The 46,817-nt window shown below is 45.8% G+C and carries 47 protein-coding genes, 3 tRNA genes and 1 other RNA gene; 25 read left to right on the plus strand and 26 right to left on the minus strand.

Translation table 11 applies throughout. The annotated features are described in order from the left end of the window. Positions 1–178 precede the first annotated feature (178 nt). Positions 179–763 carry a LexA family protein gene (locus ACQY2W_RS05330; RefSeq protein ID WP_428050123.1) on the plus strand — a complete coding sequence of 195 codons (585 nt, stop codon included), beginning with the start codon at positions 179–181 and terminating at the stop codon, positions 761–763. A 10-nt stretch (positions 764–773) separates the two neighbouring features. Next, positions 774–1,778, plus strand: coding sequence for a virulence RhuM family protein (locus ACQY2W_RS05335; RefSeq protein WP_428050125.1), 1,005 nt, complete (start codon positions 774–776; stop codon positions 1,776–1,778). Positions 1,779–1,788: 10 nt separating this feature from the next. Here the strand turns inward: ACQY2W_RS05335 and ACQY2W_RS05340 are convergent, their stop codons facing one another. Together ACQY2W_RS05340 and ACQY2W_RS05345 are read right to left on the minus strand one after the other, a co-directional pair. Beyond that, on the minus strand, positions 1,789–3,861 hold the full coding sequence (locus ACQY2W_RS05340; RefSeq protein ID WP_428050127.1) for an ATP-binding protein: 2,073 nt from the start codon (positions 3,859–3,861) through the stop codon (positions 1,789–1,791). Positions 3,862–4,350: 489 nt separating this feature from the next. Next, on the minus strand, positions 4,351–4,848 hold the full coding sequence (locus tag ACQY2W_RS05345; RefSeq protein ID WP_428050211.1) for a methylated-DNA--[protein]-cysteine S-methyltransferase: 498 nt from the start codon (positions 4,846–4,848) through the stop codon (positions 4,351–4,353). Positions 4,849–4,969: 121 nt separating this feature from the next. Between ACQY2W_RS05345 and ACQY2W_RS05350 the strand changes: the two genes are divergently transcribed. From ACQY2W_RS05350 to ACQY2W_RS05360, 3 genes are all read left to right on the plus strand, one after another. Continuing rightward, on the plus strand, positions 4,970–5,572 hold the full coding sequence (locus ACQY2W_RS05350) for a flavodoxin (protein ID WP_428050129.1): 603 nt from the start codon (positions 4,970–4,972) through the stop codon (positions 5,570–5,572). A 58-nt stretch (positions 5,573–5,630) separates the two neighbouring features. Then, on the plus strand, positions 5,631–6,926 hold the full coding sequence (locus ACQY2W_RS05355; protein ID WP_428050131.1) for a hypothetical protein: 1,296 nt from the start codon (positions 5,631–5,633) through the stop codon (positions 6,924–6,926). 245 nt (positions 6,927–7,171) lie between these two features. Next, entirely contained in the window at positions 7,172–7,723 is a 552-nt protein-coding gene (locus tag ACQY2W_RS05360; protein ID WP_428050133.1) for a type IV pilin protein, read from the plus strand. A gap of 8 nt (positions 7,724–7,731) precedes the next feature. Here ACQY2W_RS05360 and ACQY2W_RS05365 read toward each other — a convergent pair whose 3' ends face one another. Further along, positions 7,732–7,986, minus strand: coding sequence for a TIGR03905 family TSCPD domain-containing protein (locus tag ACQY2W_RS05365; RefSeq protein WP_428050135.1), 255 nt, complete (start codon positions 7,984–7,986; stop codon positions 7,732–7,734). Positions 7,987–8,068: 82 nt separating this feature from the next. On the opposite strand from ACQY2W_RS05365, the gene ACQY2W_RS05370 reads away from it, so the two are divergent. After that, complete coding sequence (locus tag ACQY2W_RS05370) at positions 8,069–8,608, plus strand: nucleoside deaminase (RefSeq protein WP_428050137.1); 540 nt, start codon at positions 8,069–8,071, stop codon at positions 8,606–8,608. A gap of 28 nt (positions 8,609–8,636) precedes the next feature. Beyond that, positions 8,637–9,101 (plus strand): hypothetical protein, encoded by a 465-nt coding sequence (locus tag ACQY2W_RS05375; protein WP_428050139.1) that lies wholly within the window; start codon positions 8,637–8,639, stop codon positions 9,099–9,101. A 52-nt stretch (positions 9,102–9,153) separates the two neighbouring features. Here ACQY2W_RS05375 and ACQY2W_RS05380 read toward each other — a convergent pair whose 3' ends face one another. Next, positions 9,154–9,903, minus strand: coding sequence for a CBS domain-containing protein (locus ACQY2W_RS05380; protein ID WP_428050141.1), 750 nt, complete (start codon positions 9,901–9,903; stop codon positions 9,154–9,156). Between the two features lie 88 nt (positions 9,904–9,991). Here ACQY2W_RS05380 and ACQY2W_RS05385 point away from each other — a divergent pair, with 88 nt between their 5' ends. From ACQY2W_RS05385 to ACQY2W_RS05395, 3 genes are all read left to right on the plus strand, one after another. Then, on the plus strand, positions 9,992–11,179 hold the full coding sequence (locus tag ACQY2W_RS05385) for an AlbA family DNA-binding domain-containing protein (protein ID WP_428050143.1): 1,188 nt from the start codon (positions 9,992–9,994) through the stop codon (positions 11,177–11,179). After that, entirely contained in the window at positions 11,176–11,637 is a 462-nt protein-coding gene (locus tag ACQY2W_RS05390; RefSeq protein ID WP_428050144.1) for a prepilin-type N-terminal cleavage/methylation domain-containing protein, read from the plus strand. Before ACQY2W_RS05385 ends, ACQY2W_RS05390 begins: the two co-directional genes overlap by 4 nt. 157 nt (positions 11,638–11,794) lie before the next feature. Further along, positions 11,795–12,289, plus strand: coding sequence for a type IV pilin protein (locus ACQY2W_RS05395; protein WP_428050145.1), 495 nt, complete (start codon positions 11,795–11,797; stop codon positions 12,287–12,289). 14 nt (positions 12,290–12,303) lie between these two features. On the opposite strand, the gene ACQY2W_RS05400 is transcribed toward ACQY2W_RS05395, so the two are convergent. Genes ACQY2W_RS05400 through ACQY2W_RS05410 form a run of 3 tightly spaced genes read right to left on the minus strand, consistent with a single transcriptional unit; the run spans position 12,304 to position 17,374 of the window. After that, positions 12,304–13,986 (minus strand): acyl-CoA dehydrogenase family protein, encoded by a 1,683-nt coding sequence (locus ACQY2W_RS05400; protein WP_428050146.1) that lies wholly within the window; start codon positions 13,984–13,986, stop codon positions 12,304–12,306. Then, the gene (locus ACQY2W_RS05405; RefSeq protein ID WP_428050147.1) at positions 13,970–15,217 is read right to left on the minus strand and encodes a glycosyltransferase family 4 protein; all 1,248 of its coding nucleotides are present in this window, start codon (positions 15,215–15,217) and stop codon (positions 13,970–13,972) included. The genes ACQY2W_RS05400 and ACQY2W_RS05405 overlap by 17 nt, the downstream gene beginning before the upstream one ends. Continuing rightward, complete coding sequence (locus tag ACQY2W_RS05410) at positions 15,218–17,374, minus strand: SpoIID/LytB domain-containing protein (RefSeq protein WP_428050148.1); 2,157 nt, start codon at positions 17,372–17,374, stop codon at positions 15,218–15,220. Between the two features lie 136 nt (positions 17,375–17,510). Here ACQY2W_RS05410 and ACQY2W_RS05415 point away from each other — a divergent pair, with 136 nt between their 5' ends. Then, entirely contained in the window at positions 17,511–18,455 is a 945-nt protein-coding gene (locus tag ACQY2W_RS05415; protein WP_428050150.1) for an ankyrin repeat domain-containing protein, read from the plus strand. A 137-nt stretch (positions 18,456–18,592) separates the two neighbouring features. Here the strand turns inward: ACQY2W_RS05415 and tig are convergent, their stop codons facing one another. The 3 genes from tig to ACQY2W_RS05430 all read right to left on the minus strand — a co-directional run bounded on the left by tig (position 18,593) and on the right by ACQY2W_RS05430 (position 20,106). Then, complete coding sequence (gene tig / locus ACQY2W_RS05420; protein WP_428050152.1) at positions 18,593–19,879, minus strand: trigger factor; 1,287 nt, start codon at positions 19,877–19,879, stop codon at positions 18,593–18,595. A 37-nt stretch (positions 19,880–19,916) separates the two neighbouring features. Continuing rightward, positions 19,917–19,998, minus strand: a tRNA-Leu gene (locus tag ACQY2W_RS05425). Between the two features lie 35 nt (positions 19,999–20,033). Next, positions 20,034–20,106 (minus strand) — tRNA-Lys (locus ACQY2W_RS05430). Between the two features lie 119 nt (positions 20,107–20,225). On the opposite strand from ACQY2W_RS05430, the gene ACQY2W_RS05435 reads away from it, so the two are divergent. After that, positions 20,226–22,106, plus strand: a complete 1,881-nt coding sequence (locus ACQY2W_RS05435; RefSeq protein WP_428050154.1) for a DUF885 family protein — start codon at positions 20,226–20,228, stop codon at positions 22,104–22,106. Between the two features lie 61 nt (positions 22,107–22,167). On the opposite strand, the gene ACQY2W_RS05440 is transcribed toward ACQY2W_RS05435, so the two are convergent. Next, positions 22,168–22,674, minus strand: coding sequence for a type IV pilin protein (locus ACQY2W_RS05440; protein ID WP_428050156.1), 507 nt, complete (start codon positions 22,672–22,674; stop codon positions 22,168–22,170). A 246-nt stretch (positions 22,675–22,920) separates the two neighbouring features. On the opposite strand from ACQY2W_RS05440, the gene ACQY2W_RS05445 reads away from it, so the two are divergent. From ACQY2W_RS05445 to ACQY2W_RS05455, 3 genes are all read left to right on the plus strand, one after another. After that, positions 22,921–24,285, plus strand: a complete 1,365-nt coding sequence (locus tag ACQY2W_RS05445; protein ID WP_428050158.1) for an acetate kinase — start codon at positions 22,921–22,923, stop codon at positions 24,283–24,285. 66 nt (positions 24,286–24,351) lie between these two features. Further along, a complete protein-coding gene (locus ACQY2W_RS05450; RefSeq protein ID WP_428050160.1) occupies positions 24,352–24,969 on the plus strand; it encodes a DUF47 domain-containing protein in 618 nt (205 codons plus the stop codon). An 8-nt stretch (positions 24,970–24,977) separates the two neighbouring features. Then, the gene (locus ACQY2W_RS05455; protein ID WP_428050162.1) at positions 24,978–26,024 is read left to right on the plus strand and encodes an anion permease; all 1,047 of its coding nucleotides are present in this window, start codon (positions 24,978–24,980) and stop codon (positions 26,022–26,024) included. Positions 26,025–26,078: 54 nt separating this feature from the next. On the opposite strand, the gene ACQY2W_RS05460 is transcribed toward ACQY2W_RS05455, so the two are convergent. Then, the gene (locus tag ACQY2W_RS05460; RefSeq protein WP_428050164.1) at positions 26,079–26,765 is read right to left on the minus strand and encodes a type IV pilin protein; all 687 of its coding nucleotides are present in this window, start codon (positions 26,763–26,765) and stop codon (positions 26,079–26,081) included. Between the two features lie 103 nt (positions 26,766–26,868). On the opposite strand from ACQY2W_RS05460, the gene ACQY2W_RS05465 reads away from it, so the two are divergent. Continuing rightward, positions 26,869–27,426 carry a ribonuclease HI family protein gene (locus ACQY2W_RS05465; RefSeq protein WP_428050166.1) on the plus strand — a complete coding sequence of 186 codons (558 nt, stop codon included), beginning with the start codon at positions 26,869–26,871 and terminating at the stop codon, positions 27,424–27,426. Positions 27,427–27,441: 15 nt separating this feature from the next. Next, positions 27,442–27,778: RNase P RNA component class A (rnpB, locus tag ACQY2W_RS05470), an RNA gene on the plus strand. Positions 27,779–27,827: 49 nt separating this feature from the next. Here the strand turns inward: rnpB and ACQY2W_RS05475 are convergent. The 4 genes from ACQY2W_RS05475 to rsmI all read right to left on the minus strand — a co-directional run bounded on the left by ACQY2W_RS05475 (position 27,828) and on the right by rsmI (position 31,116). Then, positions 27,828–28,460 carry a type IV pilin protein gene (locus ACQY2W_RS05475; protein ID WP_428050168.1) on the minus strand — a complete coding sequence of 211 codons (633 nt, stop codon included), beginning with the start codon at positions 28,458–28,460 and terminating at the stop codon, positions 27,828–27,830. A gap of 359 nt (positions 28,461–28,819) precedes the next feature. Next, positions 28,820–29,785 carry a sensor histidine kinase gene (locus ACQY2W_RS05480; RefSeq protein ID WP_428050170.1) on the minus strand — a complete coding sequence of 322 codons (966 nt, stop codon included), beginning with the start codon at positions 29,783–29,785 and terminating at the stop codon, positions 28,820–28,822. A 13-nt stretch (positions 29,786–29,798) separates the two neighbouring features. Beyond that, on the minus strand, positions 29,799–30,428 hold the full coding sequence (locus tag ACQY2W_RS05485; RefSeq protein WP_428050172.1) for an L-threonylcarbamoyladenylate synthase: 630 nt from the start codon (positions 30,426–30,428) through the stop codon (positions 29,799–29,801). After that, positions 30,409–31,116 carry a 16S rRNA (cytidine(1402)-2'-O)-methyltransferase gene (rsmI, locus tag ACQY2W_RS05490; RefSeq protein WP_428050174.1) on the minus strand — a complete coding sequence of 236 codons (708 nt, stop codon included), beginning with the start codon at positions 31,114–31,116 and terminating at the stop codon, positions 30,409–30,411. Before rsmI ends, ACQY2W_RS05485 begins: the two co-directional genes overlap by 20 nt. Positions 31,117–31,217: 101 nt before the next feature. Here rsmI and ACQY2W_RS05495 point away from each other — a divergent pair, with 101 nt between their 5' ends. The 3 genes from ACQY2W_RS05495 to ACQY2W_RS05505 all read left to right on the plus strand — a co-directional run bounded on the left by ACQY2W_RS05495 (position 31,218) and on the right by ACQY2W_RS05505 (position 34,780). Beyond that, positions 31,218–32,687: a YfcC family protein gene (locus ACQY2W_RS05495; protein WP_428050176.1), complete on the plus strand. Its 1,470-nt coding sequence runs from the start codon at positions 31,218–31,220 to the stop codon at positions 32,685–32,687. A 70-nt stretch (positions 32,688–32,757) separates the two neighbouring features. Then, positions 32,758–34,185 carry a sodium:solute symporter family protein gene (locus ACQY2W_RS05500; RefSeq protein ID WP_428050178.1) on the plus strand — a complete coding sequence of 476 codons (1,428 nt, stop codon included), beginning with the start codon at positions 32,758–32,760 and terminating at the stop codon, positions 34,183–34,185. Beyond that, positions 34,151–34,780 (plus strand): thiamine diphosphokinase, encoded by a 630-nt coding sequence (locus ACQY2W_RS05505; protein WP_428050180.1) that lies wholly within the window; start codon positions 34,151–34,153, stop codon positions 34,778–34,780. The genes ACQY2W_RS05500 and ACQY2W_RS05505 overlap by 35 nt, the downstream gene beginning before the upstream one ends. A 6-nt stretch (positions 34,781–34,786) precedes the next feature. Here the strand turns inward: ACQY2W_RS05505 and ACQY2W_RS05510 are convergent, their stop codons facing one another. From ACQY2W_RS05510 to ACQY2W_RS05535, 6 genes are read right to left on the minus strand one after another with little or no spacing between them, the layout of a single operon-like run. Next, positions 34,787–36,331 (minus strand): tetratricopeptide repeat protein, encoded by a 1,545-nt coding sequence (locus ACQY2W_RS05510; protein WP_428050182.1) that lies wholly within the window; start codon positions 36,329–36,331, stop codon positions 34,787–34,789. After that, positions 36,328–36,762, minus strand: a complete 435-nt coding sequence (rimI, locus tag ACQY2W_RS05515; protein ID WP_428050184.1) for a ribosomal protein S18-alanine N-acetyltransferase — start codon at positions 36,760–36,762, stop codon at positions 36,328–36,330. Before rimI ends, ACQY2W_RS05510 begins: the two co-directional genes overlap by 4 nt. Beyond that, complete coding sequence (tsaB, locus tag ACQY2W_RS05520; protein WP_428050186.1) at positions 36,759–37,454, minus strand: tRNA (adenosine(37)-N6)-threonylcarbamoyltransferase complex dimerization subunit type 1 TsaB; 696 nt, start codon at positions 37,452–37,454, stop codon at positions 36,759–36,761. Before tsaB ends, rimI begins: the two co-directional genes overlap by 4 nt. After that, positions 37,433–37,909, minus strand: a complete 477-nt coding sequence (tsaE, locus tag ACQY2W_RS05525) for a tRNA (adenosine(37)-N6)-threonylcarbamoyltransferase complex ATPase subunit type 1 TsaE (protein WP_428050189.1) — start codon at positions 37,907–37,909, stop codon at positions 37,433–37,435. Before tsaE ends, tsaB begins: the two co-directional genes overlap by 22 nt. After that, positions 37,909–38,367 carry a glycogen-binding domain-containing protein gene (locus tag ACQY2W_RS05530; RefSeq protein WP_428050191.1) on the minus strand — a complete coding sequence of 153 codons (459 nt, stop codon included), beginning with the start codon at positions 38,365–38,367 and terminating at the stop codon, positions 37,909–37,911. Before ACQY2W_RS05530 ends, tsaE begins: the two co-directional genes overlap by 1 nt. Then, positions 38,354–38,998 carry a TatD family nuclease-associated radical SAM protein gene (locus tag ACQY2W_RS05535; RefSeq protein WP_428050193.1) on the minus strand — a complete coding sequence of 215 codons (645 nt, stop codon included), beginning with the start codon at positions 38,996–38,998 and terminating at the stop codon, positions 38,354–38,356. The genes ACQY2W_RS05530 and ACQY2W_RS05535 overlap by 14 nt, the downstream gene beginning before the upstream one ends. Positions 38,999–39,129: 131 nt before the next feature. Here ACQY2W_RS05535 and ACQY2W_RS05540 point away from each other — a divergent pair, with 131 nt between their 5' ends. The 3 genes from ACQY2W_RS05540 to ACQY2W_RS05550 all read left to right on the plus strand — a co-directional run bounded on the left by ACQY2W_RS05540 (position 39,130) and on the right by ACQY2W_RS05550 (position 40,859). Next, positions 39,130–39,669, plus strand: coding sequence for a type IV pilin protein (locus ACQY2W_RS05540; RefSeq protein WP_428050195.1), 540 nt, complete (start codon positions 39,130–39,132; stop codon positions 39,667–39,669). Between the two features lie 40 nt (positions 39,670–39,709). Beyond that, positions 39,710–39,796 (plus strand) — tRNA-Ser (locus ACQY2W_RS05545). 397 nt (positions 39,797–40,193) lie between these two features. After that, complete coding sequence (locus tag ACQY2W_RS05550; RefSeq protein ID WP_428050197.1) at positions 40,194–40,859, plus strand: type IV pilin protein; 666 nt, start codon at positions 40,194–40,196, stop codon at positions 40,857–40,859. Between the two features lie 58 nt (positions 40,860–40,917). Here ACQY2W_RS05550 and typA read toward each other — a convergent pair whose 3' ends face one another. After that, positions 40,918–42,753 (minus strand): translational GTPase TypA, encoded by a 1,836-nt coding sequence (typA, locus tag ACQY2W_RS05555; RefSeq protein ID WP_428050199.1) that lies wholly within the window; start codon positions 42,751–42,753, stop codon positions 40,918–40,920. A gap of 171 nt (positions 42,754–42,924) precedes the next feature. On the opposite strand from typA, the gene ACQY2W_RS05560 reads away from it, so the two are divergent. After that, positions 42,925–43,554, plus strand: a complete 630-nt coding sequence (locus tag ACQY2W_RS05560; protein ID WP_428050201.1) for a hypothetical protein — start codon at positions 42,925–42,927, stop codon at positions 43,552–43,554. 217 nt (positions 43,555–43,771) lie between these two features. Continuing rightward, a complete protein-coding gene (locus ACQY2W_RS05565; protein WP_428050203.1) occupies positions 43,772–44,248 on the plus strand; it encodes a type IV pilin protein in 477 nt (158 codons plus the stop codon). A gap of 245 nt (positions 44,249–44,493) precedes the next feature. Here ACQY2W_RS05565 and ACQY2W_RS05570 read toward each other — a convergent pair whose 3' ends face one another. From ACQY2W_RS05570 to ACQY2W_RS05580, 3 genes are all read right to left on the minus strand, one after another. Further along, the gene (locus ACQY2W_RS05570; RefSeq protein WP_428050205.1) at positions 44,494–45,489 is read right to left on the minus strand and encodes a GGGtGRT protein; all 996 of its coding nucleotides are present in this window, start codon (positions 45,487–45,489) and stop codon (positions 44,494–44,496) included. A gap of 18 nt (positions 45,490–45,507) precedes the next feature. Next, positions 45,508–46,209, minus strand: coding sequence for an iron-sulfur cluster assembly scaffold protein (locus ACQY2W_RS05575; RefSeq protein ID WP_428050207.1), 702 nt, complete (start codon positions 46,207–46,209; stop codon positions 45,508–45,510). A gap of 70 nt (positions 46,210–46,279) precedes the next feature. Continuing rightward, on the minus strand, positions 46,280–46,735 hold the full coding sequence (locus ACQY2W_RS05580) for a type IV pilin protein (protein ID WP_428050209.1): 456 nt from the start codon (positions 46,733–46,735) through the stop codon (positions 46,280–46,282). Positions 46,736–46,817 lie beyond the last annotated feature (82 nt).

Raw genomic sequence — 46,817 nt, forward strand, 5'->3', positions numbered from 1 at the left:
TTATGTTTTATTTGTTTCCATAGTTATCCCTCTCGAACTTATAATTTTCCCTTGCCGATAACGGCAAAACCCACGCTACATTAAAACATATTTTCTATTTTATGTCAACTTTTTCTATTTTTAATAGAAATTGACTCTTCTTGTAAAAATAGTTATACTGTTTGTATTGGAGAACACTATGCTTTCGGCAAAACAAAACCAAATTTTAGAACTCGTCCAGCAAAACCCGCAAATCACTTTGGCAGAATTGGCTAAAGCGGTTGGCTTAAAATCGGTCAGCACCGTGCACGTGCATATCCGCAAACTCATTAAAGAGAACTTTTTAGAGCGCAACGGGCACGCGCTGATTGCCACGCACAGGCCCGTGGATGAGTTTACCCCTATCCCCTTTTACGGTTTTGCGCAATGCGGGGATACGGACATTTTTGCCGAAGAAAACATTGTGGACTATGTGAATATGCCCACTAAGTTTTTGCCCACCCCTACGCAGGATTTATTTTTTATTAAGGCCAAGGGCGATTCTATGGAGCCGACTATTAGTGACGGCGATATGCTAATGTTCCGTAAAACGAGTGAATTGCCCCCTGTGGGGAGTGTGGTATTATGCCGCCGCGGAGACGGGCTCAAAATTAAGCGTCTTGGCCAATATAACACTGAAAACGGCCCTGCTTATCGATTGGTATCGGACAATAAGTCCAAATATGAGCCGTTCCCGGCAGACGCATCCGTCGAAATTTTAGCCAAACTCGTGAGAATGAATTAAAGGAGAATCTATGCAGAAAGATTTACAATTTTTACTCTACACAACCCCGAGTGAAGACATTAAAATCAACGCTGTTATTAAGGACGAAACACTGTGGCTAACCCAAAAGGCCATGGCATCATTATTTGGATGCTCTACGGACAACATCTCACTTCATTTGAAAAATATTTTTGAAGAAGGCGAATTGGAGAAAAACTCAGTTACCGAGAAAATCTCGGCAACTGCCAGCGATGGTAAAAATTATCTAACTCAATTCTACAACCTTGATGCCATTATCTCCGTAGGCTACCGGGTTAATTCTGCGCGCGCGACCCAATTCCGTATCTGGGCTACCAAGGTACTCAAAGAATACATCCAAAAGGGATTTGTGTTGGATGATGACCGCTTAAAACAAGGCACTACTGCGTTTGGCAAGGATTATTTCAGAGAGTTATTGGAACGTGTCCGTTCCATTCGCGCGAGTGAGCGGCGTATTTGGCAGCAGATTACCGATATTTTTCAAGAATGCAGCATTGACTATGACAAAAATTCCAAAATTACCCAAGAGTTCTTTGCTACAGTACAAAATAAATTTCACTACGCGATTACAGGCCAAACTGCAGCAGAAATTGTTTATTATAACGCTGATAGCATGCAAGAACACATGGGACTTAAAACATGGGCCGGAGCACCGGATAAACGCATTTTAAAGTACGATGTGAGCATTGCCAAGAATTATCTTACCGAAGACCAAATCCGCCGCTTGGAACGTACGGTAACGGGCTATTTTGACTATATTGAAGATTTAATTGAACGCGAGAATACGTTTACCATGGAACAATTTGCCGCTAGCGTAAACGAGTTTTTGGCTTTCCGCAAATACCAGATCTTGCCGAATAAGGGTTCTATCAGTCGCGAACAAGCCAAAGCACATGCCGAAGCTGAATACGACAAGTTTAACAAAAAACAAAAGATAGAATCCGACTTTGACCGCGCTGTTAAATTAACATTAAAAGCACACAAAAAAGAAATATAAACTAAAAAGTTTATTTTTGGGTTAAGTCAACTATCATTGGAACAGCCGATTTCATAGCCTTGCCTGCCAATACGGCGTGGTATTGCTTTAAATGCGGTAGCGTACGGGATAAGTCTCTGCCTAAATAATTTCCAAGGAAAGTAAAACTAGTTTCATCAAAAGCCTGGAAGCATATCACAGTATTGCACTGAGTTAGGACCGTCTTTGATACATTGGCAGTACGTTGGGCAATAATCATGAATCCAACTCCATATTTTCTTCCTTGTAAAGCAATCTGCCCTATTTTATTTACTAATGCCTTGTTTACACCGTAGTCCCCCAAATCCCCTAATGATGTGGTTTCTGGAATTAAAGTATGAGCCTCTTCAAAAACAATTAAAATAGGTTTAATTGGTTCATTTTGTTGATATTGCTCTTTAGCATATGTAAAGACCATATCAATAAATAATTGTGTAAATTCCAATAAAAAACTAGTATTTGACAAATCTGGTAGTTCGAGTATACCCAATGGATTTGAGTCGGCCATAAACTTATTTACATATTCCTGTAAAATTACTGATATATTCTCTCTAAATTTACGTTGTTCCTCTTTCCCTATTATAGTATGAAATTCTTTTTCCCTATCTTTCAAGCCCGATGGTTTTTGAATAATCTTCAAAGGATTAAGATCCTTTAACTTTGAGGAATACTCTCCTGTAAAGTCAATGCATATCACTTTATTTTCCTTTATCGTTTCTTTAATTAATTTATGAGAAATAAAAGTTTTTCCGGATCCAGTCACGCCCAATATAGCGATATGATGAGATATCATATCTTTAATATTAATCACAGCTGGAAAAGTTGTCCCCGGAACGTTCCCGAGTTGTAATTCTGGATATTCAAATGTTTGACTATTTTTATGCGGGGAAGTACGAAATACAGGTGTATTAACGGGTGGCACCCATCCATATTTTTGAAAAGAAAGAGTTGATGGATTCCATTCGCCCACTTGTATAGCCTCTCCCTCAATGTATCCGATTTCATTGCGAGCTTCCAAAGATTCAATCGTGACTAAACCATTTAATACTTGATAATATATTTTCCGTTTACCAATTTCTACAAATAATAAATCGCCTTCTTGTAAGTCATCATTTTGTTTTGAATACTCAAATTTTAGCTTTCCTATGTCAGAACCGGAATCCACTATCCCAACAAAATTCTCCAAATTCAAATCTGTCGTTGATTCTGTTGACAAATATACCACATTGTCAATTAAAGCATTCTTCTCAATATTTTTTGATTTTAATGCAAGAATTTTAGCCCATTTTTCTTGATTCAACAAATACGTATCAAACACTATCCCAATAAATGTTCGCTCCGACTGTTCTGCCATTTTATACTTAAACTGTACGACATTAAACTTTTTGATTCCTTTTCTGTCCTCAAATAACTTCACCAAAAACACTTTCCTGGACTGAACACCGAATATAGTTCCTATCTGCTGTTCTTGCTTTTGTAATTCTTGAGAAAACAACTGATTATGCAGTTTGGATGGGTCTAGTGAAATGATGATAAACCAAAGCACAAACATTGCCAATTGTTGCAGAATTGACAACTCACCAAAAAGACATAAAAATACTAAGAAACAAAGAGAATATAAAACCCTTGCTCTCCCTAAAATATTCACGATTTTGACTATTTGTTGGGACAGCTTATTTTGCCAAACATTCGGGCTTTTTGTTGTATCATCTAAATACATTCCAGAAAGAGAAATAAACAAAATTAGCCCACAAAAAACTAGCAACAGCCACCATAACGCGGGATACTCAAAAGACTGTTTAATTGGCAGTAGTAACAATAAAATTGGAAGAACATTAGAAATAACATTTTTCGGGGAGGTGTAATATGGTTCAATAAATAGAATGGAAAAATATAGCATGAACAACCCAGAATAAAACCATAGCCCCGAATTATCCGCACTAGGTATTATTTGAGTACCAAATAACAGATTTACAATTAGATATACAAGCAAAAAAATCAAGAACACGCCCAATTTACTGAATACAAAAGATTTCATTTTTTCATAATAATAACCTATTTTCATACTTTTTATTATATAAAATAGTTATATTATGTATTGTTGTAATTTATAATTAGGCGAATATTATTTTTTAAAACTTTTGATTGTTCTTTGTAAAATTTTCCCTGTTATTTCCCTGTTTCTCTGGGTAGGGAATTTGGAGTGTTTTTGGCGGATATTTCTCTGAAGAGGGCGAGGATTGCCATACCCCCCTAAAATCCAACGGGCAAACTTTTCAAATGCCTGTTTTTTGCCTGTTAATTGCCTGTTAAACAGGGAATTGCACGTTACCCACACGGCGTTCTAAGAACCGACGACCCATCAAAATTTTCTGCCCCACCATTTTTTAAGGCATCTTTTACAAGGTGCCTTTTTTGTTGGCCTATTTCCTCATAAACCAAGTTATATATTAAAAATAAATGCTTTATTTTGCCGATAAGGGAAAGAAAAGACCACAGATTCGGGTTCTGTTTGAAGCAATTTAAAATCTGCCCTTTTGATGGATTTTCTATATCAAATCAAGACCTTTTCCAGTTGCAACAATTTAATTTTTCGGTCTATTCCACCCGCATAACCTGTTAATTTACCATTTGCCCCTACTACGCGGTGGCAAGGAATAATTAGCGAAATACAATTATGACTCACGGCTCCACCAACCGCTTGGGCAGACATCCGCCCCCCTCCATTTTGCCGCTCAATTTGCACAGCAATTTCTCCGTATGTAGCTGTATGTCCATATGGAATAGCCAACATTATTTCACTCACTTGCTTGCGAAAGGGCGTTGTCTGTATTTTTATTGGAGGCGTAAAAGACGGTTCCTTTCCGCTAAAATAAATATCTAACCAACGGGCAACTTGTCGGAAGACAGGCACTTGTTTTGTCCGAACATGACCGGATACCGTATCAGCGAAATACTTTTGTCCGTCAAACCACAGTCCGGTTAAAAAAAATCCGTCGCTCGCCAACGTAATACCGCCAAGCGGTGATTGATAATGATACAAATAAGTCATACCCATTCTGCCAAAAACTGATTTATCTCCCAATAGAATTATAACAAAATCAACCACACACCCCTATTTTCGCACAATATGCTACACTAAATAAGACGGCTTTTGCTACACGTGAGGTTTTATGAAAAAAATCATCTTGTTTCTATCCGCCTTAAGCTTTATCTTTGCCTGCCATACTCCGACGGAAGAAAACAGCTCCGCCCAGCCGGAACCTAAGATATTGGTAGCGTATTTTTCGCACTCCGGGGAAAATTACAACGTAGGGGAAATTAAAGAAGGCAACACGCAAAAAGTAGCTCAAGAGATTGCCCGTCAAACAGGGGGCACGTTATTTCGCATCCAACCGGTCAAAAAATATCCGGCGGAGTATGACGCCTGTAAAGAAACCGCCAAAAACGAAAAAGATACCAACGCCCGCCCCGAATTAAAAGCCCACGTGGAAAACATGGACGAATATGATGTGATTTATTTAGGATATCCGATTTGGTGGGGCGATATGCCTATGCCGTTATTTACCTTTATAGAACATTACAATTTAGAAAACAAAACCATTTACCCGTTTGCCACGCACGAAGGCAGTGGTATGGGCGGCTCGGAAACTTCACTCAAGCAAGCGCTACCCGAATCTACGGTGGCCCCCGGGTTGGCGATCAAGGGGCACGTTGCCCAAAAAGAACATTCCGCCGTGTACACAGCCGTCAAAAACTGGCTCAAACACCACTAATATGCTCTAACTAAAAAAACCGTCCGGCAAACGATTTTTCGTTTGCTATAATACCCCTATGAAAAATTTATTTTTTACCTTAATTTTGACGATATTACCCGTCGTACTTTTCGCCCAAACCGTGGGCACGGTCACCGCAGATACTACCCGCATGAGTTCTCACACGCTTACAGAACATTTCCGTTTAAAACCGGGTGACGCGTTTTCCCCCGCCTTGTACGAAAAAGCCCAAGACGATTTACACAAACTGCGTGTATTTAAAAAATTAGATTTTACGGCCACCCCCAACGGCGAGCAAATAGATATTCACATCAGCGCGCAAGACGGGTATTATATTTTCCCGATTGCATTTTTTACAGGCGGCTCTAAAAATGCCGCAGGGGGCTCCGTTCACGCCGGAAATTTGTTTAAACACGGCGAACAAACTTTTTTATTTGGCGGCGGCAGTAAAGACGGTTTTACTACCCGCGCGGGCTTACAATGGGGCAATCATTTTTTGACCAAAGTATACACGCAATTACACTTTGACCAAAATTTCTACGCCGGAAATTGGCAAAACGTGTACGGTGTATTTTCCACCACCGATGACGACGAGCACCAAGATCAACTTTTACGCACGGTACGCGGACGGCAAGATATCCTTGCGCTGTTATATAATTATCGTTTTTCGCGCACGGGGCGCGTGTTTGTTGCCCCGGAATATAACCGCGTTACGTACGCACACAACCAATTGGACAGCGGCAACCACCACAACGTACGCGCCGGAATCAGATTTACCGACGATATCCGCGCCGGTATGAATATGGGGGCATTATCCGGCTACGGGTTGACCGACAAACAAAAAACGTTGCAAGATTTACCACACGCCCGTCACGGGTACAATGTGTCTTTCTCGTACGAAAACGGCGGACATTGGACGGACAGCGACTACAACATTTCCAAAGCATCATTAGAAAGTGCGTGGCTGTTGGAACTGCCGCAGCGTCATTTGCTCACGCTGCAACTCAAAGCACAAAACGCATTTGAAGGCACGTTTACGGATCAAGTTACTTCGTTAGAAGTGCTGACGGGAGCCGGAAAATACGATCGGCAACGGCGGGGCAAACGCGCCGCCGGGGCAGGCGTATCTTTTACATACTATTTGCTGCGTAATCAGACGGGGCTATTATCACTCGCACCGTTTTATGAACTTTCTTACACCGATGTGGGCCCGAACTACCGCCCGCACAGCGGTGCCGGGGCTAATTTATTTTACCGCTTGTGGCGTTTTCCGCTACCGATAGGTCTTAACTACACACACAACTTGCAAGACGGCAGCCACCAAGTAGGTTTTGTCGTCGGCGGTATGTTTTAACAAAAACATTCTTTGCTATTCTTTCCGGCCCTTATTTGCTTATGCAAATAGGGGTCTATTTTTTACAACCTCAAAGTTTCGCTTGACAAATCAAAAAAAAAAACGATAATAAAGGGACGGTAAAAACACAACAAAACAAGATGTCATGCTGAACTTGTTTCAGCATCTCACCTTATTTCCGATTTTAAAAAGCGGTGAGATTCCAAATCAAGTTTGGAATGACGGCATTATTTAAGGAGATTTTTATGAAAAAAACACAGGCATTTACACTCATAGAATTATTAGTCGTTGTTCTCATCATCGGTATTTTGGCGGCGGTAGCGTTGCCACAATATCAAAAAGCGGTGGAAAAATCAAAAGCCACGCAAGCATTAACATTACTTAAATCGCTCGGGCAAGCACAGGAAGAATATTATTTGGCTAACGGTCAATATGCAACCTCATTTGACGATTTATCCATAGATTTACCGACAGGATGGACAGGCAATACCCCGTGGGACGATTCGGCGGGCGTAAAAGATACGCGTTCCAATGCAGAATGGTCTTTGCAGTTATATAATTCCGGCGACTTTTTTCAAGGCATATATATCGGCCGCATTTCCGGTAAATACCAAGGAATTGGCTTTATGTTAATTTTCCAAAATACTGCCGGAAGAAAAACAAACGAAATTTTGTGTGCCGAGCGATTTGGAGCAGGCGTAGTGTTTGAAGGCCCTGCGGGAAATTATTGCCAGAAAATTTGGCACGCATCATCCGACAATGTTGCCTCTCAAGTACACACTTATATCATGCCATAAAATCGCGCCTATTTGTTTACGGCATTTTCCAGCGCGCGGGCAAGTTGGTCCGCGCACGACGTGCCTTTGCCGCCGCAATCGTTGCCTTTTAACAGCGCGGCAACTTGCTTAGCATTGGCCCCTTCCACCAATTTGCTAATAGCGGTCAAATTGCCCGGGCAACCGCCAACAAATTGCACATTATGCACGTTGCCGTGTTCATCCAAATCAAATAAAATTTCTTGCGAGCACACCCCTTGCGTGCGAAACGAAAACGAGGTCATAATAACTCCTTATGGTAAGATAATTACATTATACCAAGTTCGCGTAATATCGTTTTTTGTATAATAAATACGGGGAGTAATTATGTCATTTTCCAACATCATAACCAACAGCCCGATTGAGCCGCACACATTAGAACAAGCCGCCAAGCGTATGCTGGCGTTGCAAGAAGAATTAAAAACACATATCGCCCAAGGATCCGGCCCGTTTTTAGCCGCCATTTACGACGACAAAGGAAATCTCATTGCTAAAACAGCCAACTCGGTAGAGCACGACAAATGCAGCCATAATCACGCCGAAATGAACGTCATTAAACAAGCGGAAAAAATTTTAAACACATTTGATTTAGCCCCGTATAACTTAAGTTTATATGCCACGTCCGAGCCGTGTTTAATGTGTTTGGGCGGCATTATGTGGTCGGGCATTCGCACGGTATATTACGGAGTTCCGTCAAAGCGGGTAGAAGAAATTACCGGATTTGACGAAGGGTTTAAGCCCAATTGGCAAGATGAATTTAAAAAACGCGGCATTGCGGTGTACGGAAACATTCAGACGCAAGCGGGCGAAGCTGTTTTGTCTGATTACGTCCACGACGGACACCACATATATAATCCCTCGCGTTAACTAAGATTTTATACAATAGGGTAAACTTATGCGTTACGTATTATATGTATTTACAATGGCGTTACTATTTGTAGCGGGGATGTTGGTAGGAAATAATTTCTTACCGCAGCGGGAGGCCTCTCTGGCCAGTGCCGTATCGGTGCCGGAACTTGCCCAAGAAAACGAACTGTTAAAAACACTATCACGCGAACAAGCCGAGCAAGATTTAGCCAAATTAAACGAGTTCGCGCTTTCTTGCCCCGAGGAAGAACAACCCCAACGCCAAGAACTTTTAAACCGCATTTCCCTGCGGTTGGCCATAGAAAATTTTGAATTTAAAAAAACAAAGTTAGAATTGGAAATTGCCAAAAATGATAAAAATAACCGTCCCACTTCCCAACTGACTCAGGCCATGACAGAATATAACCAAGCGCGTGAACAAGTGGAAAAATTGGCCGAACAACTTAACCCGACTCACGCACCCACCGAAGAACCCCCCTCTGAAAAAAAGTAATTTTAAAAACCCCCGGTGCAGTGCCGGGGGTTTTTATTTCGTTTGATAAAATCTAATCGGTTAATTTCTGCCAGAACGATTTTTTACCCGGCAAGGCAGGCACGTTACTGCGTAACAAAACACCCACACAAATTTGTTGTTCGTTGACAACCGGCAAGGCATCACTTTCGCTTTGTGCAAACACTTCACGCGCTTTATCCTGCGTATCTTGCGGATGCAACACCGCACTTGCATTCATCACAGAGCCGGCCGCAGAATCAACCGCAAAGAACGCCAACTCCGCCGGGCGAATCACACCTTTTAAAACGCCTTCTTTATCGGTAATAATACAAATAGCGGGAATTTTTTTGCGCGGTAAATTTTTAAGTCGCTCAATGAGTTGTGCCAGTTTTACTTCGGTACGCACAGCTACAAAATCGGTTTGCATCACGCGGCCCACCGCATCGTCCGCATAGGAAGACGCCCCGCTTAATAGTTGCAAAAAAGAGGGCTCTAACACCGCTGAAATACGCTGACGGTACGGGCCGGAAAACAAGCTCATCAGTTTAGCTGCTTGCGGCACACTCAGCCGCGTAAGCACATAGGACGCCTGACGTAACGGCAAGCGCCGCAACACCGCCGCTGCCTTGGGCGGATCCATAGGGTTTAAAACGGCAATCATCGTTTGCGCCTTTAACGGAGAAATCAACTGCAACACTTCGTGCGTCGCCAAGGTTTCCAAGGCGGCGGCGGCTTGCTTAGGGGAAGCCGTGATAAATTTCTCGGTAATGGTGCTGGCTAATGCTTGCGTAGCCGGTTGCATAACTAGTCCTATAACAAAACTTGAACTTTCTTACAATTTTATTATAATAAAATAAACAGCACATCGCCAAACCCAAGAGGTGGTAAATATGTTTTTTGACAAACCGTTTCACGAAGTAACTTTTGAAGATGTCGTCAAATTCTGCCACAAACGCGTCCCTGAGGGCAAACAGTTGGACTACAAGTACGTTTTGCCAAAAAATTATGAAAAATTTGCCAAGGTGATAGCGTCGTTTGCTAATGCACTGGGTGGGCTTATTATTGTGGGGGTGCAAGACGACAAAAATGATCAGCCCCATCCCCCCTTTATCGGCATTCCGTTCCACGAAAAACTACGCAACACGATAGAAGATATCATCAAAGTATACATTGACCCGGTGGTATTTGTGGATATCAATATTTGCATCAACAAGACGGGCGATCGGATGTTTGTGCTGATTCAAATTCCGCAAAGCAATTTAACGCCGCACCTCGTTGGCAAATTAAAACGCGCGTATATCCGCACCGGGCAAAGCAGCCGCCCGGAAGCCATCGTCCACCCGGAAAAATTACCGTGGCTGTTAGACCACCGCAAAAAATCGGAACGCTTGCGCCACATTTTGTATGATAAAGCCGAGCGGCACTTTGAAAATTATTTAAAAACGATGACGGTATCAGCCGACGGAGAAGTGGTCTGCACGTTATCCCTGCAACCTTTCTACCCCGAAGATCCGCTTACCAGTTACAAGAAACTGCCGCAACTGATTGCGCAATCGTCCACCCGTGCGCCGTACGGAATTATGGCCAACCCGGAACTTCCCTTACAAGCCGTGCAAGACGGTGCGGCAGTCATTTCCAATCAGCGCGGCGTATATAAAATGACCGAGTTTAACGCGTACGGTTTGATAATGAATAAGCAAATCGTATCGTCGGAAGAAATGGTCAACGGACACGCGTCTAGCACGCTACGCATTGAAAATTTGGCACAAAACATGGTGCTGTTTTTTACAACTGCGCGGAAATTTCTAGCCAAATTAAACGTGGGAGGGTCGCTCTATTTCCGCTTGAAAATGACCAACACCCGCGCGCGCCGGGCATTATTTAAAAACCGCCAAGCTACCGTGCTAGAAGATTATTTACGCATGGACCGCACCCTATCGCCCGACGATTTACAGGCCGATTTACCGCAAATGTTGGAAAATTTATTACACGAGACCGCGTGGTCGTTGGGCTTGCAAATTCCGCAAGAAGAATTAGGCGCACTACTTAAACAGTTACTGAGCGACATAGACAAATGAAACACGGGTTTACATTGATAGAAACGTTGGTTGTTGTCGTAATTATCGCTATATTAGTGGCGATAGCGTTGCCCTATTACCGAAATGCGATAGAGGCCAGCCGCATCACGGAAATAGTTATGCTGTGGGGACGGCAGAAAAACTGGGCGACCGGACACAATATGTCGCCCGCACAAGCCCAAAAAGCAACCGAAAACCTACGTAAAGCCAAACTCAAATACTTCACCGGCGAAGTAATTTGCCGCGAAAAAGCGACCAATGACGAACTGTGTTGGGAAGCCGAATTTACCCAAACGGATGACGATCCTACCGTGCATTACAAACTAATCACTACCCACAATTTTGCACGCTTATCGTGTGTGGGGTTAAACAGCGCGGGCGAAGATTTTTGCGAAAGCCAAGCCCATGATGAAACCCCTGAAATCATTGACGGCCAAAAAGTCTATTGGATTAGGTAACTACCCCGTATTATTTCAATACAAAATCTAGTGGTTTTCATCTTCTCCTGTAACTTCCTGTAAAAGGAAGTTTTTTGTTGCCGGAAAAAACGCTTTAAAAAACAAAAAAAAAAACGATAATAAAGAGACGCAGAAAAATATATAAGGAGCAAACAATATGAAAAACAAACAAGCATTTACGCTTATTGAATTATTAGTCGTCGTTCTCATCATTGGTATTTTGGCAGCGGTGGCGTTGCCGCAATATCAAAAAACAGTACTTAAATCGCGCGTAGCACAAGTAATTCCGATTGTCCGCGCAGTGGCACAAGCACAAGAGGTATATTTTCTTGCCAACGGAGAATATGCAACAAGTGTTGACGAATTAGGCATAGATTTTACTTGTCCAAACGGTTGGACGTGTATCATGGGAAAGAATATATGGGATGGCAATGCACCCGCAAATAAAATAGAGGCCTACCGTACAGACACCGAATCTTTAGGTGTCAATTATTACTACGGAGAAATAGCAACGAATTACAATTTATCGGCCATAGAAAAGAAACTTTATTGTTGGGCAAAAACAAACGATGCACAAGCCGTCAATGTGTGCAAAAGTTTCGGGCCTGCATTAAAAGTGGATTCTTCCTTCTCCCGCTATTTAATTCAATAGCTTAATAGGAATTATTATTTCAACTTTTCCAGTAGTGCGGGGATGACGTCGTACAAGTCCCCCTCTACGGCGTAAGTCGCTGTTTTCATTATAGGAGCGTTGGGGTCTTTGTTAATCGCCACAATCACAGGCGAGCCGCTAATGCCCGACGTATGATGCGTTTGCCCGGAAATTCCGCACGCAATATACAGTTTGGGTTTAACGGTTTTACCCGTCACGCCGATTTGGCGCGAAACATCTATCCACCCGCTGTTTACCGCCGCTTGCGTAGCCGCCACTTCGCCGCCTAAACGCTCGGCCAGTTTTTGTAACAGTTCAAATCCCTCTTTTTTACCGACGCCGCGTCCGCCGGCCACAATCACTTCGGCTTGTGAAATATCGCCTTGCTTGCCGGGCGACGTGCGTTTATTATAATAGTCGCGTAGCACTTCATCCAGCGTACCTGTTTTGGGCGCGGCAGAAGAAGCCGCCGCATCTTTAGCGGCATATTCTTTAATAAGTGCGGTTAAAATTTCGTTCTTTTGAATATGCACCGTGCCTTCGTAAATTTGCGTTACTTTGGCATCGCGCATATATTTTTCAAGCGGAAAATCACGCATGTACGCAATACCGCCGCAAAGCGTTACGCACTCATCCGCCACTTCCATCGCCACGTTGGAGCAGAACAATTTGGCCTCCGCGCTGTATTTGGTCCAACGCGCGCCTTTTAATTTTTTAAGCTCGTCGTGAATTGCGGTGCCGTTTGCAATTGCGTTTTGAACAGCGGGCAAAAATTCCTTATCCATGCGGTGCGTTAAATTATACACAAGCGCGCGTCCGGCTTCGGTCTTGGCGGCCAGTTCGGCTACTTTATGCCCAAGTGCCTGAAACGTAATAATCGGTTGGCCAAATTGTTTACGAGTTCGCAAATACGGAATCGTCACATCTAGCGCACCTTGCGCAATACCCACCGCTTGCGCGGCTACACCGGGGCGGGAATAATCTAATGTTTCTTGCAAATATAAAAGTCCGCGCCCTTCACTGCCCAGTAAATTTTCTTTCGGCACGCGCACGTTATTAAAAATCAGCTCATACGTCGGGTTAGAGCGGATACCCATTTTGGTTTCCTTTTTTCCAAACGTAAAACCCGGCGTACCTTTTTCTATGACGAGTAACGAAATACCGCGCGCACCGCGGCTGGGGTTGGTATTAACAGCTACGGTGTAAAAATCGGCCTCTTTGCCGGATGAAATAAAATGTTTGGCTCCGTTTACAACATAGTAATCGCCGTCTTTAATAGCGGTTGTTTTTAACGCAGTAGCATCCGAGCCGGCCTCGGCTTCGGTTAAGGCAAACGCCCACAATTTTTTGCCGCTTGCTAAATCGGGGCACCACTTTTCGCGCTGTTCTTTCGTAGCGGCTAAATACATGGGAATAGCACCAAGCGCACTTGTTCCCGTCGTAAGAGCTAGCCCCGCACACCCGCGCGAGAGTTCCTCAAACGACATCGCCAAACACGTAATCCCCCCGCCGCGTCCGCCATATTCCGGCGCAAGCCACAGGCCAAACATACCCGCTTGGCGGTAGGCGTCTAACATCTCGCGGGAAAACTCTTCTTTTTCGTCCATTTCCGCGCGCAACGGTTTGATTTTCTTTTCCACCAGTTCGCGGCTTAGATTAAGAACTTCTTGTTCTAATTCGTTAGTTGCGTAATCCATGGTTGGACTCCCCGGTGTGTTTTTTGAAATTTCTTTTGCGACGGAAAAAACGCCGTTTTCCGCCGTTCTTTTTAGTGGGCGGGACTAAACTGCGGTACAGACGTTCTTGTTTTTTTACCATGGTAGAAACGGTAAATTCCGAAAAATCACGGTGATCAATAGCCGCCTCAAAGCGTTGGCGTAACGCCGTATGGCGCAAAAGCACTTTTAACTTTTCGGCAAACATATTGATATCGTTGGGGGCTACTAAAAAACCGGTTTTATTGTTGGTAATAATTTCGCTAATGCCGTCCACGTTGTAGCACACGGCAGGCACGCGCATCGCCATGGCTTCCAGTAAAGACATCGGCAACCCTTCGCGCAGAGACACACTGGCGTACACATCGCTAATGGCCAACAGCTCCAGCGGGTCGTTGCGCCAACCGGGGAACAAAACTTGTTTTTCAATGCTTAAATTTTTAGCCAAGTTTTCAGCTGTCTTTTTCATCGGGCCTTCGCCGGTAAAAATGAAATACACATTTTTCATTTGGCTGAGCACTTTATAAGCGGCTAACACAAAATGGACCGGATTTTTAAGCGGTTTAAAATTAGCTAACGCAAGCACCACTTTAGCATTAGCGGGAATTTTGAGTGAGCCCTTTTTGGCGACCGGATCAAATTTAAGCGGCAAGATCGGGTTAAAATTGATCCCCGCGCGGATCAGTTCCGTGCGGACACTTTTCACAATACCGAGTTCCTTGGCTTCCTGTGCGTTTTTACGCGAAACAAACACGAGCACGTCTGTCATCTTGGCGCAAAATTTTTCTACCGCGACGAAAAATTTAAATTGCTTTTCGCCGTGTTCTTTCGCAAACCCAAGCCCGTGGAAAGTGTGTACCACTTTGGCTTTTCGCCAAAAAACACGCGCGGCTATACGCCCAAGCACCCCGGCTTTCGGCGCGTTAGTATGGACGATATCGGGCTTGACGCGGCGCAAAATACGCCCCATTTGTAGTAGCGCGACAAAATCGTGTAATACATATTTGGGATGAATCGGATGGCGCAAAGCGGAAACAAAGAAAACGTGTTCCGGGTCATTTTTAACTTTGCCATCCAACCGCCCGCCCGGGCCGGTAGCCAAAAAGGGCTCAAACTGTTGTTTATTTAAATTCTTTATCGTATAGAGCACACTGGCTTGCGCACCGCCTTGATCCATGCGGGTAATGAAGTACAGAATTTTTGTTTTTTCCATTTAGTTCACCGTTCCTGTTTTTGTGTTTAAGATGCGCGCCTGCGGGAAATAATATTTAATAATGGCCATATAGTCCGCACCTTGTTTGGCTAGTCCGTCCGCGCCGCGCAAACAAAGCCCCACGCCTAACCCCGTATCATAACCGCGCACCAAGACGCTTTTGATATTTTTTCCCTTGTATAATGGCACGATATCAAACAGGTTGGAGCGCATTGTCCCCGCGCTTAAGATAAACGCGGTTTCCTGCGGGTTTTTGGTTTCGTAAGAGCCCTTTGTTCCCTCAAAACGTAGCGACAAAATACGCCCGGTGGGCGAGAAAAGCACAGGCGTTACAGCCCGTAATTTGCCGATGTTTTGCGTGTAATAGGCCAGACGGTCCGTAATCTCTTTAGCGTCGTACAAATACATCCATTTGATGCCGGCCCACTGGGTCAAATCTTGCGGGCGGGAATATAAATCCTCGGGAGGATTAGACAGGATATATTTGCTGACGTTTGCGGGCGAGAACGTATAACCCGGTTTAGAGGCCGTATTTTCCAGTCCGTCTGCGGTTACCACGCCGCAGTCGGTATAAAAACCGGCTTGCGCGCGCGACAGACGCACATGGCTGGAAGATTTAGAGGCCTCCAACAAATTTTTAAAAATCAAATTGATACCTTCAAAATGGAATTTATCATCGTTATCTGTAATATGATACGCGGCGTTTTTGCTGTTTTCAACAGCATCTAACAAGGCCGAGCGGAACACCACCGATAACGCTTTTAAGGCTGCCTCGTGCTTGATATTTTGCGCCTGTGTAGCCAATAGAGCCGGCACTAAATCTTCCGACGCTACGTTGTTAATCAGTTTAAAGCCGTTTTCGGTCGGTATTACCTGCAAAGCACCTTTTAATTCTTTATCGCTTAAGTTAGCCGCAAACATCGTTTCGGCCCGTGCGTTTCGGATAAGTAGCGTATATTTATCTTTTTCTAACGTAAACGTAAACGGACGCTTGGCGGAAAATTCTACGTGTCCGCGATTATCCTTTACATCCACCCCGCCCGTTAGCGGGTTAAACACAACCGTCTTTTCCACATACGCGGGGATACGCAACACTTGGCCGTGTTTCTCGTCAGAAATTACCGTAGTACCCGAACCGCTTACCGCAATTGATTGCAACGCTTGCGGGATGTGTTCGGCGTTGGCATATAAGGCCATTTTGACAAGCGGCGAAGCGGTGGAAGTCATCACGTGCACAATGGGTTGTTCTAAACGCAGATAAAACAGGTAGTCAATACTTTTATCGCCCAGTTCTTGGGCGTACTCTTGTACTTTTTCGGCTAACTCTTTGTTGCGGGTATCTAAACTGTAAAGCGTCGCGTAAAACTGCCAAGCGCGCAAGGGGTTTTTATCTTTTTCGGCGAGTTTTGCAAAAAGTTCGGCGGCCGGATAATTTTTCTCGTCGTGTGATAACGATTGTTGCAAAAACACCGGAGCTAATTTTTTACCGTTTTTAACTTCGCTTGCTATCCGCCCTAACATATAAGACACAAACGAAATCGCATACGGGTTAGACGTATAAAGATATTGGAGCTCCAAGGCGGCTTTCTCTTTATTTCCGCCAAAATACCACGCCAACGCCGTGCCTAATTTAGCAGAGGAAACATATTCAAAATCGGCGGTGAGATAAAATAAATCTTCAAACGCTTTGCGTGCTTTTTTGTATTTCCCCGCGCCGAGCAGTAACCACCCTTGCGTAAGCTGGATAAAAGGATCGTCGGGGTTGAGTTCCACAGCTTTGGCAATATGCTCAAGTGCCTTTTTAACAAGTCCGCGTTGCATAGACAAAACAGCCAACTCCAAATTAGCCGCGGCCGCCTCTTTTGGGTCCGAAGAATTTTCGTATGTTTTGAGTGCAAAGTAGCACTCGTCTATTTCTCCGGCTAAGCATTTTTGGCTGATTGATTTAATACCGTTAGGCAACGAGTAGTCCATGACGCTGTTATACAAAACAGCTTCGTTTAAATTTCCGGTAAAGCGCGTAGCGGCTAGGGTAGATTTCGTGCCCGTCTGCGTAAACGACGGTTGTGCGTCCGCGCTCCCCGACACTTGCGCGCCAAGCGGCAACGCAAAACCAAAAACAACTGAAAATATCCCCAAAATCAAATAGTTCCTCATATACTCATTATAGCATAATCAACCGGGTAAACCATTGGACCTAGGCACTCTCTAGGCCCAAAGGCCCTTGCTAGAAAAAAAAAACAAGTAAAATTTAAGTGTAGGAAAATTCACAACAGGAGTATAAAAAAACAGTATGAATAAAAAACTACCGTATTTAATCGCGCTTTCGGCACTTGCCGTGTGTTTGCCGGCGGTGTCTCAAGCGCAAGGATTTGTCAAGGGTGCGGCGCGTGCCGTCAAAGGCGGGAAAGGTGCCGTTAAAATCGCCCAAACGTCTATTGATCCCGGTCTAAAGTTACGGGTAGAGCGGGCTATTGCGGAGCAAAGAATCAAGATACGGAGAGGCGTTGAGTATCAACGAACACCTCAAGAGGCCGCGCAACGGGCGTTGAATGTGGCCATTTACCGCAATGAAAGTGATCTTATCAAGCCGTTAATTGCAAGAGGGGCGGAGATCAATTCCTTCTTCCTTGACGGTACAACATTGCTCACTGGTGCCGTAGAGCTAGGTAACTTGAAAACCGTAAAAGAGATCCTTCAAAATGGGGCGGATATCAATATGCCTGATCGCTTGAGCAAAACTCCGCTTATTATGGCCGCCCAAAAAGGCAACTACGATATGGTCAAATTCTTGCTTGACAACGGGGCCAAAGTGGACCTGCAAGATGCCAAAGGTTTCACGGCTCTTATGCGCACGAATAACGAAAAAATTGCCAAACTACTGCTTGATAAGGGAGCGGATCCGAACCACCAAGAGGAGGATGGGTGGACAAAACTCATGTATATTGCCAACGCAGGGTATAAGGCCGATGAAGAGAAAACCAAGGCCCTGGTAGATCTGGCCACCTTGCTCCTTAAAAACGGGGCCGAGGTCAATCTACGAAACCACCATTATGCGACGGCACTTATACTGGCACTTGACGCGTCCAATTTTGCCTTGACCAAACTGCTACTGGAACACGGAGCCGACCCTTATATGATGGATGACCACGGCCGCGACGCGTTTGATGTGGCAACGTGGGGGCCCAACCGTCACAGAGACGACCTCCGCCGTTTGGTCAATTCATACAAAAAATAATTGTCGGGCAAACCGTAAATAATTCAGGGCGGCTTGTTAGGCCGCCCTTATTTTTGAGGTTAAAACCGTTTGTCTCACAGGCGCAAACGCGCCCTTAAAAAAACGATTTTTTTCGCACGCGCCAAAGCGCGCACCAATTATTTGTAGCTTGCTTGCGCTTTTAAGAAGTCAAATACTTTGCGCTCCGTGAGCGTGGCCAAGATGTGCTCTTTGCGCTCGTCAAAAAACGCTTTGATTTTCTTCTCGTCCGATTTGTTTTGCGAGGAGGACAAGCTCTTGTCTAACTCGGCTTTCCAATCGGCATCGGTGGCTTGCAAGTTTTCTTTTTTGGCAATTGCGTGCACGATATATCCGATGCGCAAATCTTTTTCTACCGTCGGGCGGATGCGTTCTTCAAACGCTTTGTGTTGCTCGGCGGTGAGTTGTTCGGGTTTAATTTGCGTCATGTTGTGCACAAAATTGTGTAAAGACGATTCGGTATATTCTTCCACCAAGCTTTGCGGCAAGTCAAAATTATTCATTTTAACGAGGTGGTTTTCAATTTGGGCGACTTCGTCGCGCTGGGAGTTTTGTTTGGCCTCGGCGTCTAAACTTTCTTTGACTTTCTTTTTCAGTTCGTCCAAGGTTTCAAAGCCCATGTCTTTAGCAAAATTGTCGTCCAAGTTCGGCACGATTTTGTTTTTAATATCATCTACCGTTACGTGGTACGAAACCGTATCGTTACCGTCTTTGGCTTCCACGTCTTTGACGTCGCCTTTTTTAAGGCCTTTCAATGCTTCGGCTAAGCCGGGCATCGTTTGCGGGGCAGACATATCTACCAGTTCGCTATCGGCGCTGAGTTTATAATCATCTTGTCCGTTGCGTTTGCCGGTGTAGTGAATAACGGCGTAGCATTTATCGTCAATGACGGCGCCGTCTTTGGCACTTTCCAAGCGGGCGTTTGCGTCTAACACGCGGTTTAAGTTTTCGGTTACGTCGTTATCGGTAGCGGTGTCGGCTTTTTTGGTAATTTCAATACCTTTGTAATCTTTTACGTCAAATTCCGGGGCAACGTCCACGGCCATTTCAAACGTAAAAGCGGCGTTATCTTTGAAGTTAGCAAAATCGGCCTTGGTCAGCGTGGGCATGCCTACGGCATCTAATTTAGCGTCGCTAACAGCGGCGCCGATAGCGGCTTTGACCGTTAAATCTAACGCACGTTCTTTAATGTGTCCGGCAAAATTTTGTTTGACTAAATCAAGCGGTACTTTTCCGGCGCGGAAACCCTGCATTTGGGCGCGCGATTGTACTTGCACGGCGGCGTTTTGGAAACCTTTGGCGACTAAGCTGGGGGCGGCTTCTACCGATAGAGTTACGCGGCAACCTTCTTTGCTGAGTTGTTTGGTTTTTACTTCCCCCGCTTGAGCGGTTTTGAAAATGGACATCTTATTCTCCTTACTCACCGGACGAACCGGATAAATATGGACGGAGAGGGACTCGAACCCTCACGGATTACTCCATACGCTCCTAAGGCGTACGCGTCTACCAATTCCGCCATCCGTCCGTGTTGGTTTAATTTTAAGTTGGAACTGCAAAAAGTGGGCCATGTGAGGCTCGAACTCACGACCTTACGCTTAAGAGGCGTCTGCTCTACCAACTGAGCTAATGGCCCGAAGATGTACTTATTATAACATATTTACCAAACGCTTTGCACACCCCCCATTTGACAATCCCCCCCGTAAACGATACAATAAAGTGTCGTTATACCCACATATATAAGGAATTTACACCATGAATTACAAATCTGTTACATTAGGTGTTTTGTGTGCCGGGCTTTGTCTGGCCACCAACGCCCAAGCGCAATCCTCATTTGAGTTTGATAACATAGACACCTTGCTTACCGATAATTTACTGGACGAAGCGGCTAGCCGCTATGCGTCCGTTTTGCTTTCTTTCCAACCCGAACAAGCCACCCGGCTAGGGTTTGCATCCGCCAACGAAAGCTTAACCTCCCGCACCCCGCGGCAAAGCGCCCAAATGCTTACCGTGTTGCGCTCGGTCAAAGAGTCGCTGGAACAAATTGACCCTAAGCAACTTTCCCAAGCTAAGCAAATTGACCGCGAATTATTACTCGGCGCCGTCAATGATGCCATTTGGCAAGAAGAACAAAACCGTTTTCAACGCGACCCGCTTTATTACACCCAAGCCCTTGATGCGATTTACGACTTAATCGCTAAACCGGCAGAAAGTGCCGTGCGTCAACGCTTGGACCTGACCGCACGTTTAAACCAACTAACGCAAGTGGCGCAACAAGCCGAGGAAAATTTGTCCAATGTAGCACCGTATTTAGCACAACTGGCTATGGAAAAAGCGTATTACGCTTATTTATCTGCCGACGAGTGGGAAACCGCCCTCCAACCCGACCCCAACGACCAAGATGCCGTCAACCAAGCCAAACGGACCGTTTATAATGCCAAACAAGCCGTGAAAAAAATGTTTGATTTGTTTAAGCAACTTTCACAAAAAGAATCAACGCAAGATTTCCGGCTCGGGCAAGACAGCTATTTTACCGTACTTAAAAACCGCTACCAATGGAGCGGCAAAAAAACCGCCCTATTTATCAAAGAATTAGAGCAAACGGTTGCCGCTTCGCAAACAGAACTGACCCAAGCGTTAGAGCCCTTTTTAGCACAAGAAGAGGCAAGCGAAGTGACTGTTGTAGACGGGGAAGATGCCCAACAAACCGCCCCGGCCAAACCGGTTAAACCTACTAAGAAGAAAAAATCTAAAAAATTAGAGATGCGTAACGCACAAGATTTTTACGCCGTCGCTAAACCTTTCTTAACGGCAGAACAGGACGAAAATTTGCTACAAACGCTGGCTAGTCAAGCCCAAAGCGCGCAAGAATTACTGACGCAGCAAGGGGCTCTGCCCACGCAAATAGCTGATTTCAGAATTTCGCCGTTGCCACAATATTATGCGTACACGCTTGCCTATTTGTTTGTACCGCCGTTTGGCAACCAACTGACGCCGCGGTCCGATTTTTTGGTACGTATCCCGTCGGGTAATGCAACGGCTCAGCAAGAACAGTGGAATCAAGATTTCAACCCGCTTACGCGCAAGCTGATGATCAGCGGCGAGCTTGTTCCCGGCCGCTATTACCAAGCCCAAAATACATTGAAAAACAGCAAGGTGCGCCGCTTGTATCCGTCAGCCAGTATGCAAAACGGTTGGGCCGCTTATGCCAAACGCTTAGCCAAAGAAAAAGGATATATAACATTAGACGAAGAACTTTTATTCTTAGCGTGGGATGAATATATCCACGCGTTGGCGGCATTTGTGGATGCCAAATTGCAAACCCGCCAATACTCGTACGCAGATGCGCTGTCTTTCCTTACGCAAACCCACGGGTTAAACGAAGAACAAGCCGAACAAATGCTTAAACAAGTCTCGGCCGAGCCCGGCAAGGCCGTGAGCTATTTTATCGGGTTGGACGCATTGGAAAACGCACACCGCACGTTTAGCAAAAAATACGGCAAGAAATTTAACGAGGCCGATTTTAACGCTAAACTATTCCAAGCGGGCAACGTGCCGCCAAGCTTGTTAGAAAAAGAACTCAAACGGCTCTACAAGCGCGACGCAGAAATGAAAAAAGCCAAATCCGCTTTTTAGTTAAATCAATTGCTACAAAAAACCCGCTCTGCTTGGGCGGGTTTTTTTGTCATCGGTTTTGTTATTGGTAACGATACATAATAAAGGGTTCTTCTTCCGACCCTTTACTAAAATAGACAGTTGCTCCCGTTTCCGCCTTGCAAAATTTAGCCCGCCAATCGTTACCACCATTAGTTCCCTTTGCGCGACAAAATTTCTCACCACCATTATCAACCATGTGTTGTGGAACAATGAATAGATCAAAATCTGTGTTTTTCCCACCGCAAATAAGGCCCGAACTATTGATAAAACATCTGCCCCAATCGGAGTCAATTACATTACCTCTATCATCTGTATCTGTACCGGGCGCGTCAATATCCAAGTCGTCTAAATTGAATGTATAACTGCCGTTGGCTAAATAATATCGTTCTTCGGCTTGCGCTAAACTTTCCGCTAACACTTTTACGTTTGCATAGCGCGCTTTGGCCACCGCCATACGATATTGCGGCAGAGCCACCGCCGCTAAAATACCGATGATAAGAACAACCACTAAAAGTTCAATAAGCGTAAATGCTTGTTTGTTTTTCATATTATTCTCCTTGGATCGTTTTAACCAACAAATAAAATGTAGCAAAAAAAAAAACGATGTCAAGCCCCCCTTGCCGGGGGCAGGCAATTTCATTGACGGTGCTTTCGTTGGGCTTGCCGGGGTGCTCGCCGCACGGGCGGAACGGGTAAGAGGAAAACAATGTAGGGCACCCTGCAACGGCTCCCTCTTTTTTAGTACAATAAGGATGAAGGAATTTTCCCCCCGTGGGGCATTAAGGATAAACACATGATTATATTGTTTTTAAACTGCGGCAGTTCTTCTGTAAAATACAGCGTCTATGATTGGGACCAGAAAAAAAGTTTATGCGCCGGCGGCGTGGAACGTATCGGCATTGACGGTACGCGTCTTACCCAAAACCGCCCCGGTTTCCCGGAATATGAAATCAACCAAAATTGCAAAGACCACAAAGAAGCGATCAATTTAGTTATCAAAACCTTAACCGACAAACAGCACGGCGTCATTGAAGATGTCAACGTGATTAGTGCCGTCGGCCACCGCATCGTACACGGCGGAAAATTTGCTAAATCGGTGGTCGTGGACCAAAGCGTGATTGACGAACTGCGCAACATTTCCGACCTCGCGCCCTTACACAACCCGGCCCACATTATGGGTATTGAAGCCGCGCGCGCATTACTTCCTAACGTCACACATGTGTGCGTGATGGACACCGCGTTCCACCAAACCATGGAGCCCGAGGCCTATATGTACGCGTTACCGCGCAAGTGGTACACCGATTACGCCGTACGCAAATACGGTTTCCACGGCTCATCTGTGTTATACACCTCCCGCCGCGCGGCTGTTTTAATGGACCGCCCGGTGGAAGAACTCAACACGATCGTCTGCCACTTAGGCGCGGGGGCCAGCTTGACCGCCGTAAAAAAGGGCCGCTGTATTGATACAAGCATGGGCCTTACGCCGTTAGAGGGGCTCGTCATGGGCTCGCGCTCGGGAGATATTGACCCGTCTGCATGTTTTTACATGATGAAAAAGCTCAACATGTCGCCCGAAGAAATGTACCCGATTTTGAACAAAAAAAGCGGTATGTATGCTCTCACCGGCGACCGCTTTTCCGACCAGCGCGATGTGCGCAAAGGCATTGACGAGGGCGACGAACTGTGCGAAATGGCCGCCCAAGTACAAGCCCATCGCATTAAAAAATACCTCGGTGCGTACATGGCCGAGCTGGGTAGTTTAGATTGTATCGTTTTCACGGCCGGTATCGGCGAGCGCGACCCGGACGTACGCGCGCGCTCGTTAGCGGGCTTAGAGAATTTTGGTATTATCTTAGACAAAGAGCGCAACGAAGTCGCCAACACTAATAAGGTGGAATGCTTACTTTCTGCGCCGGAGTCCAAAGTTAAAATTTTCTTAATTCCTACCGATGAAGAAATTGTAGGGGTGCAAGATATTGTAGCTATTTTGGAAGGGAAATACGACGTTTACACGAAATTCCGGTATATCTTCCAAGAAAAAGATTACCGCAACAAACTGCGTGATGCGGCGTTTGTAGAACAAGCGAAACAAAAACCCGAGTTGTTAAAAGCGGCTATAAACGTGCCTGAGCAGTTGTTAAAAGCAATTAAACAATGATTTACGCGCCCGTTTGTTTGTTGTCAAACGGGCGTTTTATTTAAAATAAAAAAGGAGATAAACCCCATGTTTTTACCGAAAGAAGATAAGTTCTTTGATCTGTTTGATAAACAAGCGGAAAATATTGTCCGCGCGGCAGAGTTCTACCGCAAATTAGCCGAAGAAGGCGGCTTCACGCCCGAAAACGTGCGCAAAATGCACGAGTTTGAACACTACGGCGACGAATTAACCCACACGACTATTAACAAACTAAACGAAACATTTATCACGCCCTTTGACCGTGAAGATATTTTAGCCCTTGCCAACCGCATGGACGATATTGTGGACAATCTGTATCTGTTGGTCAATCACTTCTATTTGTATAAAATTTCAAAACCGACGGAATATAGCAAAAAATTGGCTGCTACTTTAGAGCAAACCACCAAGGCGTTGCAAAAAGCACTCGCCACGTTACGCCACAAAAAGAGCATGACCGAAACGTTGCGCCAATGCGTGGAAATCAACCGTTTGGAAAACGAAAGTGACGTTCTGCACGACGAAGCTATTTCGTATTTGTTTGAACACGAAAAAGACCCGATTATGGTGATCAAACAAAAAGAGTTGTACGAAATTGCCGAAAGCACCACCGACTATTGCGAACACGTCGCCAACATGGTGGAATCTATTTTGGTCAAAAATAACTAAGGCAAAATATGGCTTGGATTATTTTTTTAATTCTTCTCGCGCTGTTTTTTGATTATCTAAACGGCTTTCACGACGCGGCCAACGCGGTTTCCACCGTCATTTCCACGCGGGTGCTTTCCCCGCGTTTGGCGGTGTGGTGGGCGGCGTTTTTTAACTTCGTTGCCTTTTTGATTTTCGGCACCGCGGTAGCCAAAACCGTTGGATCGGGTATCATTTACACGCAATTTATTGACGCAAACTTAGTATTTGGCGCACTTGTGGGAGCTTGCGGCTGGAACTTAATTACGTGGTGGTTTGGGTTGCCGTCCAGTTCTTCGCACGCGCTTATCGGCGGACTTATCGGCGCGGGCTTTTTAAAAGGAGGCACAAGCGCACTGGTGGCAAGCGGTATTTTTAAAACGGTCGCGTTTATTTTTATATCGCCGATGTTAGGGTTTATTCTCAGCACGGTGATCGGAATTATCGTATTTAATATCGCCAACAACTTTAAACCCTCCAGAGTGGACGGTTTTTTCCGCCGGGCAGAACTTTTTTCCGCCGCCGCTTATTCACTCGGCTACGGTGGTAACGACGCGCAAAAAACGATGGGTATTATCAGCATGTTACTCGTCGGCGGTTTAGCCGGAGCGGAAGTAGCCCCCTTGCAAGAGTTTTTCTATTCTCACCAAGAATTAGCCGCCATACGCGCGGGCGAATTTGTCGTGCCGCTTTCCGTAGTAATTATCTGCCAAGGTGCGATTGCACTGGGTACGCTCTCCGGCGGTTGGCGCATTGTTAAAACCATGGGACAAAAAATTACGCGCCTTCGCCCGGTGGACGGTTTTTGCGCCGAGTCGGCCGCGGGTATTTCTATTTTCTTCGCGTCTTTTCTAGGTATCCCGGTGAGCACTACGCACACGATTACGGGCTCTATCGTCGGTATCGGTGCGTTGCGCCGTTTATCGGGCGTACATTGGGGCGTAGCCAAACGCATTGTGTGGGCGTGGTTTATTACCATTCCCGCCGCCGCGCTGATCTCGGCAATTGCGTATGAATTAAAAGTATTGCTGTTTTAAGATAAATAAGCAAGCCACAAAAAACCCGCTCAACACGAGCGGGTTTTTTATGAGTTAATAGTAACGCGAAGTTCCGGTATAAAGGGGAGTAGTAGTTATCCCCATTACTTTAGTACAAAATTTTCCGTTTAAATGACCTTTTTCAAAACATAAGAATTTTCCTTCTAAATTGGGAAAATTAACATGACGGTGAACAAAAACATACCCTGCGTCTTTATAAGGACCAGTTTTAAATTGTGCCATAGATAGAACAAAATTAGAACTTGAGTTGGAAAGCGCGTTGATTGCCAATTCAAACATATCATTACCACGTATTGCATCGGTAGAAGGTACTGATAACTCCAAGACAGATGTTTCTTGAGGATCCAAATTATCAAATCCTAAGTCCAATTCTCCGAACGATTTAGCATAATCGCCATTGGCCATAAAATAAGTTTCTTGAGCCATGGATAAATTTTTTGCCAAAGTGGACAATTGTGCACCGCGGCTTTTCCATATCGCTTTCTCATATTGCGGCACGGCCACGGCAGCCAAAATGCCAATGATCAGAACAACCACTAATAATTCAATAAGCGTAAATGCTTTTCCGTTATAACATAAAGATTTGTCATCCCGGAAATTTGTAATCCGGGATCTTCTGATTTTCTCTCGCTCGTTAACCATCCCATCAGAAACAAAAATACGAAGATGCCGGATAAAAACATTCCGGCATGACAAACTTTTTTGATTTTCTTTTTCCATAAAAACTCCTCCTTTTTATCATTAAACAAAATGTAGCAAAAAAAAAAACGATGTCAAGCAAAATTTTTGTCCGACGAAAAAACAAATTTTGTAAAATAATTTTATGCAAGTGAAAATAAATATAGACGGCGGCTCGCGCGGAAATCCCGGCCCGGGAGCATCGGCGTATGTGATTTGCGACAGGCAAGGTAAAATCTTGTCGCAAGAGGGGCACTTCATGCCCCACTGCACCAACAACCAAGCCGAATATACCGCGCTGAAACTTGCGCTTATCAAAGCAAAAGAATTGGGGGCCACAGAACTGTTTATTGAGTCGGACTCGCTGTTATTGGTCAAACAATTTTTGGGCGAATATAAGATTAAAAACCCCGATTTAGCCGCGCGCATGCAAGTCATCCGCCGCCTGGCTGAGCCGTTTACCATTCACATCAAACACGTCTTGCGCGAATTTAACAAAGCCCCCGACGCTTTAGCCAACAAAGCCATGGATGCTAAAAAATCTCTCGGCTTTAACCCGATTGAAAATCTGCCGGAAGATGATGAAATTTTATCCGCACCTACACAAAAAAACACCGTCAACGGTGTGGAAGTTAAACCGGTGGTGCGCGAAGAAAAAAAAGCCAAAAAGCCACACCAACCCGATTTATTCGGCAATTTCTAATTTGATACAATATAAAAGGACGGCTAGATAACCGCTCTTGTTTTAATGACAGGGGAGGAACTTCCGGACTCCACAGGGCAGTGCGCCGCTTGAAAGAGCGGGCTGACGGAGCGAAAATTCCGTCGGAAGGAAAGTGCCACAGAAAATATACCGCCCGCAAGGGTAAGGGTGAAAAGGTGCGGTAAGAGCGCACCGCGCGTTTGGCAACAAACGCGGCAGGGTAAACCCCGCACGGAGCAAGGCCAAGCCGGTCCATACGTAGCCCGCGTTCGCGACCAAGTAGGCCGCCTAGAGTAATGGTTATCCGGCCCGCAAGGGCTGACAGAATCTGGGGTATCGGCCGTCTATAAATTGTAAAACTCCCGCTATTTGCCGCACAGGCCAAGCGCGGGAGTTATTTATTAGGGCAACTGATAAACCGTACAAGCACCAATGGCGCATGTTTGATTGGACGGATTCGTTCCTCCCAAACTTTTACACACTTGGTTGGCTAGATTGTTATCTTGTTGTGCCTGACAAGATTTTTTATTTACAAAACCGCTACTTACATGTTCATAGTAAAAAACAAAAGAATTGGCTTTTGACTTACGCATGGCATAAGTATAACTTAGTGAGGACACCAATATACTCCATTGGCCCGGTAAATCAATTTGGATATCCGATACCACAGTACCGGGGATATCCACATCTAATGATTCAAAAGACTCTACATAATTTCCGTTGGCTAAATAATACCGTTCCTCGGCGTCTTTAACGCTTTTTAAGATTGTTAGTGCCTCGGTGGCACGCGCTTTTTCCACCGCTACTCTATACTGCGGCAACGCTACGGCGGCGAGTATACCGATGATAAGAACAACGACTAATAATTCAATAAGCGTAAATGCGTTGTTGTAAAAAAAGACGTCATCCTGAACTTGATTCAGGATCTCACCTTGTTGTCGTTTTAGAAAGTGGTGAGATTCCACATCAAGTTTGGAATGACATTTATTTTTGTTTTCTTTTAAACAACCTGTTAAACATCTTTTCTTTTCCATACAAATTCCTCCTTTGTTTCATTAAATAAAATGTAGCAAAAAAAAAAACGATGTCAAGGCCCTTGCCGGGCCCAGGCGTGAGGCCTAGGACCTCTGTTTGCTTTTAATGCGATATTTTAGCAATAGGGAATTTCATTGACGGTACTTTCGTTGTTTTTGCCGGGGGCAGGCAAATGGGGAGTCATCTTCCACTTAATTAGAGCCACACTCTTTTTGCGTTGTTACTTTGCAATGCAACAAGCCCCGTCCGCTTTTCTGACATCAGAAAAGCTCGCAAAAGAATGCCGCTCCACGGCACCACAAAAAGGCGGCACAAACAGAGTGTTCGTGCCGCCGATACCAACAAACTGTAAGAAATTCTACACCGTAGGTTTGGCCGGGGAAGCCACCGGCACTTTGGGGAACGCAAACCAAAACATCGCCCCTTGCCCAAGCCCGGCACTTTCTACGCCAATTTCCCCGCCGTGTGCGTTGACAATTTCCTGTGCGATAGATAAGCCCAAGCCCCAACCCTGTTTTTTCAAGTTGCGGTTGTTATCGGACTGGTGGAATTTTTGGAAGATTTTTTCTTTTTCGGTATGTAAAATACCGGGGCCGTTGTCGCTCACGCGGCAGACCAAATACGGGTCCTCGTCGTAATAACTTACTTCTACCCGCCCGCCTTGCGGCGCAAATTTAATAGCGTTACCGATTAAATTACTAAGCACTTGCGATAAGCGGAACCGGTCGGCCGTTACCGTAATATCTTTGGGATAATCGTATTTTTGCAAGAAAATACCTTTCTTTTGCGCGTTCACCGCTTGCAACGTAACAACGTCGGACACAAGTGTATTAAACGTAAACGGCTGTCCGTCCATTTTAAACCGGCCCGACTCAATCATGGAAATATCCATCAGGTCCGCCATCAGCATATTCATATTGTCGGTAGCTTTTAAAATATTGTTAAGGGCAATTTGGTCGTTATTGCCGGATCCTTGCGGGCCGTCCATCATCAGCACGGAAGCGAACCCTTGAATAGAAGAAAGCGGTTGGCGCAAGTCGTGCGCGACAATGGACATAAATTTAGAACGAATTTCGTTTAACCGTGTAAGCTCTTGGTTGGATAAGCGCAATTTGTTAACCATTCCTTCCAGTACCGTTACTTTACCGGAAAGTTGCATTTGCAAAGAAGCAATTTGCTGTTGGTAATTATGCTCGGCTTTCATAATCGTACGGTTCATTTTACGAAGCACAAATTTTTTTGTGATCCAATACGTCAGCAACGACAACGACGACGCAATAATTACCACATACGCTACTACCATTTGCCAAGGTGTACCTACCATAATCTACTCTCCTTTATTTGACGGCACTTCCTAACACATCTTCCAGTGCACGGCGTTTGATCGTCCCCTCGCGCAGTAACCGCGGTGCCCCCGTCATATCTACTACGCTAGATGCTACCGGGCTTAATACGCCCGCTCCAAAAATATAATCTACTTTACCGTCAAAGGTATCTATCAAAATTTTTTCGTCCGTAATCACGTTTTGCCCGTGCAAATTAGCACTGGTGCAAGCCATCGGCACAGACATCTTCCGTAGTAATTCTACCAAAAATATATTCCCCGGTACACGAAAACCTAACCCCGCAAATCCGCGCAGTAGCGGTTTACCGGCATCTGTGGGCGTCAAAATAAGCGTTAGTCCGCCCGGCCAAAATGCACGGGCCAGTTTTTCGGCCCCGCTTGAAAATTGCGCCGCTTGGCGTGTTTGCTCTAGACTACCTGTGAGCAATTGCAGCGGACTGGTCGCCGGGCGGTTTTTAAGTTGGTAAATTTTTTGGATGCTGTCCTCGGCAAAGGCCCCTGTACCGATGCCGTATACCGTATCGGTCGGCACGACCGCTAACGCACCTTGCTCAATTTCCCGGGCATAGCGGGCCAGCTCCTCCGCCGTTAAATCAGCGGTCTTAAAAATACGGGTTTTCATCGGCTTCTTCCTTGTCTGCGGTGGCAGGACGGTCTATAATCAATACAAATTCGCCTTGTACTTTTGGGCGGGCGGACAGTGTTTTTATCAGTTCACTTGCCGTGCCACGCAACCACTCTTCATATACTTTGGATAATTCCCGCGCAATAACCAGAGGCGTATTTTCGCCCAAGGTTTTGGCAATCAGTTCCAACATTTTAATCACGCGGTAGGGTGATTCATACAACACCACCGGCACATTAAGCGCATACGCGTTGGCAATCAGCTTAGCGGCTTTGCCGGGCTTGCGCGGCAAAAAACCTAAAAAGGTAAATGCACCCCCGGTAATGCCCGCGCCGGCTAACGCACACGCCACCGCACTGGGCCCCGGTAAAGACGACACTTTAATTCCGGCCGCTACGGCGGCTTTTACCAACTTCCACCCCGGATCGGAAATACACGGCGTGCCGCAATCGGATACAAGGGCCGCGGTTTTTCCCCCTTTTAATTGTTCCACACAACGCAAGACGGAACGGTCGTCATTTTCGTTATAGCGCACCGTGGGTTTAGAGACCGCAAAATGCGAAAGTAAAATTTGCGTGCGGCGGGTGTCTTCACAAAACACCACATCGGCACTTTTTAGCACTTCCAAAGCACGAAGTGTAATATCTTGCAAATTACCAATCGGAGTCGGAACAATGTATAACATAGTTAAAGTATATAAAATTATGGCGAAATACTTGAGCGTATTTAGTACAATATATACTTGTTGTTGTACATATTAAAAAGAAAGAGGAACCCCAGGAAAAAATGTCTAAGGTACTGTCTAAAATCAAGTTAAATACGTTTGCCATTATCTTATCGGTATTGGCTATTGTAACCGCGCTGACGTGGATTGTTCCGTCCGGCGCGTATGACCGCGTGGAAAACGCCGACGGGCGGCTAGTAGCCGTAGCCGGCACCTATCACCGGGTAGAGGCCAGCCCGCAAGGTATATTTGATTTGCTCAAAGCCCCGGTACAAGGTTTTTCCAAAACGTCGGAAGTCATCGTATTTTTACTTGTTATTGGCGGAGTGTTGGGCATTATTGAAAAGACAGGAGCCATCGCCGCCGGCATTCAAGCGGCCAGCGAATTTTTTAAACGCAAACCCAAACTGCGCTTTTTGTTTATTCCGCTGGGCGTAATTGTATTTTCACTCTGTGGGGCTACCTTTGGCATGTGTGAAGAAGCCCTTATTTTCGTGCCGATTTTTATTCCGCTTGCCTTATCGTTGGGGTATGACTCGGCCTTAGGCACGGCGATCCCGTTTGTGGGGGCCGGCGTCGGATTTGCGGCCGCGTTTACCAACCCGTTTACCGTCGGTATTGCGCAAGCCATCGCACAAGTGCCGCTTTATTCCGGGTTGGGATATCGTTTGATTATTTGGGTCATTTGCACTTCGGTTATTATCACCTGGCTGAGCTTATATGCCCGCAAAATTACTAAAGACCCGACGAAAAGTTTGACCTACGAGTTTGACCAGGAAAAACGCAAAGAACTCAAACTCAATAAAACGGAGTATCACATTACCCGACGTCAAAAAGCCGTATTATTGGCGTTTGGTATTGGCATGGTGGGCATGGTGGCCGGAGTGCTTAAACCGCAAGTGTGTGCCTTTTTACACGGCACATTCGGCATTGATTTAATCAAATGGCTCAACTGGGAAAATTCCGGTTGGTACATCACCGAGATTGCCGCCTGGTTTTTAGGACTCGGTTTCGTGTGCGGTTTTTTGGGCAAAATGAAAATGCAGGAATTTAGCGACACGTTTTTTAGCGGCGTACGCAGTATGGCCGAAATTGCAATGCTCTTGTGCTTTGCGCAAGCTATTGTAATTGTGGCAAACAACGGTCATATTTTGGACACATTGTTAAATGCCATGTCCGGCCTGATTAAACACTTGCACCCGATTTTTGCTTCGTGGGCTTCCATGATGTTGCAAACGGTCATTGATTTCTTTATTCCGTCCGGATCTAGCAAGGCCGTACTTACCATGCCGATTTTGGCTCCGTTAGCCGATTTAATCGGTATTACGCGCCAAACGATGGTGCTTGCTTTCCAACTGGGCGGAAGTTGGATGAATATGGTGATTCCGACGGACCCGGTAACGATTGCCGCAATCGGGTTTGCGCGTATTGCATACCCGAAGTGGCTTAAATGGATGTTACCGCTACTTATTACTATGTATTTACTGTCGTTCTTACTGCTCATTCCGCCGTACTTTATGAAATGGCAGTAGGACTACCGCATTACGTGTTTTTTTTGTAGAATGAAAGAAGCTCGGCTCAGACAAGCAGAGCTTCTTTCTTATGTTTAACGAAATACAAACGGCATCTTATTTTCATACGGCCGATTGGTTAGTGTTCGGAGCCGTGTTGTTAGCCACCGCGTTGGCGGCGGCCTATGGGCACTTCCGGCTACGCCACTCACAACAAAAAGAAAAACCCACCACCCTGGATTATTTACTCATGGGACGGCAACTTACCCTGCCGCTTTTCGTAGCCACCATGGTAGCCACGTGGTACGGCGGTATTTTCGGCATTAACGAAATTACATTTAATTACGGCATTTATAACTTTGTAACACAAGGCGTGTTTTGGTATATCGCTTATTTAATTTTTGCCTTTTTTATTACCGATAAAATTGCCCGTTACAATTCCATGACCCTACCCGATTTAACCAGTCAAATGTTCGGCCCGAAATCTGCCAAAGTGTCTGCCGTGTTTACCTTCTTATACATCACCCCCGTGGCATACGTGTTAAGTTTAGGTATGTTTTTACACATGGTCTTTGGTATTAGTGTTGTGTTAGGCATGGCTATCGGCACGATGTTTACCTGTCTGTACACGGCGTGGGGCGGATACCGTTCCGTCGTATTTTCAGATTTGGTGCAATTTTTTGTGATGTGCACTGCCGTGCTTTTAGTAGTTGTATTTTCGGTATATACGTTTGGCGGACTGGACTTTTTAAAAGCCAATTTGCCCGCCTCGCACTTTACGCTCACAGGCGGAAACTCGTGGTTAAATACGTTTGTGTGGGGATTTATTGCACTGGCTACACTTATTGACCCCAGTTTCTACCAAAGCTGTTTTGCCGCCAAAAGCCCGTTGGTGGTAAAACGCGGCTTAATTATTGCTACGATGATTTGGTTTTGTTTTGATATTTGCACGACAGCCGGCTCGTTGTATGCGCGTGCCTTATTGCCGCATGCAGAGCCGGGGCAAGCTTATTTCTTCTATTCCGTGCAATTGTTACCGGTGGGACTGCGCGGACTTTTTGTGGCTGGTATTTTATCTATTATCTTATCCACGCTTAATTCGTTTTTGTTTATTGCATCCGGCACGCTCAGCTTTGATTTGCTGCGCAAACGCTTTACCAACGTTATTTTATCTAACCGGATCATTATTTTCTGCGTAGGGGCATTTTCTATCCTGCTGGCCCAGTTATTTCATGATAGTTTTAAGGAAATTTGGCTTACCTTGGGGTCTTATTTTTCCGCCTGCTTGTTAATTCCGATTTTAATGGGATACCTGCACCCGGGAAAAATCAGCGATAAATTATTTGTCGTTTCTTCGTTAACCAGTGCCGTTGTAATGACGTTTTGGCGTATTTTTGTGCCGGAACAATGGCTTACGGTTGTAGACCCGTTTTACATCGGAGTCAGTATCAGCTTGCTGATTTTGGTGATTTTTAGGAGCCGTCATGAAAGCATTTCGTCACGCATTATTGATCGGTAACGGCTCGTGCGGTCCGGCAAAAACACTCAAACAACTGGCCCAAACCGCAGATTTTATTTTAGCCGCAGACGGTGGTGCTAACGCCGCTGTGCGCGCCGGAGTTTACCCGCACGCAGTTATTGGCGATTTTGATTCCGTTTCCCGGGCAACCCGCAAAAAATTACCCCATGCCCAGTGGATTTTTGTAGACAACCAAAATAATACCGATTTGCAAAAATCGCTTGATTATTTACTTGAGCACGGGTGTAAAAAATGTACGCTCGTCGGTTTTGGCGGCGGACGCGTAGATTTTTCACTGGGCAATCTGTTGGCACTCTATCCGTACGCGCGCAAACTGGATATTACGTGGGTGGGTGACGGATGGAAAATCTTTCCGGTTCATAAGAAAAAAATATTCCCGGCACGGGTAGGTGCGCGGGTCAGTTTATTGCCGCTTGTTGCGTGTAGCAAAGTAAGTTTAAGCGGGCTGAAATATCCCCTAAAAAATGCCCGTTTATCTTTGGGCATCACGCGCACCCTTAGCAACGAAACCATCCGCACGCGTTTTACCGTTTCGCTTTCCGGCGGTGTTTTGCTTGTCTGTCAAGAAGACTAATCTTGGCTAGCGCGATAATTTTTTATATAACTTCTCGGCGGCGGGCCACCCCGTACGGGCACGGTTTAAGAGTTCAAGCCCTTCTTCCGTGCGGCCTTGCGCTAAACGCAACGCCGCAATATGATAGGTAATTTCGGGATATTGGTTGACTATTTCCGGCGAGAGCGATTCAAAAATCTGCTCGGCCTGTGGCAATTTACCCTGTTTAACATATATCCACCCCAACGTATCGCGAAACGACACGTCATTAGGCGAAACGGCCAGTGCGCGGGTTACTAATTCCAGTGCTTCGTCCAAACGCGTTTCCCGCTCGGCCAAGCTGTACGCCAACAAGTTTAACGCCGGAGCATGGTGGGGTTGTTTACTTAAAATAAACTGAATTTGCGTTTCCATTTCTTTATATTTTTTTAAGCTTTCCAACGCATACGCATAATGCAAGCGGGCGTCTATATAGTCGGGGCGGGTCTGAAGTAATTTCTTAAACACGTGCGCGGCTTTTTTATACTCTTTTTGGTCGTTTAACAAAAGTCCGTAGAAAAATCCGATTTCCACATTATCTTCAAAACGTTTGTATGCCTCGGCCAATGTTTTTAAACTTTCTTGCGGTTGGTTTAATTTTTGTTGCAAAAAGCTCACCTGCAACCAGTGTGAGGCATTTGTGGAATAATCGGACCCGTCTTTTAAATAAGCAATCGCCGCCGCGTAGTCCCCCTTTTGCTCGGCAAACATAGAAAGAAAATAATTGGATGCAGGTTCGTGCGCATCGGCTTTTTTGGCTTTTAAAAAATATTCCTCTGCTTTGGGAAAATCTTTTACTACCGCAAACACTGCCCCCATACGCGAAAAAACCCCCGCATTAGCGTATCCTATTTTTTCTAATTCTTCAAATTCGTGTAACATTAAAAAGAATTGGGAAGTCCGCTCGTAAATATCCGCTTTTGCCAAACGCGGAGCCGGGTCATTCGGGTCAGCAACGATGGCTTTGTTAAAGTAAACTAACGCTTGATCGGTTTGTTGGCGGCGCATATACCAAGTACCGATTTGGGTATACGCCTGCGCGGCAATAGCCGGTTGGTCCACCGCTACTTTTTTAAGCACGGCAATCATTTTGTCAAAATCCGTTGTGGAAAGCACCAATAAATACTGGTACAACAGTTCCATATTCTCCGGCATAAGGGCTACGGCTTTTTCGTAGGCCGCTAACGCCTCTTGCCGGTTTCCGGTTTGCAGTTGGTAAGCCGCGTAAACCGCATAATCTTCGGCCTCGTTTTCGCCCATGTTAATATAATCGGCGTACACTTGTGCCAATTCCGGCTTGTTCATGGATATCGCCAGCGACACCAACGACCGGCGCAGGTATTTGGAATCGGGCGCAAGCTCCAACGCTTTTTGCAACGCTGAAAAAGCGCGGGGGACATCGCCCGCGTATTTGTAAACAGCTTCCAAATACGTGTTAAACAATTGGGCTTCCCGGCGTCCTTCGTCGCTAATTTCCAACGCAAAAAGCGGCAACGTCGCAAATAAACTAAGCCCGATTAAAATTGATCTCATAATGCACGCCCCATAATTAGCGCATCTTCATTGTTTGCATAAAATTTTTTCCGCACACCTACTTGCACAAATCCGGCTTTTTGATACAGCCGCACCGCCGGCAAATTGGTAGCGGCTACTTCTAACGTGATTTGTTTTCCCCCATGTTCCCGCGCCCACGACAAGGCCAGATCCACTAACTGCTCCGCTATTCCCCGGCGCAGAACAGACGGGTCCACTCCCACGTTTAAAATCTCGCCGATATCCACCGCTAAACGTAGCGACACAAACCCAAGGACACGTCCGTTTTCTTCGGCACAAAACACACAAGCAGACGTATCAGCAAGCTCTGTTTTCCATCCGGTTTTTCCCCATTGGGCGCAACGCGGTTGCAGACGTTCAATCGCTGCTAAAGCGGGCAAATCGGCAGGGTAGGCAGTGCGAAATTTCATTTAGGTTCTATCAGTTCAAAACGGGCCGGTTTTAAATATAGCGGCTCTAACGCGTCTTGTTTGCACGCATCGTGTTCGGCCAGTGCCAAAAGGGTAGCCGGACGGACGCGGCAATCTTTATCGGCTGCCAGCGGATATTTACCGCCTGTCAATTCAGCCAAACTTGCGCCGTTTTTATCGCTACCGGCCAAAAAAAGCGGTGCCGGATAGGTAGCCAAACGCGCGAGTAATTCTTCGCAAGACAACCACAGGGGTTTACTGTCTTTACCGTCAAAAATTTGTAAAAAATATTCTTCTCTAAAGGCGTGCAACACAACCCCCAACACCCCGTTTTCGTGCTGTTTTTTAAAGCGTTTGAAAGCGGCCGAACTTTCCGCCTGACAACGCAGAATATCAAAAAGTGTCGCCCCATAAACTTCCGCATGGTTTAAGTATTTCATCATAGAGGCAAATGTTAACGCAATACGTATCCCCGTAAAACGCCCCGGCCCGCGCACAATGCAAATTTTTTTCACGTCTTGCAAAGTCGCCGCGCACGCAGTTAAAGCGCGCGTTAGTACCGGGAACAACAACCGCTCTTGCTTGATCCCTTTTTGACGGCGAGCCACTTGTTGCGAACCGTTTTTAACCGCCACCAAAAGCGGCGAGCCCGACGTATCTAAAGCTAATGTTACAGCTTTGCTGCTTTGCATAATGCCTCCAAACACCGGTCCGATACCCGGCCAAACGACGCCAATTTTATTTCTCGCACGTCGCCTTGTTGCAACACAAAATCCATTTCTAAGCGGTCTTGAGGTAATAAGTGCATAATAGGGTCGGGCCACTCGGCTAAAATAATAGCTTGTTCGTCTTCCAGCATTTCTTCAAATCCGAGGTTAAACACTTCTCCCTCGCACAACCGGAATAAATCAATATGAAATAAACGGTGCGACTTATTATGATATTTTTTCATTAAGCTAAAACTCGCGCTGGTGGGCGAACTTTTAAGCCCCAGAGCGGCGGCAATCCCTTTGACAAACACCGTTTTGCCTGCACCGATAGGCCCGCGTAAAAAAATAATTTCCCCACCACGCAACGTGCGCGCAAAACGGGCGGCTAACGATAGCGTTTCTTGGCGCGAGGAAGTAATAATTTTTCTTTGTTTCATTATTTCACCGTTTTAATACACACCCGCCGTCCGCCGACGGTTTGGCGGTCTTCGTTCATGGGGTCTAGCACGTCGTCTCCATCCACTACAAAAACGTATTTATATTCGCCTGCCGTCAGTGCAACAGACGTTTCAAAATAACCTTTGCGGTATGCTTTGAGTTCAATGGGGTCTTGCCCCCAGCGGTTAAAATCGGCGGCCAATTCTACTTTTTGTGCGCCGGGAACGGTAATATAAAATTTGCGGTATTTTACTTCGGTATCGTAGGCAAGCGTGCGAACTTTTTGACGGGCGAGCAAGCTTTCTTTATTAAGCGGCGCGATGGAGGCCGTGTTTTCAATAGCGTTAGCGGTGTAATCGTAATAATCGGATGCTTCTACAAAAAACCACGTAAGCGTTAAAGCCATTAGAAACAGAAAAAAAGCGAAAAACACACCGGGACGTTTAATCTTGGGCATCTAAAAAACTCCTCAAATAAAATTGTGCCCCGCACGATTTGGCCACTTGTTCTACGGCTTTAGGATCAGCCCCGGTTTTATCTACACAACTGGCCACTACCTTTTTAAATCCGGCCTCTGCGCACGAGCGGATAAAATCTACTACATCCTCGTAACAATCTTTATATTCCGGCTCCGGGCGGACCAATTTTTGCCACGTAGCCGCATCTGCGGCGTTCAAACTGATATTCACTACATCTACCACTTCCGCCAACTCTTTCACAATGTCTTTATGATTGATTACATTACCTAAACCATTGGTATTAAGCCGGACCGGAAACGGCGGATATTTGGCTTGTGCTTGCCAACCTTTTAGTGTTTGGGCAACTAGCAAAAGTACGTCCAAACGCATGGTGGGCTCGCCGTAGCCGCAGAAAACAACTTCTTTAAACGGAGCTTTAGGAAGCTCCTGCTCTAAGGCAGCAATCACTTCCCCGGCGGACGGTTCACCTTCTGCTAAATTCAAATTATTTCCGTGAAAATTCATTTTCCACTTTGTTTTGACACAAAACATGCACAAATTAGGGCAACGGTTGGTCAGATTGATATAAACGCCGTTCTGAAAACGGTACACAATAGCCGGACTATTCATAAAATACCTCTTATAGGTATTATACTATTTTCACTGCGACGTAATGATACTGCATCCGGCAAAATAATTACTGGACTTTTTACGAGGAAACTTCTATAATGAAGGTATAATTATTCCCGAAGGGGTGTCCCATGCTACACAAACAAGGTTTTACACTCATGGAAATGCTAGCGACCATTTTGATTATCGGGGTGTTAGCAGCTATTGCCGTACCCGAATACAAAACAGCCGTCTTAAACAGCCGCTTGAGCACCGTGATGTCCAACGTAAAAACGATTGCAAACAGCTTGGAACTTTACCACTTATCTATGAACGGATACCCCGACAACGGCCTTTCTAATTTAGATATAGGCATCAACGGTTGCACTGTTTCTGACGGTGCGTACACGTGTGCTAAAGGTACCGTATATTCTTTTGGTATCAGCCCCACGGAAAAACCCGTCGGCGGCTTTTTAGGCAACAAACAAGGGTTGGCCTATATCCAATACCTAAAGGAAGAACCCACTTTCACCAAACGCAACCAGCGGGAATGTTGGGCTGATTCCGCCAACGAATTAGCCAACCGCGTGTGTTTAAACTTGGAGGGTGTACAACAAGGCACGGCCACGTGGCGCAGCGACCCCGCATTAGATCACACAACCGCTATTTGGAACGTATATATTCTGCCGTAGCAATTTCTTAACGCAGCATGACTGCACATTTCATTTTAAGGGAAGGGTGGCCGAGTGGTTTAAGGCGTCAGTCTTGAAAACTGATGTAGGGGCAACTCTACCGAGGGTTCGAATCCCTCCCCTTCCGAAAAAATTTAGCCCCCTTGCGGGGCTTAATTTTTTGGAAGGTGGCAGCGGCATAAACTGCTTTATGCCGCGTAGGGATGAGAAAGCCGCAGACATATCCGAGTTTGAGTGCCAACGGCACGAAAGGCGAGGATGGCGAGGCGGGGTCGCAAGCGGCGCACGTCAGTAAGCCGACTTGTGACCGAATCCCTCCTCTTCCGAAAATAAAAACCTCGTTTTTGCGGGGTCTTTGATTTTTTACAAAATAACACGAAGTCCCCCTCGCAAAACATAACATCATAAGCAAACAGAGGTCCTAGGCCTCATGCCCGTCCCGGCAAGGGGGGTTGACAAATCAAAAAAAAAAAACAAAAATAAAGGGACGGAAAAAATGACAAAAAAACAGTAAGGAGAAATTTATGGAAAGAAAAAATAAAGCCGTTAATAAAAATAAATGTCATTCCGTACTTGATACGGAATCTCACCGCTCTCTAAAACAACAACAAGGTGAGATCCTGAATCAGGTTCAGGATGACGTCTCTAATTGTTATAACAACGCATTTACGCTTATTGAATTATTAGTGGTTGTACTTATCATCGGTATTTTGGCGGCGGTGGCCGTGCCACAATATCAAGCTGCTGTACAAAAGTCTCGTTTTGCCACTTACCGTACGTTAGCAAATAGTATTGCTAAAGCAGTGGTCTCTTATCATTTAGCAAATGGCTCTTGGCCAAATTCGTTTGATGTATTGGATGTAGATTTACCGGCCGGTATGACTATTACCCAAGGATTAAACGGTCAGTGCGGGCATACGGATAATTTATTTTGCTGTCTTTCTAAACCCGTTCCTTCTTCAACGTATGGCTCTATTGCATGTGGAGACAACGCACATTATTCTTTAATATACAGATACATATTCGCATTAGATAACGGTACTCTTTTTAATAGAGCGAGCTGCCAAGTAAAACCCGCTCAAACCAAAATTTGTAAATCATTAGGGGCAAGAACTTGGAACAACTCCAATACAAAATTTGTTACCCCAAATGCAATTATAAAAAGTGGATATGATGAATATTATTTTTGACAAAACCGGCGGACAAATTTTTCGTCCGCCGGTTTCACTAAAAACACATCACGCCACTTTACTCTTCTTCTTCGTTGGCGCGTTCGGTGCGTTTGCGCAGTAAGTGTGATAAGATTTTCTTGCGTAAGCGGATGGATTTAGGCGTAATTTCAGCCAGTTCGTCCGGCGCGATATATTCTACCGCTTGTTCCAAGCTCATGGTGCGCGGCGGCGTGAGCACATAGGACTCGTCGCTGGCCTTACTTCTCATATTGCTTAAATGTTTGGCTTTGCACGGGTTGACTACCAAATCGTTAGAGCGCGAATTTTGCCCCACAATTTCCCCCGCATACACTTTCACGCCGGGGCCCAAAAAGAGCTCCCCGTTATCTTCTAATGCAAAGAGCGCGTATGGGGTTGTTTCGCCGTCTTCTTTGGCAATTAACACGCCGTTGCGGCGCAAGTCGGGTAGATTTACTTTCGGGAAATAGCCCTTAAAACTGTGGTGCATAATACCCGTACCGCGGGTGCTGGTTAAAAATTCGTTTTTAAAACCGAGCAACGCACGTGACGGAATAAGATATTCCAACCGCAAGCGTTCTTCACCCTCAGACACCATATTTTCCAGTTTGGCCGCGCGCGTACCTAAAATGGTAAATACCGCACCTTGAAATTCGGAGCGAATATCCAACACCAAATACTCCATCGGCTCTAAAATTTGTCCGTTTTCTTCTTTATAAATCACTTCGGGGGAAGATACGGCGAGCTCAAAACCCTCGCGACGCATATTTTCAATTAAAATAGTCAGGTGCAATTCTCCGCGCCCGTATACTTTAAATTTCCCCTCGCCCTCTAACTGTTCCACTTTTAAGCCGACGTTGGTTTGTGCTTCTTTTTCCAAACGGTTTTTGAGGTGGCGGCTCGTTACAAATTTGCCTTCTTTGCCGGAGAACGGGCTGTCGTTGACCATAAAGTCCATAGACATGGTGGGCTCGTCAATCGTCAGCGGCGGGAGTGCGTTTAGCGCGTCGGGGCGGCAGAGCGTATCGCCCACATCTACACCTTCTAACCCGGCGATAGAAACGATATCCCCGGCAGAGGCACTTTCCACTTCTACCTTACCGAGCCCCAAAAAGCGTTCAATTTTGGCGGCTTTGGCTTGCGTAACAGATCCGTCGTTATGGATGAGCGCGACGGTTTGGCCTTTGGTAATTTTTCCCGCCAAAATACGCCCGATACCAACGTGTCCCAAAAAGTTGTTGTAGTCCAACATCGTTACTTGCATTTGCAAAGGCGCATCGGGGCGCGCTTCGGGCGCGGGGACGTGCGACAAAATGGTGTCTAAAATCGGGGCAATGTCTTTACCTTGTTCTTCCATTTTTAAGCTCGCCCAACCGGCGCGGCCGGAGGCGTAAATAATCGGAAAATCTAATTGCTCATCGGTAGCTCCGAGTTCCATAAAGAGGTTAAATACTTCGTCTACGACTTCGCTGGGGCGGACGTGTTCGCGGTCCATTTTATTGATGACTACAATGGGCTTTAAGCCAAGCGCTAATGCTTTACGCAACACAAAGCGCGTTTGCGGCATGGGGCCTTCCACGGCGTCTACCATTAAGATAGCACCGTCTACCATGCGCAGTACGCGCTCTACTTCACTGCCGAAGTCGGCGTGGCCGGGCGTGTCAACAATGTTAATCGTATGGCCTTTGTAGCCGATAGAGGTACACTTTGCCAAAATCGTAATACCGCGTTCGCGCTCCAACGGGTTGGAGTCTAAAACGGTATCTTGCGCTTCGTCCTCTTTTACTTTAAATTCTCCGGCGAATTTTAACAAAGAATCTACTACGGTCGTCTTACCGTGGTCCACGTGGGCGATGATAGCCACGTTGCGTACGTCTTGGCGGGTGTTGCTCATAATAAGTTAATTTTTCCTCAGTAAATTTCCACAAAAAACCCCGCACACGCGGGTTTGCAAAAAGCCCAAGGGCTTGCAAGTATTGTGATTATTTATATTTTAGTATTTTTTGAGACACCGCGCTTGAATTTCCGCTTTTCGCCCCAGAGCGAAATTTCTTATAATAATTGTATGCAACGATTATTAGAAATGATAGGCGTGTTGGCTGTTCTGTATGCCGTGTATGCGCTGACGATAGCTAAGTGGGATTATTCTTCCCCCCAAAAACGCGCCGAACGTAAAAACGAGCTTAAAACAGAAGGTCTGTCCACCCGTTTTTATTTTATGCATCCGCGTACACAACTGGTACTTACGCTTATTAGCGGCGGGTTGTTTACATTTTATTGGTTATTTAAACAATGGGGGCAAGTGTTACGCGGCTTTAAACGCTTAGACGGCACCCCTTTAAAAGGAAACGCTTTTTTGCGCACCTTGGGCGGGTGGTGGACATTTTTTACACTAGCCGGACTTATCAACCGCACGTGCGAATATATGCACAAACCGACCTCGTGGCCGGCGTGGCTGTGGGGTATTTTGTGGTTGGGCGGGCTTGCGCTGACGTTCTGCCCGGTAGCGGTGGGTTGGCGTATCGGCGGATATTTAGTGTGGTGTGTAGCCCCGTCGGTATTTCAAGCGCGCATTAACACATTATCCAGCGAAAAAGTACCTGCGTTTCCGCGCGTGTTGGAAATTATAATTGCCCTGCTTGGCACATCGTGCGTGGTGGGCTTAATAGCCGCGTGGCGCGTGTGGGTAAAATAAAATTAAGTCCTCTCAAACCATTTTATAGACCGTCAAAACGACGGTCTTTTTTTTGCAACAAAGTCCATACCGTATAAGAGCGCGGTAAAAGCAAACAGAGGTCCTATGCCTTTGGCGGCCCGCAGGGTCCCGTGTGGGAGTCCCCGGCAAGGGGGTTGACAAATCAAAAAAAAAAACGATAATAAAGGGACAGTAAAAATATAAAGGAGCAAACAACATGAAAAACGTAAAAGCGTTTACACTGATTGAACTGTTAGTCGTTGTACTTATTATCGGTATTTTGGCGGCGGTAGCGTTGCCGCAATACCAACTGGCGGTAAATAAAACCCGCGTCATGGGAATTGTTACTTTTATGCGTGCGATAGATAACGCCCAACAAGTATATAAAATTGCCAACGGAAATTATGCTGAAAACTTTGATGAATTAGATATAGACATCCCCGCCGGAGCCGATTTTGACGGAACATTTGCCCGCTTTAATGATTGGCGATGTTATATTTGGTTAGGCACCTCTCTTTCCTGTTCCGGCCATCCGCAAGCCCCTTCTATTGAAAAGTACTTCGCTTATGAGAACTGGGTTTGTCGCGGACAAAAAGATTTGGCTAAAAAAACGTGTCAATCGTTACATCCCACGGAAAACAGTCAAGACAATGACGGAAATGGAATAAGCTACAAGTTTTATCTCGGCCAGTAGTTCATACAACCGCCGTTACATGACACCGCCCCAAGAATAATATTGTAGAAGTTTATATGATTTTTCAAATTCGCTCCAAGTTGCGCGGGCAAGTTGGGCGCATAGGCGTGCCTGAATGGCACGTCAAGCCCAAGGGACGCGCAAATTGGCAGAATTTGGAAAATTGTTTATCGGGAACACGACACAAGGGCGCAACGATTAGTTGCGCCCTTGTGCGTGCTTATAGAAGTTAACAACAGCCGTTCTTATTTGGCTTGGGAAACGGCTACGGCAAGCGCCACCGTCGCGCCTACCATCGGGTTATTGCCCATACCGATCAGTCCCATCATTTCCACGTGAGCCGGCACAGAAGACGAACCCGCAAATTGCGCGTCGCTGTGCATGCGGCCCATGGTGTCGGTCATACCGTAGGAGGCAGGGCCGGCGGCCATATTGTCCGGGTGTAAGGTGCGGCCTGTACCGCCGCCGGACGCCACGGAGAAATATTTTTTACCGTTTTCGGTCGCCCATTTTTTGTACGTACCGGCAACGGGGTGTTGAAAGCGGGTCGGGTTGGTGGAGTTTCCGGTAATGGATACGTCCACGCCTTCGTGGCGCATAATGGCTACGCCTTCGTTCACGTCATCAGCTCCGTAGCATTTTACTTTGGCACGGTCGCCTTCGGAAAACGCTTTTTCGCTGACGATTTTGAGTTCGCCCGTTTTGTAGTTATATTCGGTTTCCACAGATGTAAAACCGTTAATGCGCGAAATAATATATGCCGCATCTTTACCTAAACCGTTTAAAATAACGCGCAACGGCTCTTTGCGTACTTTGTTAGCGGTGCGGGCAATACCGATAGCCCCTTCCGCCGCGGCAAAACTTTCATGCCCGGCTAAAAAGCAGAAGCACTTGGTTTCCTCGCGAAGTAACATGGCCCCCAAGTTACCGTGGCCCAAACCTACGGCACGTTGGTCAGCTACCGAGCCGGGGATACAGAAACTTTGCAAGCCCACGCCGATTTGTTCAGCCGCTTCGGCCGCCGTTTTTACGCCTTTTTTAAAAGCAATCGCCGCACCGACGGTGTACGCCCAGACGGCGTTTTCAAACGCGATGGGTTGAATGCCTTTTACAATGGCTTCCACATCTACGCCTTTTTTGGTGCAGATTTCTTTGGCTTCTTCCAACGATTTAATACCGTTTTCTTTAAGTACGGCATTGATTTTATCAATTCTTCTTTCGTATCCTTCAAACGTAATCATAGTGTTTTCTCCTCGGGCTTACTCTTTGCGGGGGTCAATAACTTTGACGGCTTCGTCAAAGCGGCCGTATTTGCTGATGTTTTTCTCGTAGGCCGTTTTGGGATCTTCGCCTTTTTTAATAGCGTCCATCATTTTGCCCAAGTTGACAAATTGATAACCGATGATTTCTCCGTTTTTGTCCAAACCGATTTTGAGTACATACCCCTCGGCCATTTCCAAATAGCGCGGCCCTTTGGCTTCGGTGCCGTACATCGTGCCGATTTGGCTGCGGTGGCCTTTCCCTAAATCTTCCAAGCCCGCACCAATGGCCAGTCCGTCATCGGAAAACGCACTTTGCGTGCGGCCGTAAACAATTTGCAAGAAAAGTTCGCGCATAGCGGTGTTGATAGCGTCGCAAACGAGGTCGGAATTTAACGCTTCCAAAATCGTTTTGCCGGGCAAGATTTCCGCGGCCATAGCAGCCGAGTGGGTCATGCCGGAGCAACCCAACGTTTCCACTAACGCTTCTTTAATTACGCCGTTTTTGACGTTTAAAGACAGTTTGCACGCACCTTGTTGCGGGGCGCACCAACCGATCCCGTGGGTAAAACCGCTCACGTCGGAAATTTGTTTAGATTTGACCCATTTTCCTTCTTCGGGAATCGGGGCCGGGTCGTGCTTTGCGCCTTTGCAGACACAGCACATATTCTGTACTTCTGTGGTACATTTTTCGCAGCTCATGAATTTCTCCTAATTGAAAATAAAACTGTCACTATATTTTAGCAAATTAGAAGACGCGGAAAAGGTCTTTTTACGGAAACACCCACGTATTACTGATTTGTTGATTCATATCCGCACCCAAGTGTTTACAGTATGGCTTGGCAACAGACTCCGAACCAGTAGAAGCCGGATATCCACAAAACCGATATTCCCCTGCACTCCACGCACCGAACGATAAACGGAGCCCCAGCGAGTACTTAATATTTTTCTCCGTCGCACTCACGGCACCTTGCGAAATAGAAAAATTATAATAATTGCTTTCCCCGACATCAATATCTAAATCTGCGATGTCGGTGGCATATTCTCCCGTAGCCATATATCGCGCCTCTTGCGCTTGTTTTAAAGTGCGAAGAACGGCCCAAGCTTCGGCCGCACGTGATTTTTCCACCGCCCATTTATATTGCGGCACCGCCACCGCCGCTAATATGCCGATGATTAACACAACTACTAATAACTCAATAAGCGTAAACGCTTGTTTGTTTTTCATACAACCTCCTTTGTTTCATTTAATAAAATGTAGCAAAAAAAAAAACGATGTCAAGCCCCCCTTGCCGGGGGCAGGCGTGAGG

Origin of the sequence: Candidatus Avelusimicrobium caledoniensis (assembly GCF_902756455.1) — a bacterium.
GTDB lineage: Bacteria > Elusimicrobiota > Elusimicrobia > Elusimicrobiales > Elusimicrobiaceae > Avelusimicrobium > Avelusimicrobium caledoniense.

Excerpts from the sequence above, each read along its gene's own strand:
- ACQY2W_RS05330 (WP_428050123.1), top strand. The coding sequence starts at position 179 with ATGCTTTCGGCAAAACAAAACCAAATTTTAGAACTCGTCCAGCAAAAC.
- ACQY2W_RS05335 (WP_428050125.1), top strand. The coding sequence starts at position 774 with ATGCAGAAAGATTTACAATTTTTACTCTACACAACCCCGAGTGAAGAC.
- ACQY2W_RS05340 (WP_428050127.1), bottom strand. The coding sequence starts at position 3,861 with ATGAAAATAGGTTATTATTATGAAAAAATGAAATCTTTTGTATTCAGT.
- ACQY2W_RS05345 (WP_428050211.1), bottom strand. The coding sequence starts at position 4,848 with ATGACTTATTTGTATCATTATCAATCACCGCTTGGCGGTATTACGTTG.
- ACQY2W_RS05350 (WP_428050129.1), top strand. The coding sequence starts at position 4,970 with ATGAAAAAAATCATCTTGTTTCTATCCGCCTTAAGCTTTATCTTTGCC.
- ACQY2W_RS05355 (WP_428050131.1), top strand. The coding sequence starts at position 5,631 with ATGAAAAATTTATTTTTTACCTTAATTTTGACGATATTACCCGTCGTA.
- ACQY2W_RS05360 (WP_428050133.1), top strand. The coding sequence starts at position 7,172 with ATGAAAAAAACACAGGCATTTACACTCATAGAATTATTAGTCGTTGTT.
- ACQY2W_RS05365 (WP_428050135.1), bottom strand. The coding sequence starts at position 7,986 with ATGACCTCGTTTTCGTTTCGCACGCAAGGGGTGTGCTCGCAAGAAATT.
- ACQY2W_RS05370 (WP_428050137.1), top strand. The coding sequence starts at position 8,069 with ATGTCATTTTCCAACATCATAACCAACAGCCCGATTGAGCCGCACACA.
- ACQY2W_RS05375 (WP_428050139.1), top strand. The coding sequence starts at position 8,637 with ATGCGTTACGTATTATATGTATTTACAATGGCGTTACTATTTGTAGCG.
- ACQY2W_RS05380 (WP_428050141.1), bottom strand. The coding sequence starts at position 9,903 with ATGCAACCGGCTACGCAAGCATTAGCCAGCACCATTACCGAGAAATTT.
- ACQY2W_RS05385 (WP_428050143.1), top strand. The coding sequence starts at position 9,992 with ATGTTTTTTGACAAACCGTTTCACGAAGTAACTTTTGAAGATGTCGTC.
- ACQY2W_RS05390 (WP_428050144.1), top strand. The coding sequence starts at position 11,176 with ATGAAACACGGGTTTACATTGATAGAAACGTTGGTTGTTGTCGTAATT.
- ACQY2W_RS05395 (WP_428050145.1), top strand. The coding sequence starts at position 11,795 with ATGAAAAACAAACAAGCATTTACGCTTATTGAATTATTAGTCGTCGTT.
- ACQY2W_RS05400 (WP_428050146.1), bottom strand. The coding sequence starts at position 13,986 with ATGGATTACGCAACTAACGAATTAGAACAAGAAGTTCTTAATCTAAGC.
- ACQY2W_RS05405 (WP_428050147.1), bottom strand. The coding sequence starts at position 15,217 with ATGGAAAAAACAAAAATTCTGTACTTCATTACCCGCATGGATCAAGGC.
- ACQY2W_RS05410 (WP_428050148.1), bottom strand. The coding sequence starts at position 17,374 with ATGAGGAACTATTTGATTTTGGGGATATTTTCAGTTGTTTTTGGTTTT.
- ACQY2W_RS05415 (WP_428050150.1), top strand. The coding sequence starts at position 17,511 with ATGAATAAAAAACTACCGTATTTAATCGCGCTTTCGGCACTTGCCGTG.
- tig (WP_428050152.1), bottom strand. The coding sequence starts at position 19,879 with ATGTCCATTTTCAAAACCGCTCAAGCGGGGGAAGTAAAAACCAAACAA.
- ACQY2W_RS05435 (WP_428050154.1), top strand. The coding sequence starts at position 20,226 with ATGAATTACAAATCTGTTACATTAGGTGTTTTGTGTGCCGGGCTTTGT.
- ACQY2W_RS05440 (WP_428050156.1), bottom strand. The coding sequence starts at position 22,674 with ATGAAAAACAAACAAGCATTTACGCTTATTGAACTTTTAGTGGTTGTT.
- ACQY2W_RS05445 (WP_428050158.1), top strand. The coding sequence starts at position 22,921 with ATGATTATATTGTTTTTAAACTGCGGCAGTTCTTCTGTAAAATACAGC.
- ACQY2W_RS05450 (WP_428050160.1), top strand. The coding sequence starts at position 24,352 with ATGTTTTTACCGAAAGAAGATAAGTTCTTTGATCTGTTTGATAAACAA.
- ACQY2W_RS05455 (WP_428050162.1), top strand. The coding sequence starts at position 24,978 with ATGGCTTGGATTATTTTTTTAATTCTTCTCGCGCTGTTTTTTGATTAT.
- ACQY2W_RS05460 (WP_428050164.1), bottom strand. The coding sequence starts at position 26,765 with ATGGAAAAAGAAAATCAAAAAAGTTTGTCATGCCGGAATGTTTTTATC.
- ACQY2W_RS05465 (WP_428050166.1), top strand. The coding sequence starts at position 26,869 with ATGCAAGTGAAAATAAATATAGACGGCGGCTCGCGCGGAAATCCCGGC.
- ACQY2W_RS05475 (WP_428050168.1), bottom strand. The coding sequence starts at position 28,460 with ATGGAAAAGAAAAGATGTTTAACAGGTTGTTTAAAAGAAAACAAAAAT.
- ACQY2W_RS05480 (WP_428050170.1), bottom strand. The coding sequence starts at position 29,785 with ATGGTAGGTACACCTTGGCAAATGGTAGTAGCGTATGTGGTAATTATT.
- ACQY2W_RS05485 (WP_428050172.1), bottom strand. The coding sequence starts at position 30,428 with ATGAAAACCCGTATTTTTAAGACCGCTGATTTAACGGCGGAGGAGCTG.
- rsmI (WP_428050174.1), bottom strand. The coding sequence starts at position 31,116 with ATGTTATACATTGTTCCGACTCCGATTGGTAATTTGCAAGATATTACA.
- ACQY2W_RS05495 (WP_428050176.1), top strand. The coding sequence starts at position 31,218 with ATGTCTAAGGTACTGTCTAAAATCAAGTTAAATACGTTTGCCATTATC.
- ACQY2W_RS05500 (WP_428050178.1), top strand. The coding sequence starts at position 32,758 with ATGTTTAACGAAATACAAACGGCATCTTATTTTCATACGGCCGATTGG.
- ACQY2W_RS05505 (WP_428050180.1), top strand. The coding sequence starts at position 34,151 with ATGAAAGCATTTCGTCACGCATTATTGATCGGTAACGGCTCGTGCGGT.
- ACQY2W_RS05510 (WP_428050182.1), bottom strand. The coding sequence starts at position 36,331 with ATGAGATCAATTTTAATCGGGCTTAGTTTATTTGCGACGTTGCCGCTT.
- rimI (WP_428050184.1), bottom strand. The coding sequence starts at position 36,762 with ATGAAATTTCGCACTGCCTACCCTGCCGATTTGCCCGCTTTAGCAGCG.
- tsaB (WP_428050186.1), bottom strand. The coding sequence starts at position 37,454 with ATGCAAAGCAGCAAAGCTGTAACATTAGCTTTAGATACGTCGGGCTCG.
- tsaE (WP_428050189.1), bottom strand. The coding sequence starts at position 37,909 with ATGAAACAAAGAAAAATTATTACTTCCTCGCGCCAAGAAACGCTATCG.
- ACQY2W_RS05530 (WP_428050191.1), bottom strand. The coding sequence starts at position 38,367 with ATGCCCAAGATTAAACGTCCCGGTGTGTTTTTCGCTTTTTTTCTGTTT.
- ACQY2W_RS05535 (WP_428050193.1), bottom strand. The coding sequence starts at position 38,998 with ATGAATAGTCCGGCTATTGTGTACCGTTTTCAGAACGGCGTTTATATC.
- ACQY2W_RS05540 (WP_428050195.1), top strand. The coding sequence starts at position 39,130 with ATGCTACACAAACAAGGTTTTACACTCATGGAAATGCTAGCGACCATT.
- ACQY2W_RS05550 (WP_428050197.1), top strand. The coding sequence starts at position 40,194 with ATGGAAAGAAAAAATAAAGCCGTTAATAAAAATAAATGTCATTCCGTA.
- typA (WP_428050199.1), bottom strand. The coding sequence starts at position 42,753 with ATGAGCAACACCCGCCAAGACGTACGCAACGTGGCTATCATCGCCCAC.
- ACQY2W_RS05560 (WP_428050201.1), top strand. The coding sequence starts at position 42,925 with ATGCAACGATTATTAGAAATGATAGGCGTGTTGGCTGTTCTGTATGCC.
- ACQY2W_RS05565 (WP_428050203.1), top strand. The coding sequence starts at position 43,772 with ATGAAAAACGTAAAAGCGTTTACACTGATTGAACTGTTAGTCGTTGTA.
- ACQY2W_RS05570 (WP_428050205.1), bottom strand. The coding sequence starts at position 45,489 with ATGATTACGTTTGAAGGATACGAAAGAAGAATTGATAAAATCAATGCC.
- ACQY2W_RS05575 (WP_428050207.1), bottom strand. The coding sequence starts at position 46,209 with ATGAGCTGCGAAAAATGTACCACAGAAGTACAGAATATGTGCTGTGTC.
- ACQY2W_RS05580 (WP_428050209.1), bottom strand. The coding sequence starts at position 46,735 with ATGAAAAACAAACAAGCGTTTACGCTTATTGAGTTATTAGTAGTTGTG.